Consider the following 57,190-nt stretch of genomic DNA (forward strand, 5'->3'; position numbering starts at 1 on the left):
GGCCCGCCGTAAGGAAGAGCTGCGGGACGTGAAGATCCGCGGCTACCTGATTTTCGATCCGATTCAGATGGTGGAGTGCGACCCTACCCGCCAGCACTTCGTCTACAACAGCTGGCACATGTCCGGCTACGAACGCAAGCTTTGCGACAAGGGTCTGTGCAATTTCAACCCCATGGTGTTCCGTAACCTGGGCTGGTACTATACCCAGTTCCTGACGGTGAACGTGGCCATGATGTGCGTTACCCCCATGAACGAGCACGGCTACTTCAACTTTGCCGCCTCCACCGCCTCCGCCCGTGCCACGCTGGACAAGGCGGACATCGTGATCCTGGAGATCAACGAGAACCTGCCTTGGGTCTACGGCGGTCTGGACGAGTGCATCCACATCAGCGACGTGGACATGATCGTGGAGGGCCCCCACGGCAAGCTGCCCAGCGTCAAGTCCCCCGCGGCCTCCGAGGCAGAGATGAAGATCGCCGAGTACGTGGTACAGAACATGGTGGACGGCTCCACGCTGCAGCTGGGAATCGGTTCGCTGCCTAATGCCGTGGGACAGATGATCGCCAAGAGCGACCTGAAGGGTCTGGGCATCCACACGGAGATGCTGTGCGACAGCTACCTGGACATGTACAAGGCCGGCAAGATTACCAATACTCACAAGAAGCTGGACCGCTACAAGAGCATTTTCGGCCTGGCGCTGGGCTCACCGGACCTGTATGACTGGATTCGCGAGAACCCGGGTGTGGTCACGTACCCCATCAGCTATTGCAACGATCCCGCTAATGTGGGTAAGCAGGACAATTTCGTGTCCATCAACAACTGTATCTCCGTGGACCTGTACGGCCAGATCTGCGCCGAGAGCTCCGGCACCCGCCAGATCAGCGGCACCGGCGGCCAGCTGGACTTCCTGGAGGGCGCGGCTCTGTCCAACGGCGGCAAGGCATTCATCTGTCTGACCTCATCCTTCACGGATAAGCAGGGCAACGTAAAGTCCCGCATCAACCCGCTGCTGACCCCCGGAGACATCGTCACCGATCCCCGCAGCCAGGCGTATTACATCGTCACAGAGTACGGCGGCGTGAACCTGGTGGGTTGCTCCACCTGGGAGCGAGCGGAGAAGTTAGTGAGCATTGCCCACCCCATGTTCCGCGATGACCTCATCGCCAACGCGGAAAAGCAGGGCATCTGGATACGCTCCAACAAGCGATAAGTACATACGGCAGGGGACGGCAGTGCCGCCCCCTGTTTTTTGCGGAGAAACCGTTCGCACGGAACGGAGAAAATACCTGAAAAGAACCACCTTGACATTTTTTCACGGATATAGTATACTCCCACCATACGAAAACAGCGATGATGAGAAGCAGTAAGTGGTCAGCGGAAGCCAAGAGAGGGCGCGGCAGGTGTAAGCGCCCGTGACGCGCCGCCCAAGTCGTCTCGGAGCTTCGGGCTGAACGGAAGTAGGCTGCGACGGGAGTCCCCCGTTATCGGGACAGGGTGTAGCTGCACCCATGAGTGCGGGAGATCTCCCGAATACAGGTGGTACCACGGACTGGATGTTCGCCCTGTTTTGCCATGGCAAAACGGAGCGGACTTTTTGTTTTGCCAAATACTCAAAAAGGAGAAAGCATATGAAAGAACTGCCGAAGGTGTATGATCCGCGGGACGTGGAATCCCGCATCTACCAGATGTGGATGGACGGCGGCTGCTTCAAGGCGGAGCCCGACCCCAATAAGAAGCCGTTTTCCATCGTCATGCCGCCCCCCAATGTCACCGGCCAGCTCCACATGGGCCACGCACTGGACTGTACGCTGCAGGACATCCTGACCCGCTTCAAGCGCATGCAGGGCTACGATGCCCTGTGGCTCCCCGGCACGGACCACGCCGGCATTGCCACCCAGATCAAGGTGGAGGAGGAACTGCGCACCAAGGAGGGCATGACCCGCTATGACCTGGGCCGCGAGAAGTTCCTGGAGCGCGTCTGGGCCTGGAAGGAGAAGTACGGCGACCGCATCGTCCAGCAGCAGAAAAAGATGGGCGCGTCCTGCGACTGGGACCGCAGCCGCTTCACCATGGACGAGGGCTGCTCCCGTGCCGTCCGCGAGACATTCTGCGAGCTGTATGACAAGGGCCTGATCTACAAGGGCAGCCGCATCATCAACTGGTGCCCCAACTGCCTGACCGCCTTGTCCGATGCCGAGGTGGAGTACGTGGACAAGCCTGGTCACCTGTGGTACATCCGCTACCCGCTGACCGACGGTACCGGTGACATCATCATCGCCACGACCCGCCCCGAGACCATGCTGGGCGATACCGGCGTGGCTGTCAACCCCGAGGATGAGAAGTTCAAGCACCTCATCGGCAAGACCTGCATCCTGCCGCTGGTAGGCCGCGAGATCCCCATTGTGGGCGACGAATACTGCGAGATCGGCTTCGGTACCGGCGCCGTGAAGATGACCCCCGCCCATGACCCCAACGACTTTGAGGTGGGCCTGCGCCACCATCTGGAGGTCATCCGCTGCATTGCCGATGATGGCAAGATCAACGAGAACGGCGGCAAATACGAGGGTATGGACCGCTACGAGTGCCGCAAGGCTATCGTGTCCGACCTGGAGGCTGAAGGCTACCTGGTCAAGACTGAGGACTACTCCCACAACGTGGGAACATGCTACCGCTGCCACAACGACGTGGAGCCCCTGATCTCCGCGCAGTGGTTCGTGAAGATGGCGCCGCTGGCCAAGGAGGCCATCCGCGTGGTGGAGGATGGCACCATCAAGTTTGTGCCGGAGCGCTTTACCAAGACTTATATCAACTGGATGGAGAACGTCCATGACTGGTGCATCTCCCGACAGCTGTGGTGGGGGCACCAGATCCCCGCCTGGTACTGCGATGACTGCAAGCACATCAACGTCAGCCGCACCGATCCCACCAAGTGCGAAAAGTGCGGCAGCACCCACCTGACCCGCGAGGAGGACGTGCTGGACACTTGGTTCAGCTCCGGCCTGTGGCCTTTCTCCACGCTGGGCTGGCCCGATAAGGACGCCGCCGACCTGAACTACTGGTATCCGACATCTGTCATGGTCACCGGTTACGATATCATTTTCTTCTGGGTAGCCCGTATGATCTTCTCCGGCATGGAGCAGATGAAGAAGGAGCCTTTCAAGACCGTGTTCATCCATGGCCTGGTCCGCGACGACAAGGGCCGCAAGATGTCCAAGTCTCTGGGCAACGGCATCGACCCGCTGGAGATGGCGGACAAGTACGGCGCCGACGCCCTGCGCTTCAACCTCATCACCGGCAACAGCCCTGGCAACGACATGCGCTTCTTTGTGGAGAAGTGCGAGGCTATGCGCAATTTTGCCAATAAGATTTGGAACGCCAGCCGCTTCGTCATGATGAATCTGTCCATCGACAAGGTACAGCTGCCGGAGAAGCTGGAGTTGGAGGACAAATGGGTCCTCAGCCGCCTGAACACCCTGATCCGCGAGGTCACCGACAATCTGGAAGCCTACGAGCTGGGCGTGGCCTCCGCCAAGATCTACGACTTCATCTGGGACACCTATTGTGACTGGTATATCGAACTGACCAAGACCCGCCTTAACGGCGAGGATGAGAGTGCCAAGCTGGCGGCAGAGAACGTGCTGTGCTACGTGCTGCTGCGTATCCTGGAGCTGCTGCACCCCTTCATGCCGTTTATCACCGAGGAGATCTGGCAGGCTCTGCCCCACGAGGGCGACTACCTCATCAAGGCTCAGTGGCCGGAGTATCAGGATGCTCTGCGCTTCCCCGAGGCGGAGACGGCCATGGAAGCGGTGAAAGACGCCATCTCCGCCATCCGCGCCCGCCGCGCCGAGATGAACGTGCCGCCCAGCCGCAAGGCTCAGGTCATCATCGTGGCTGCCCAGCCCGAGAACTATCAACTGGGCGCCCACTTTATCACACGCATGGCCTACGCCAGCGAGCTGACGGTGCAGACCACCGCACCCGCCGACCTGACGGGTATGGTCACCGTGGCCACTCACGACGCTACCATCTATATGCCCATGGCGGAACTGGTGGACATCGCCAAGGAGTTGGAGCGCATCGCCGCCGAGCGCAAGAAGGCGGAGGACAACCTCCACCGCATTGAGGCCAAGCTGGCCAATGAGTCATTCACCTCCCGCGCTCCTGAGAACGTGGTGAACGCTGAGCGTGAGAAGGCCGAAAAGGCCCGCGCCCTCATTGCCAAGCTGGACGAAACCGCTGCCGCGATGAAGATCTGAATTTTTCCGCCGCACAGGCGCGATTCGACGCAAAAAACAGCATAAATACATTATAATCACCGTAGATCATGGATCTGCGGTGATTATTTTTTTATCCGGACCATCAGTTTGACAAAGGAGCGATCTACATGGACGTATCGGCAAAGCACGAGGGAAATCAACTGGAGCTGGCCCTGAAAGGGGAACTGGACCACCACGGTGCCAAGGGTCTCCTGACCTGCCTGGAACAGGAGATCCAGCGGTCGTTGCCGCTGGTGCTGGTGCTGGACTTTTCCGGTGTCACATTTATGGACAGCTCCGGTATTGCCGTGGCACTGCGGGGCTGGCAGCGCATGCGTGAGCTGGGCGGCAGCGTCACCCTGCGCCATGTGGCGCAGCAGCCCCGCAAGGTGTTCGAGGCTGCCGGCGTCGGCCGGATGATGACCATTGATTAAGAGGAGGGACTACATATGACCCGCGCTGAAAATTATGTGACCGTTGAATTTCTCAGCCGCAGCAGCAACGAGGGCTTTGCCCGGACAGCTGCCGCTGCCTTTGCCGCCCAGCTGGACCCCACACTGGACGAGCTGGGGGATATCAAGACCGCCGTCAGCGAGGCGGTGACCAATGCCATCGTCCATGCCTATCCGGATGCGCTGGGGCGGATCGTCATGAAAATGAAGCTACTGAAGGACGGCGTCCTGGAGATCACCGTCCGCGACTGGGGCCGAGGTATCACCGACGTGGAGGAGGCCCGCCGTCCGCTGTTTACCACCGGCGGCAGCGAGCGCAGTGGCATGGGCTTCACCATTATGGAGAGTTTTATGGACAAGCTCACTGTCCGCTCAATGCAGGGCAAAGGTACCACGGTCCAGATGCGCAAGCGTATTATGCCCCGTTTGGTCACCCGATGACTGAGGAACGCTTGGCACTACTGGAGCGTGCGCAGCAGGGCGATGACGAGGCGTGCCGCCAGATGCTCACAGAGAATGCAGGGCTCATCTGGTCCATCGTGAAGCGATATCACCATTGCGGTGTAGAGATGGACGACCTCTACCAGCTGGGATGTATTGGATTTATCAAAGCTGTAAAGGGATTTGACCTCACATATGGAACGCAGTTTTCCACCTATGCAGTCCCCAAGATCGCCGGAGAAATACGTCGTTTCCTGCGGGATGACGGCCCCATCAAAGTGGGCCGCACCCTACGGGAAAAGGGGCAGATGCTCTGGGCCGCGAGGGAGCGCCTGCAAAACCGGCTGAGCTGCGCGCCCAAGCTGTCCGAGCTGGCGGAGGAGACGGGGCTCACCGTAGAGGAGATCGCCAGCATCGAATTGGCTGTGGTGCCGCCGGAATCCTTGCAGCAGGAGACGGTGGAGGGTATGACACTGGAATCCGTGTTGGGTACCGAAGAACCGGAGACAGGCATGGTGGAGCGCATTGCCCTTCGCGAAGCCATCGACCAGCTGCCGGAACAGGAGCGCAAGGCCATCCTCCTGCGGTTCTTCAAGGGGCTGACTCAGGAGCAGACGGCCCGCCTGCTTCATGTCTCGCAGGTACAGGTCTCACGCATGGAACGCCGCAGTCTCAAACGGCTACGAGAACTGCTGGATGACTGAGCCGCCGTTATGCGGCAGCTCTCGTTGGAGAATCGTCCCCCAAACCCCGCGTCCACGCCTGCCGTGCCCCCCCGCACGTTCCAGCGTCGCGCATCCGTGCCCTGTGCCCTCGGTTCTGCATCCCCCATACATCCCCACGCCAATGTCACAAAGCACCCCCATCGTTTCTCCGTGCCCTCTGATTTTTACCGGTGCCCCTGCTCGAAGCGGTTGTCCTACATGCCCTGTATATGTCCAATTCTTGCCGACACCTCTCATACTGCTGCCGGCTGCGCCGTCACGGCCGCAGCTGCGGCCACGATGGTTCGGCTGGCACCCCACCGCCATCCAGCGGTAAAAATTCGGTCATCACGCCGCGGTACCGTTTGGGCAGGAAGGTGTTCTGACATCGTGGGTTCTCCCGCTCGCGGATGGTTACAGTCTCGAAAAACGCTTTCCAGAGCCGCCGGTACTGTACCTCCTCAGCGTCCGGTGCCGCCAGATCCAGCCGCTCCAGCGGCTGGATCTGGGAAATGCCTCTGGCGTACAGAAGGATCTCGCGGTGGGTGCGATCGAAGATGAAGAATGCCTCGTTGCTGTACCGGCCGCAGAAGTGGCGGCGCAGCATGGGAAGCACTTGATTTTCCGGTTCGATCACCGCACCCAGCACACCGTTGTAATCTGAAAACCGCACGAATCCACGGAGCTTTTCTAACTCGCCGCTCATGTGCCGGAGGGCCTTGTGCAGCGGATAGAACACCGGATCGGACAGATTCCGCATGAACCTGTCTCCCTCCCGAAACACCTTCCGCACGAAGGCGTAAAGCCGCAGCTCCTTGTCTTCCATACAGGTCAGAAACCCACGGTACACGGCCTTGGCTGCCTTGTTCGAGCGGGCGGCCAGCCCACGGTAGACCCGCTGGCTGTGCGCCGCCTGGGTCGGCACGATCCGCACCTCATATAATGACAAAAAATCCCCGTCGGAGGAAAAGCCGACGGGGATCTCCTTATACAGATAACTGTCGTGGATACAGCACAGAAACCCGTCAAATGTCCCATCGTACTGATAAAGCACGTCTCGCAATACACTCACCCCACATGGTCGAAAAGCGACAGCTGCTCCATGCCGCTTTCCGGCAGCAGCCCACGCTCCATCTGTTCTAACTGCGCTGCCAGCGTAGCGGGGGAGAAGCGCAGCCCCTGCCGCATCCTGCCGCCGCAGGTAATGAAAAACTGTGCCCGCTTCACCACGACACCCAGCTTTTTCAGGTCCTCAAACCGCAGATGGCTCTGCCGCCGCGCTGACAGGATGCGCCGCGCACTGACCGGTCCGATCCCCGGCACCCGCAGCAGCGTCTCCAGATCGGCACGCATGATCTCTACGGGGAACTGATCCAGATGAGCCACTGCCCAGCCGGACTTGGGATCCAGCCGCTGGTCGAAATCAGGGTGCGCCTCGTCCAGCAGCTCCTCCGCCCGAAAACCGTAGAACCGCAGCAGCCAGTCCGCTTGGTATAGCCGGTGCTCCCGCAGAAGGGGTGGCTTGGTGTCCAGTGCCGGCAGCAGGCTGTTCTCTACCACTGGCACATACGCTGAGTAGAACACCCGTTTTAGCCGGTACTTCTGATACAGTGACTCTGTCAGCTGCAGGATGTGCCGGTCATTGTCGCTGGTGGCACCCACAATAAGCTGGGTACTCTGTCCTGCGGGAGCGAACGCAGGCGCGTGCTTGTATTTCACCAGTTCCGCCTTGCTCTGGACCACGCCGTCCCGTATCTGCCCCATAGGCCGCAGGATGGCGTCCTTGGTTTTGTCCGGTGCCAGTGACTGCAGACCGCTCTGGGACGGCAACTCGATGTTGACGCTGAGCCGGTCCGCCAGAAGTCCCAACTGCTGTACCAGCTCCGGCGACGTCCCAGGGATGGCCTTGGCGTGGATATACCCATTGAACCGGTACTCTTGCCGCAGGATGCGCAGCGCACAGATCATCTGTTCGGTGGTGTAGTCGGGGCTGCGCAGCACGCCGCTGGAGAGAAACAGTCCCTCAATATAGTTCCGCCGGTAGAAGCCGATGGTCAGCTCCGCCAGCTCCCGCGGCGTAAACGCGGCTCGCCGCGTATCGTTGCTGCGCCGGTTGACGCAGTAGCGGCAGTCGAAGGTACACACGTTGGTCATCAGCACCTTCAGCAGCGTGATGCAGCGCCCGTCGGCGGAAAAACTGTGGCAGCATCCGGCGATGGAGGAAGATGTGTTGCCGATCATCCCGGGCCTGGAGCCGCGCCGCACACCGCTGGAGGTGCAGGCCGCATCGTATTTGGCCGCGTCCGTCAGGATGGACAGTTTCTCCAGAACGTCCATCTCACGTTACGCCGCGCGGCGGCGATGGCGGGGAGCAGGCTGATCGATATGGTCGATGAGCCGCATCACGTTAGCGGCTATGGAGCCAGCGCCCAGCAGGGTAATCAGCAGTCCGATAGTAGTCATGGCAGTTACCTCCGTATCAAACTCATGTTCTATTTCGCATTATAAATCGAACAATCGTTCTTGTCAAGTGAAATCGAACAAAAATTCTACAAAATTTGCGCAGACAGTTGACCGGAGTGGCCGCATGTATTAAAATAAGGAGCAAGAAAGAGAAAAGCGAGGCTGCTACATGACGAACCTGGAAAGACGATTCATAACGGCGCGGCGCGCTGCCATCACCGCTGATTTTCAAAAGCTGAACCCCCGCCAGCAGGAGGGCGTGCTGACAACGGAGGGACCACTGCTGCTGCTGGCCGGCGCCGGCTCCGGTAAGACTACGGTGCTTATCAACCGCGTGGCCAACCTGCTGCGCTACGGGCGGGGCAGCGACTGTGAGGATATCCCTGTACCGGTGGACGAGGACACCGTGACATTCCTGGAGGAGTACGTCACAGCTCCCGCAGCGGAACGAGAGGAGCAGCGCCCACTGATGCAGTACCTCTGTGCTGTGGAGCCTGCCAGCCCATGGGAGGTCCTGGCCATCACCTTCACAAACAAGGCCGCCAACGAGCTGAAGGAGAGGCTGGGGCGCATGCTGGGGGAGGAGCAGGCACGGGATGTCTGGGCGTCCACGTTCCACTCGGCCTGCGTCCGTATTCTGCGCCGCGACATCGACCGTATCGGCTTCGACCGCAGCTTTACCATCTATGATTCGGACGACAGCAAGCGCGTTATCAAGGATGTGCTGAAGGAGCTGTCATTGGAGGAGAAGTCCTTCCCGCCGAGAGAGATCCTCAGCGTCATCTCACAGGCCAAGGACAGCATGCAGTCGCCGGAGGAGTTCATCCACTACTGGGAGGGCGTTAACGACTGGCGTCGTATCAGGATAGGTAAAGTATATGCGCTTTACAGTAAAAAGCTGCGCGAGGCCAATGCGCTGGACTTCGATGACATCATTCTGCACACCGTCCGGCTGCTGGAGAGCTGCCCCGACGTGCTGGAGCGCTACCAGCGGAAGTTCCGCTACATCCTCATCGATGAGTATCAGGACACCAACCACCTGCAATACCTGCTGGTGAGCCTGCTGGCAGGCGGCTGGCGCAACATTTGCGTGGTGGGAGACGATGACCAGAGCATCTACCGCTTCCGCGGCGCGGACATCAGCAACATCCTCAGCTTCGAGAAGGAGTACCGCGGCGCCCGCACTATCCGTCTGGAGCAGAACTACCGCTCTACCCAGAACATTCTGGACGCGGCCAACGCTGTCATCCGACACAACGAGGGCCGCAAGGGCAAGACGCTGTGGACGGAGAATGGAGACGGCGAAAAGGTGATCATCAAGACCGCCTTCAACGAGAGTGACGAGGCCAATTACGTGGTGGGTCAGGTGATGACGGACTACCGCCGCGGCGGCAATTGGAAAGATCACGCCGTGCTGTACCGTATGAACGCCCAGTCCAACGCGCTGGAATATGCGTTCAAGCGCAACGGCGTACCTTACAAAATTTACGGCGGTATGAAGTTCTTCGACCGCGCAGAGATCAAGGACATGCTGGCATACCTGTGCGTCATCAACAATCCCGCCGACGATCTGAGGCTCCGCCGCATCGTCAACGTGCCCTCCCGCAAGATCGGACAGGCCACCGTGGACAAGGCCCAGACCATCGCCACAGAGCAGGAGACCACGCTCTACCAAGTGTTCCGGCAGGCGGCGGATTATCCTGAATTGAAGAACGTAGCTGGCAAGCTTATCGCCTTTACAGATTTGATTGAATCTATACGCAGGCAGGTGGAGGGCTGTGACCTCATCGAACTGTATGATATGGTCTGCGACAAGAGCGGCTATACTGCGGCACTGCGGGAAAAGAACGATATGGAGAGCCGCGGACGCCTGGAAAACGTGGAAGAGCTGAAATCCAGCATTCAGGGTTATCTGGAAAACGTCGAAGGTGAGCCGTCGCTGTCCGGCTTTCTGGACGAAGTGGCGCTGTATACGGATCTGGACAGCCAGTCCGACAGCGACAACTGCGTGACCATGATGACCATGCACGCTGCAAAAGGGCTGGAGTTCCCTCACGTCTACGTGGTGGGCATGGAAGACGGCCTTTTTCCGGGAAATCGCGCCATGGGCGATGCGGAGGAGATGGAGGAGGAGCGGCGTCTGTGCTACGTGGCCATGACCCGCGCCAAGGAGACGCTGGTACTGACCAACGCGCGGCAGCGTATGCTGTTCGGCCGCACCGCACCGGCCATGCCCTCCCGCTTTTTGAAGGAGATCCCTGAGGAGAACATGAAGTGGCTCAGCAAGCCGCAGCCACGCAGCACAGAGAACGACTGGGACGGCATCGGCTGGGGCGACGGCGCCGGAGACAGTCGGAGCAGCCGGTACGCCGGATACGATAGCTATGGCGAAAAGTACGGCAGCTACAGCAGTCATAGCGCCGCATACGGCACACAGAGTACAATGGCGCACGAGACATCTGGTCCGCAGAAAGCACCGCTCCGGTCATCGTCCGATGCAGGCCGCAGGGCACCCTCCGGCGGCCTGATGCAGCTGGCACCGGGCGAGAGCGTGCGCCACGATGCCTTCGGGCAGGGCATGGTGCTGTCCGTCCGCGTCATGGGCAACGACGCCCTTATTGAGGTGGCCTTCGACACGGTGGGCACGAAAAAGCTGATGGTGCGGGCCGCCATGGGCCATCTCAGCAAAGGATGACGGCACTGTAAACCGCAGGTTGCACGGATATTTCCGGACGTTTCACCGTGTAAACCTGTGGATGCTGGACAGGCCGCAGAAAAAATGGTATGCTTTCCGCAGTGAAAAGAAAGGAGACGCAGCGATGTTCGGTTTTGACGGTTACGGTATGGGGTTTGGCGGTTTTCAAATATTTCAGCTCCTGTTTTTTATCGCTTTTTTTGGCATTTTCTTGGTGTTCCTCATCAGCGCGGGCAAGGGTATCGCCCAGTGGGGCAAAAATAACCGTTCGCCCCGCCTGACAGTGAACGCGGCGGTGGTGGCCAAGCGGGAGAACGTCAACGTCCACCACCATCACGGTAACGGCGCGGGGCATACAACGCGCTCCACCACCTACTATGTGACGTTTCAGTTCGATGGCGGCGACCGGCTGGAGCTGCGGCTCCCCGGGCGGGAATATGGCCTGCTGACGGAGGGGGACACCGGCCTGCTGACATTTCAGGGTACCCGCTACCTGTCCTTTGAGCGGCAGGGGACGGCGGTGTCCTACCAGGCGGAGACATCCGAAGGGGCAGAAAATGGAAATCGCGGAGAGCGCCGCAGCTGGGACCCCGAGCTGTGATATGACAGACAATAAAATGTTTGTTGAGGCGGGCAAAGACGACGCGCTGTCCATCATTGGCCTGCGGCATAAAATCTGGAGTACCACATACAGGGGAATTTATCCGGATCATATGATAGATGACTTTGACTGGGCGTGGCACGAAGAAAAAGAGCTGTCAAGGATCAATGATCCGGCATATTCTGTGTATTTGATCCAAAAAGATGGTCAGAATATTGGCTATCTGACGATACATCAGGCCAATTTGATTACCTTGCAGTCCCTGTATATCGTCTCCGAATATCAGAGGCAGGGTGTCGGCCGAGCGGCAGTTGAGCATGTAAAGGCCTTTTGCAGAGAGTGTGATGCCGCGTCCTTCATCTGCTATTGTGTTCCTGAGAACGTGAATGCCCGTGCATTCTATGAGCGGATGGGCGGCACGTTGATCGGTGCGGACCTGACAAATGACGAAAAGTGGCAGAACTCTGTCACCTATCAATTTACATTGGCGTAAACATGAAAGGCACAGGACTGCCGTCACGGTTCTGTGCCTTTCATGTAATATTTGCCTATAAAGAAGAACGCCCTGCGGAGGATTCCGCAGGGCGTTTTGTCTGTACAGTTCAGGCGACGATCAACTCAGATCGCGCGGGTAACTTTGCCGGAACGCAGGCACCGGGTACAAACATATACATGGCGAGGCGTGCCGTTGATCACTGCCTTCACGCGCTTGACATTGGGCTTCCAGGGACGATTGGAACGCCGGTGGGAGTGAGAGACCTTGATACCGAAGGTCACGCCCTTGTCGCAAAATTCGCACTTAGCCATCCGTTGCACCTCCTTGCTGTTGTAACATACGGTCGCTTGCATCGCAAGCAGTTGATATAATAACAGATAACGCCGCAGATTGCAAGCACTATTTGACAAAAAAACGAAATTTTTTTGAGAAGCGAAAGTGTTGCGAAACAGGGGGATACAAGATATAATATAAGGTAACTATTTGCCGCATTTGCCGCGTTTGACGGCGGCGGCCGTGGGAGGGACCTGTATGGAAAAAGTCAGACGGACGCCGGCCAGCCTGAAAAAAATGGTGGAGATCTTCGGCATGGAGATCCTTCACAAGGGGCGCGACTTCGACAACACCGTTGTGACCATCTCGGACGTGAACCGTCCGGCCCTGCAGCTGGTGGGGTTTTACGACTATTTTGACGATAAGCGCCTGCAGATCCTTGGACGCGGTGAAATGCGCTTTCTGGACCGCATGACGGAAACGGAGCGGATGCGGGTGTTCAATAAGCTGCTGAGCTATCCGTTCCCTGCCCTCATCGTGGCGAGGGAAATGGACGTCCCGACGGAGCTGGTGCAGATGGCAGAGAAGCATGACCGCACGCTGCTGCGGTCCGCGGAGTCCACCGTGGACGTGACCAGCAAGATTATCGACTATCTGAACCGAGCCATGGCGCCTCAAATCGCACGGCACGGTGTGCTGATGAACATCTACGGCCAGGGCGTGCTGATTTTGGGCGACTCCGGCATCGGCAAGAGTGAGACGGCCATCGAGCTCCTGAAGCGCGGACACCGGCTGGTGGCCGATGACGCTGTGGAGATCCGGCGTATCTCCAACAGCCTGTTTGGCACGGCGCCGGAGATCATCCGTCACTACATTGAAATACGCGGCGTGGGTGTCATCGACGTGCAGCAGCTGTTTGGCATGGGCGCTGTGCAGTTCGATACAGAGATCGACCTGGTCATCCAGCTGGAGCAGTGGATAGACGGCAAGTTCTACGACCGATTGGGCCTGGGTGAGGAGAAATACGAGATACTGGGCGTGGAGCTGCCCATCGTCACCATCCCTGTGCGGCCCGGGCGGAACCTGGCGGGTATCGTGGAGATCGCCACCATGAAAAACCGGCAGATGAAGTACGGCTACAACGCGGCGAGAGATTTTGTGACGCAGTTTGACAGCAAGGTGGACGAGATGATGAAGGAGAAGCAGACGGAACGATGAAGTATGTGGGCGTAGACATCGGCGGCACCAACCTGAAGGCGGGGCTGGCGGATGAGAACGGCCAGCTGCTGGCTGTGCAGAAAATGAAGGTGGCATCCGTCACCGACCAGCAGTCGCTGGCGTGGACCATTGTGGCCATGACGCAGGAGCTGGCCAAGTCCGCAGGCGTGCCGCTGGACGACATCGCATCGGTGGGCGTGGGCGTGCCCGGGACCGTGGAGATCCGGTCCGGCTCCATCGGCTACACCTGCAACCTTCCGCTGCGGAACGTGCCGCTGCGGAAGCTGTTCCACCACTATCTGTCCATCCCGCTGTATATTGAGAACGATGCCAACTGCGCGGCGCTGGCGGAATACTACGTGGGCGCAGGACGGGACAGCAAGCGCTTCGTGACCATCACGCTGGGCACCGGCGTAGGCGCGGGCATCATCCACAACGGCAAGGTGTACCACGGCGCCAATGGCATGGCCGGCGAGGTGGGCCACACCGTCATCATCAAGGACGGTCTGCCGTGCCCCTGCGGCCGCCGCGGCTGCTGGGAGCAGTACGCCTCCGCCACGGCGCTGAAGCGGATGACGGCAGAGGCGCTGGCGGCCCATCCGGACAGCATCCTTGCGCAGGTGGTGGCGGAGAACGACGGCCGCGTGTCCGGCCAGTCCGCATTTATCGCGGCACGGCAGGGTGATCCCGTGGGCCAGCGCATCTGCGAGGAATACGTGAGCTATCTGTCCTGCGGCATCGTCAACATGGTCAACGTGTTCCAGCCGGATACGCTGGCTATCGGCGGCGGTGTCAGCAATGAGGCAGACGAACAGCTTCTGCTGCCGGTGCAGCGGTGCGTGGAGCGGGAGAGCATCCCCTGTGGAAAGAACCGGCGCACCCGCATCGTCAAGGCGGAGCTGGGCAACCAGGCTGGTATCATCGGCGCGGCGCTGCTGGGCAAGAACAAGCGGATCTGATGCCGTTTCAGGAGGGTTTATGAGCTGGTATGAGGAATTGGACCGATGGACGGCGGACTATCTGCCGGACATGATATATGAGCACGATGCGGCGCTGGCGAAGTACACGTCGTTCCGCATCGGCGGACCGGCGCGGCGCATGGCGTTCCCCAAGGACGGCAGCCAGATGGTGTTGCTCATTGAGGCCGCGCGGGGCTGTGGGGCCAGACCACTGGTCATCGGCAACGGCACGAACCTGCTGTTTCCCGACGAGGGTGTGGACCGGCTGGTGGTGAACACGCGGGATATGTCCTGTGTGGTGCTGGACGCGGAGGGCCGCGTGACGGCGGAGGCCGGTGTGCCCCTGGCCCGGGCGGCGGTGTTCGCCCAGAAGCAGGGACTGACGGGGCTGGAATTTGCCCACGGCATCCCGGGCAGCGTGGGCGGCGCGGTGTGTATGAACGCAGGGGCCTACGGCGGGGAGATGCAGCAGGTGGTGCACAGCGCCACGGTACTGTTTCCCGATGATGGCGTCCGGACGCTGAGAGGGGAGGAGCTGCGGTTCTCCTACCGTCACAGCCTGCTGACAGACCGGCCGGAGGCAGTGGTACTCCGGGTCGTGTTTCAACTGACGGCGGGAAGGCCGGAGGAGATACGGCAGAAAATGGAAGAATTGATGACAAGGAGAAAGACTTCACAGCCATTGGAATATCCAAGTGCGGGCAGTACATTCAAGCGGCCGGAGGGCTATTTCGCTGCGGCGCTCATCGACCAGTGCGGGCTGAAGGGCATGACCGTGGGTGGAGCTCAGGTGTCAGAGAAACACGCGGGTTTTGTTATCAACCGCGGCGGCGCCACCTGCGCCGACGTGACGGCGCTGATGGCGGTGATCCAGCGGCGCGTATGGGAGGAAAAGGGCGTCCGGCTGGAGCCGGAGATCAAGATGATACACTGAGGAGCGAAACGTGGAGATACTCATCATTTCGGGACTTTCCGGCAGCGGGAAGTCCCGCACCGCTGCCTTTTTAGAGGACATCGGCTACTATATCGTGGACAACCTGCCGGCGGAGATGATGTTGAAATTCGCCAACTTCTGCACCGCCTCCGGCGGGCGGTATGACCGTGTGGCGCTGGTGTACGATGTCCGCGCGGGGGAGCCGTTCCAGCGGCTCATCGACGTGCAGGACAAGCTGCGGCGGCGGGACAACGTGCGGTGCCGGATGCTGTTTTTAGAGGCGGACACTCGGGTCATTATCAGCCGCTACAAGGAGACGCGGCGGACCCATCCGCTGTGTACCGAGGGCGGCTCCATCGAGGAGGCTGTGAAGCGGGAGCGGGAGCTGCTGGATCCGGTACGGGTCAGATCGGACTTCGTGCTGGACACCACGGCGTTCTCCACCGCCAAGCTGCGCAGCGAGCTTTTGAACCTGTTCGGCGGCGTGGGTACGCGGCAGCCGCTGAACGTCAGCGTCATGTCCTTTGGGTTCAAGAATGGGCTGCCCATGGAGGCGGATCTGGTGTTCGACGTGCGGTTTTTGCCCAATCCTTATTATGTACCGGAGTTGAAGCCTCTGACGGGACTGGACGAGCCGGTGCGAGAGTATGTGTTTTCATCCGAGGCGGCAGGACGGTTTCTGGAGCGGCTGGAGCCGCTGCTGGCGTTTCTGCTGCCCCAGTACCGGCAGGAGGGACGGACGGAGCTGGTCATCGCCGTGGGCTGCACCGGCGGGCGGCATCGCTCGACGGCGGTGGCCCATCATCTGGCCACATTCATCGGGGAGCAGGGCTTCCCCGTGTCCGAAAGCCATCGGGATATTTCACGGTGAGAGGGAGGCGGACTGATGCAGTCATTTGCGTTTAAGGCGAAAAATGAGATGTGCCGCGTCCAGTTGTCCAGGCAATGCTGTGCCCGGGCGGAGGCCTACGGCGTGCTGCTATACTGCAACACATTCACGCCGTCGGAGGTACGGATCATCACGGAAAATCCGGAGTTTGCCGCGCGGCTTCCCAAGCTGTTTCACAAGGCGTTTTCGCTGCGGTTCGACCAGACGCCGGAGGGCGACGGACGGGGCAAGCTCATCTTCCGCATCACGGATCGGGAGAAGCTGGCGAGGGTCATCAACACGCTGGGGTACGATCCCCAGCAGATCATGGCGCTGCACGTAAACTTCGGGCTGTTGGAGGAGGATTGCTGTCGGACGGCGTTCCTGCGGGGCGCGTTTCTGGCCGGCGGCAGCGTTACAGATCCGGAGAAGCGGTACCACATGGAACTGGCCACCAGTCATCAGCAGGCCAGCCGCGAGGTGTCCACACTGCTGGAGGAGATGGGATTCCTGCCCCGCTCCGTGCAGCGGGGGGCGGATGCGCTCATCTATTTCAAGCAATCGGAGCACATCGAGGATCTGCTGACGAAGATCGGCGCACCGGCGGCGGCCATGGACATCATGACCGCCAAGGTGGACAAGGAGATACGGAACGGGGCCAATCGGGCCATGAACTGCGACATGGCCAATGTCAATAAGACGCTGGACGCGGCCCAGGAGCAAACCGCCGCCATCGCCAAGCTGCGGGACAGTGCGCGGTGGGAGCGGCTGCCGGAGAAATTGCAGCAGACGGCGCAGCTGCGGCTGGACTATCCGGAGGATTCGCTGGCGCAGCTGGCGGAACGGTGTGAACCGCCGGTGACGAAATCCTGCATCAATCACCGGCTGCGGAAACTGATGGAGGAGGCAGACGAGGTATGACAATGAAAGAACGATGCCTGCGGGCCATGGAGTACCACGAGAAGGGGCTGAACTGCGGACAGAGCGTGCTGCTGGCGTTCGCGGACATCACCGGCTTTTCGGAGGAGCAGAGCATGGCGCTGGCCAGCGGGTTCGGCGGCGGGCTCCGCTGCGGCGGCGTGTGCGGCGTGGTGAACGCCGCGGCGGTGGTGCTGGGCATGGTGTACCCGGCCACGCTGGAAAACGGCGCGGCAGGGAAGAAGCGCTCCTCGGAGCTGACAAAGGAGTACCAGCGGCGCTACACAGCGCGGTTCCACAAGCTGGACTGCCGCGACCTGCTGGCGGAGAAGGACCTGGACGCCACGGACATGGCCCGGGAGCTGGGCGTGACCCAGCACTGCCGCGTGCTGGTAGTGTCCGGCGTGGAGCTGCTGTGCGAAATGCTGGAGGAATTAGCCTGAGAGATACGGAAGGACGGGGAGACATGGGCTTTGTACATCTGCATGTCCATACGGAATACAGCCTGCTGGACGGTGCGTGCCGAATACGGGATCTGCCGGCGCTGGTAAAGGAGATGGGGCAGAACGCGGTGGCCATCACGGACCACGGTGTGATGTACGGCGTTATTGACTTCTACCGCGCCTGCAAAAAGGAAGGCATCCATCCCATCATCGGGTGCGAGGTGTATGTGGCGCGGCGGACCCGCTTCGATAAGCAGCACGAGTTCGATGCGGAGAGCCGCCATCTGGTGCTGCTGTGCAAGAACGAGACAGGCTATCGGAATCTGTCCTATATGGTGAGTCAGGCATTCACCGAAGGCTTTTACATCAAGCCCCGTATCGACATGGACCTGCTGCGGGAACACGCCGAGGGCCTTATTGCGCTGTCGGCTTGTCTGGCTGGTGAGATTCCCCGCAGAGTATTGAACGGTGACTATGACGGGGCGAAGGAATACGCCCTGACCATGCGGGACATCTTCGGTGAGGACAGCTTTTATCTGGAACTGCAGGACCACGGTATCGCCGACCAGACCGAGGTGAACCGGCAGCTGCTGCGGCTCCACAACGAGACGGGCATTCCGCTGGTGTGTACCAACGATGCCCACTATCTCCGGAAGGAGGACGCCGAGAGCCACGATGTGCTTCTGTGCATCCAGACGGGCAAGACCGTGGATGACGAGAACCGGATGCGCTACGAGCCCCAGAACTTCTATCTGCGGTCCACGGAGGAGATGGAGGCGCTGTTTGCGGGGTACCCCGACGCAGTGGCCAACACCCAGCGCATCGCAGACATGTGCCAGCTGGAGTTCACCTTCGGCAAGTACCACCTGCCGGAATTCCAGCTGCCGGAGGGCTACGACTCCCCCGCGTATCTGCGGAAGCTGTGCGATGAGGGGTTCGTCAAGCGGTACGGCGACAGGCCGGAGTACCGCAAGCAGCTGGACTACGAGCTGGACATGATCGAAAAGATGGGGTTCACTGACTACTTCCTGATCGTGTCCGACTTCGTGCGCTATGCCAAGAGCGTGGACATCCCGGTAGGACCTGGGCGCGGCTCCGCCGCAGGGTCCATGGTGTCCTATTGCCTGGAGATTACGGACATCGACCCCATGAAGTACGATCTGTACTTCGAGCGGTTTCTGAATCCGGAGCGGGTATCCATGCCCGATATCGATATGGACTTCGGCGACACCCGCCGCGGTGAGGTGGTGGACTACGTGCGCCGTAAGTACGGCGATGACCACGTGGCCCAGATCGTCACCTTCGGCACTATGGCAGCCCGCGCTGCCATTCGGGATGTGGGTCGCGCTCTGAACATGACCTACGCCGAGGTGGACGTGGTGGCCAAGCTGGTGCCGGCAGGGCCAGGGGCGCTGCACATCACGCTGAAGGATGCTCTGAAGCTCAGCAAGCAGCTGGCGGACGTGTACCGCGATGATCCGCGGGTGAAGAAGCTCATCGACACGGCCATGGCACTGGAGGGCATGCCGCGCCACGCCTCCACCCACGCGGCAGGCGTGGTCATCACCAAGCAGCCGGTGTACGAGTATGTGCCGCTGGCACGGAATGACGACGCCGTGGTGTGCCAGTACGTTATGACCACACTGGAGGAGCTGGGCCTGCTGAAAATGGACTTTCTGGGCCTGCGGAATCTGACGGTGCTGGACGACGCAGTGAAGATGGTGCAGGCCTACAAGCCGGACTTCAGACTATCGGACATCCCCGATGACGATCCGGAGACGTATGAGATGATCTCCCGCGGGCAGACCTCCGGCGTGTTCCAGATCGAGTCCACCGGTATGACCGGCGTGTGCGTGGGGCTGAAGCCCCAGAACATTGAGGACATCACCGCCGTCATCGCCCTATACCGCCCGGGACCTATGGAGTCCATCCCGCGGTTTATTGCCTGCAAGCACGATCCCAAGCTGGTGACGTACAAGCATCCCAAGCTCATCCCTATTCTGTCCGTGACCTACGGGTGCATCGTGTATCAGGAGCAGGTCATCCGCATTTTTCAGGAGCTGGGCGGCTTTTCGCTGGGGCAGGCGGACATGGTGCGCCGCGCCATCAGCAAGAAGAAGGCCAAGGAGATTGAAAAGGAGCGGCAGGCATTCGTCTACGGTGATAAGGAGCGGGGCATTACCGGCTGCGTCGCAAACGGCATCGAGGAGGCCACGGCCCAGGCCATCTATGACGAGATCTTCGACTTTGCCAACTATGCCTTCAACAAGGCCCACGCTGTCAGCTATGCGGTGGTGGCCTATCAGACGGCGTATTTCAAGTGCCACTACACCAAGGAGTACATGGCGGCGCTGCTCACCAGCGTGCTGGACAACTCCGACAAGGTGGCGGGCTATATCGGCGAGTGCCGTGAGTGCGGCATTGCGTTGCTGCCGCCGGATGTGAACCGTTCCTATGACCGGTTCACCGTGGAGCCGGAGGGCATCCGATTTGGTCTGGTGGCCATCAAGAATATCGGCCGCGGCTTCATCCAGTCCGTGGTGCGGGAGCGGGAGCAGAGAGGATTTTTCCGGTCATTCCAGGACTTCTGCCAGCGGATGTACGACTGCGGCGATATGAACAAGCGTGCGGTGGAGAACCTCATCCGCAGCGGCACCTTCGACAGCCTCGGGGACCGGCGGTCCCAGCTCATCGCGGTGTATGAAACGGTGCTGGACGCCATCGGCAGCACACGGCGGCAGAACGTGGAGGGACAGCTGGATATGTTCGGTGGCTCCTCCGGTCAGGAGCACGAGGCGGCCAGGATCCACCTGCCGGACATCCCTGAGTACTCCGCCACCGAGCGGATGCATATGGAGAAGGAGACCACGGGGCTGTATCTCTCCGGCCATCCCATGACGGACTGGCGGCCCACGGCCCAGCGGGGAGGGGCAGTGCCTATCCACGAGATCATGGACGATTTTGCCAGCGAGGACGGGCCTGTGCGGTTCGCCGACGGGCAGAACGTCACCGTGGCGGGCATCGTGACCTCCAGCCGGACAAGGACCACCAAGAACAATACGCTGATGGCCTATGTGGTGGTGGAGGACGAGACGGCGGCCATCGAGCTGCTGTGCTTCAGCCGCACCATCGACCAATGCGGCAGCTACATGGCGGTGAACACGCCGGTGCTGGTGAAGGGCAGGCTGTCCGTGCGGGACGAGAAGCCGCCCCAGATCATGTGCGACAGCATCTATCCGCTGGAGCAGAGCATCCCCGTAGGGGAGGAGCACCGTCCAGCGGCGCCAAAGGAGCGGTCCGTCATCTATCTGAGGGTGCCCAGCATGGACAGCCGTGAGTTCCGGCACATCAGTCTGGTGATGACCATGTTCGAGGGCGATACGCCCCTGAAGGTCCGCGTGGCGGACACCGGCAAGATGCTGGGCACCACGTGCCTGGATCATCCGGCCTTCCTGCAGGAGTGCAGAGAGTGGCTGGGGCAGGAGAATGTGGTGGTACGGAAGAAATAACGAGTACGGGTGCGGCGCTGCGGCGCCGCACCTTTGTGCGTTTTGGGCATACACTGTACTGAAAGAGCCATTCTTTCAGTACTTATTAGGAGGTCATTCAAATGCCTGAAAATCTGATGCCGGGCCCCGTCTGCGATCTCAGCAGCGTGCGTGAGTCCGTTTGCGTCCATACACGGAAGATCTTTGATTCCTGCCGCGACAAGGACTGCGTGGAGGATCTGCGGTTCTATCCCACCACGGCGGCGCAGGAGGTGCTGAGCACCTCTCAGATGATCAAGGGCGGCACGGCGGAGCTGCTGTATATTTACACGGATGTGGAGCCGGTGACATTTAACCGTGGGTTCTACTCTATCGATATGCGGTTTTTCTACCGCGTGACGCTGCAGGTCTGCACCGGCACGCCCCGCTACGCCGAGGCTGAGGGACTGTGCGTGTTCGACAAGCGGTGCATCCTGTTCGGCAGCGAGGGGAACGCCAAGATCTTCTCCTCCGACACGGCCTTTGACGAGCTGGACGTCCCCAACCGGATGCGCACGAATCTGCCCATCGCTGTGGTAGAGGCGGTGGACCCCATCGTGCTGGACACCAAGGCAACGGATTGCCCGCCGACACCCAGCTGCGACTGCGGGAGGCTGATGGAGATCCCGTCCTTTATTGCCAGGAGCTTCAGCGGCCAGCTGGTGTTCGATGACAGTGCCAGCCGCCGGTTCTACGTGACGCTGGGGCAGTTCACACTGGTGCGGCTGGAGCGGGATACCCAGCTGCTCATCCCCGTGTATGATTACTGCGTGCCGCAGTCCGAGTGCCCCTGCGACGCGCAGGAGGATCCCTGCGGCCTGTTCCGCAGCGTGGCGTTCCCTGTCAACGAGTTCTTCCCGCCCAATACGGTGGATGCACCTAACGACTACAACAGCACCCGCAGCTATTGTGCCTGCCACTGAGCGTAAAGAGGAGGAGCTGTGCCTATGGCGCGGCTCCTCCTCTTTACAAATCCCGCTTTTTTGCGTATAATAAAATAAAGCGACAGGGAGGGATGCGCTATGGGTATCGGCTTCATTCAGGACAAGCTGGAGATCAAGTTCCTCATTTTATATATCGCCGCCCGTGTGACGGAGCCGCTGACACCGGAGGATATGCAGGATCTGACCATGTGCGATGATGGTATCGACTATTTCGACTATGCCGAGTGTCTCAATGATCTGGTGAAGACGGAGCACCTTCGCCTGACAGAGGAGGGACGGTACGCCATCACCGACAAGGGCATGAAGAACAGCCAGATCTGCGAGTCCAGCCTGCCGCTGTCCGTGCGGCAGCGGTCGGACAGAAACATCGCTGCCTATAACAAGGCGGCACTGCGGCGCGCCCAGGTACAGAGCCATGTGACGGAGCGGCCCAACGGAACGTATACTGTGACGCTGGCGCTGCGGGACGATGTGGATCAGCTGATGGAGCTGCAGCTGATGGTGGCGGACCGGCCTACGGCCGATGCACTGGCCCAGCGGTTCCAGCGGGAGCCGGAGCGGCTGTACGCCCAACTCACCGGTCTGCTGTGCGGTGGAGACAACGTCTGAGAGGAATCATAGAGCAAAAAAGCACCGCGGCACTGCCGCGGTGCTTTTGCGTTACTTTTTCTTCTTTTTACCGGCATCCTTGGGCTTGCCGTCCATGCCAATGGGAGGCTTGCCGTTGATAGCGCGGTAGTGGTTGACCTTATCCACACGCTTCTGACGCTTCAGGGCCTTTTCTTTCTCCTTGGCCTTCTTGGCGGCGGCTTTTTTGTCTGCCTCCTTCTTCTGGCGGTAGGCTGCCTTTTCGGGGTCCTCCACAAGGTCCTTGTACTTTTCAGGGTGGCGGGCCCAGTCGATACGATAGACCGTCAGGCCGATCAGCAGGGCAGCGCCTATGATGATAATGCCGTAAAAAAGAATATCCCAGAACATAGAAGGACCTCCTGCACAAGTTTCTATCAGTATACCCCAAAGGACGGCTGTTTGCAAGAAATTTGTAGTCGGGCGGAAGGGAAGGGGGCAGAAAAGTGTTGTCATTTACAGGGAGAAAGCGTATAATAGCCCTGAAAAACCGCTCACAGCAAGTATGGGAACAAATTTCACGGAGGTAAACATCATGCTGACAAACTTTAAGGAACTGGAAGACTATGTGCTGAGCCGGAACATGAAGAAGCGCATCGCGCTGGCCAATGCCCATGACGAGCCGGCGCTGTCCGCCGTAGTCCATGCCCACCGCAAGGGCGTGGTCGATGGTACGCTGGTGGGCAAGAAGAACGAGATCATCGCCATGCTGCACGACATGGGTGAGAACGAGAGTGACTACGAGATCGTGGATTTTGATGGTGAGGAGCTGGAGGCCGCCAAGATCGCCGTGCAGTTGGTGCGGGAGGGCAAGGCCGACATCCCCATGAAGGGTATACTCCAGACCTCCAACTTTGCGCGGGCTATCCTGAATAAGGAGACGGGCCTGATTCCTAAGGGCGGCCGCCGTCTCGTCAGCCAGTGCGGTATTTTTGAGTACGAGGGTCGGTTTATCATGATTACCGACGCCGCTATCAACATCGCTCCTGACGTGGAGACCCAGATCGGCATCGTGGAGAACGCGCTGCCTGTGGCCCGCGCGCTGGGCGTGGAGTGCCCCAAGGTGGCCGTGCTGTCCGCTGTGGAGAATGTCACAGACAAGATGCCGTCCACCGTCACCGCCAGGGAGATCGCGGAGCGGGGCGTGGAGGGCTGCGTCATCTCCGGCCCGCTGGCACTGGACGGCGCTATCTCCATGGAGTCCGTGAAGCACAAGGCCATTAAGGACCCCGTGGCCGGTCAGGCCGACATCCTGCTGGTGCCGTTTATCGAGATTGGCAATGTGCTGTATAAGGCATGCAGCTACATTGCGGGCAAGACCATGGCCAGTACCATCTGCGGCGCGTCCTGCCCCGTCATCATCACCAGCCGTGCCGATACGCCGGACAGCAAGTACTACTCCATCCTGATGGCTGTGCTGCGCTGCCTGAAGGCGTAACACATGGCGACATCCGACGATTATCTGACCTTCGTGCTGGAGCAGCTCCCGCCGCTGGGGGTCGTGCGCAGCCGGAAAATGTTCGGGGAATACATGGTGTATTTTAACGAAAAACCTGTGCTTTTGGTGTGCGATAACACGGTTTTTGTGAAAAAACTGCCGGTTTTGGACAATCTGATGTATGATACACCCTGCGGATGCCCCTACGAAGGGGCGAAGGAGCACTACATGCTGGACGTGGAGGATCGCGAGCTGACGGAGCAGGTGCTGCGGGCTGTCGAGGCCGCTACGCCGCTGCCGAAGCCAAGAAAGAAGAAATAAGCAAAGCAAAGGACGGTTTGCACCGTCCTTTGCTTTGCTTATGGTGAACCGATAGTGGCCTGGATGAAGGGGGGGGACCCCCGCAAAAGAGACGCCATGCAGAACGGTTCAGTTGCGCGGGAAAAACCAGCGTGTGTGAACGACAGTCACACACGCTGGTAAATAGAACTCGGCTATCTGTGCGGTAGCTTTTCGGTAAACGTCGGCATGGCGAAGACTACCGCTGCTGCACGGACTGAACAATAACAATTATTTTAACAATTATTTTGTTCAATCTTGACAGCACCCAGAAACTCTGCTACCATACCTGCAACGCAAAAGGGAAGCCCGAATGACCGAGTACATGAGATTGAACAAAATAAAAATTTTGTTCAATCGAGTGGAGGTGGATGGATTCAGTGAGGGTAAAATTGAGATTGCAGATGGATTCAGAGACCCATTGACCAGAACCGATCAGCCCCGCATTTAGTTGGATACCTTTTTGGAAAATGGATTCGTGCTGTCGGAATCAGGTCAGGTCACTGCAGCGCACGCAGCAATATTCGGCTGCCGCCGGTATCACGGGATTTATATCTCAATGTCTGCCGCTATCATATTTGATATTTGGAGGTTCTTATGGACCATCGTACAGATTCGCCCCAGCTGCTGCTGGATTTTCTCAGCTACCACGAAACTATCAAGGCACATTCCAGGCATACCGTGGATGAATATTACCTGGATATGCGGAATTTTTTTCGCTACCTTAAGCAGTCCCGCAATCCGACACTGGCTGACAAGCGGCTGGACGAGATCGACATCCACGATGTGGACCTGTCGTTTATCGCGTCCATCACGCTGACGGATATCTACGGATACCTCACATATCTCAGCCGCGACCGGCTGCAGCATCAGAATAGTGAAAATTCTGACAAAGGATTGAGCGCTGCATCCCGTGCCCGTAAATTGGCCACGATACGCTCATTTTTCAACTATATCTGCAACAAACGACACCTGTTGGAGAACAATCCCTGCAAGGACGTGGACACGCCCAAGCAGATGAAGTCCCTCCCCCGCTATCTGACGCTGAACGAGTGCCTATCCCTGCTGGAGTCAGTGGATGGGGCACACAGAGAACGGGATTACTGTATCCTGACGCTGTTTTTGAACTGCGGACTACGTATTTCGGAGCTGACCGGGCTGGATGTCAATGACATCCAGGACGATGCGCTGCGGGTGCTGGGCAAGGGCAGCAAGGTGCGGGTAGTGTATCTCAACGGCGCCTGCAAGGACGCGCTGGCCCAGTACATGGCGGTGCGACGACCTGTCAGCGGCAAGGACCGGAACGCACTGTTCCTCTCCGGCCAGAACAAGCGCATCAGCCGGTCCACGGTCCACGCCTTGGTAAAGAAGCATTTGTCTGGCGCGGGGCTGGACAGTGAACGATATTCCAGTCACAAGCTGCGGCACACGGCGGCCACGCTGATGCTGCAGAACGGCGTGGATGTCAAGGCGGTGCAGGAAGTTCTGGGCCACGAACACCTAAACACCACAGAGATATATACCCACATCGACAACGAATCCCTGCGCGTTGCTGCAAAGGCAAATCCCTTGTCAAACGTGAAGATAAAAAGAAAAATTGAAGATACAGATAAGGAGACGGAGGAATAAATCTCCGTCTCCCCTTTTATTCGTCGTAAAAACCCAGAATGTGCAGGATCCGTAGCTCCTGATACTCGTAACTGCTGAGTGGACGCCAATCGGCATCGGCGCTGTGGGCGGCTACCAGTATTTTGTCCGTTGAACCGTCAACGCTGGACTGCACCACCACCGGCGAGTGCTGGAAAGTACTGCCGTTGAACCGGAGCTGGATCACATCGCCCAGCTGGGCGTCCCGCAGGTCGGTCGTGGCATGCGCCACAGGGCCCAGCGATGCCCGGGGACGGGTGAGGAAGTCGTAGAGGTACTCCACGCCGGTCCAGGACGGAGATTTGTTGTTGGCGTTGATGTAGTACCAGCCGTAAAGCGGCGTTTCGTTCATGACGCCGGTGCCGGCGTAGATGCACTGCGATGCGAAATTTGTGCAGTCGCCGCCGATGGCTTCGTAATTGTAGAACTGTGGGTCACGGCCGTAGGCCCAGCGGTGTGCGTACAAAACGGCGTTGAGTCGCCGATAGGGGCGAAATACCATGCTGCATCCCTCCAATAGCATTCTATGCTGCGGCGGCGCGTACTGTTCATTGACATTTCCGGTAAAATGCGGTAATCTTATACGGAACATTAAGGAATGGAGGTCCCCCATGAATACAGCAGAGCTCTCCCGCGTATGTCGTCAGGTACGTCGGGATATTATCAACATGACGGCAAATGCCGGTTCCGGCCACCCCGGCGGCTCCCTCTCTGCGGTGGAGCTGATGGTCAGCGTGTTTTACAACCACATGCGTGTCGATCCCCAGAATCCCAAGGCGGAGAACCGCGACCGCTTCGTGCTGAGCAAGGGCCATGCGGCCCCCTGCTACTACGGCGTGCTGGCGGAAAAGGGCTTTTTCAGCCACGATGAGTTCAAGAACTTCCGGCAGTTGCACAGCATCCTGCAGGGCCATCCCGACTGCAAGAAGGTGCCCGGTATCGATGCCTCTACTGGCTCGCTGGGTCAGGGTTGCTCCATCGCCGTGGGTATGGCGCTGGGCGCCAAGCTCCAGGGCAAGGATACCAAGGTTTTTGCCATGCTGGGCGACGGCGAGTGCCAGGAGGGCCAGATCTGGGAGGCACTGATGTCCGCCGCTCACTATAAGCTGGACAACCTGACGGTCATGGTGGACAACAACGGTCTGCAGATCGACGGCAGCAACAACGAGGTCATGAGCCTGGGTGATCTGGCGGCCAAGCTGCGGGCCTTCGGCTTTGACCTGTATGAGATCGATGGCCACGATCTGGATGCCATCGAGGCGGCGCTGAGCGCGCCGGTGACGGCTGGTAAGCCCAAGGCCATTCTGGCCCATACGGTGAAGGGCAAGGGCATTTCGTTTATGGAAAACCAGGTAGGCTGGCACGGTAAGGCTCCCAACGAGGAGCAGCGCCAGCAGGCCCTGAAGGAATTGGAGGACTGAGCCATGAGTGAGAAAATTGCAACCCGTGAAGCCTACGGCAAAGCCCTCGTGGAGCTGGGGGAACAGAACGAGAAAGTAGTGGTGCTGGACGCCGATCTGGCCGGCGCCACCATGACCAAGTATTTCAAGGCGGCCCATCCTGACCGCTTCTTTGACTGCGGTATCGCTGAGGCCAACATGATGAACATCGGCGCGGGCCTGTCCACTATGGGGCTCATCCCCTTCTGCTCCACCTTCGCCATGTTCGGTGCAGGCCGTGCCTACGAGCAGATCCGAAACTCCATTGCCTACCCCAAGTTCAACGTGAAGATCTGCTGTTCCCACGCCGGTGTGTCCGTGGGTGAGGACGGCGGCAGCCACCAGTCCGTGGAGGACATTGGTCTGATGCGGCTGGTGCCGGGTATGACGGTCATCGTGCCCGCCGATGCCAAGGAGGCCCGCAAGGCTGTCTTTGCGCTGGCGGAGTTCCAGGGTCCTGCCTACATGCGGCTGGCCCGACTGGCTACGCCGGTGTTCGAGGAAGACTATCCCTTTGAGATCGGCAAGGCCAACGTGATGCGCGAGGGCAAGGACGCAGCGGTGTTTGCCTGCGGCCTGATGGTCAACGAAGCGCTGGAGGCGGCCAAGCTGCTGGCAGCGGAGGGCGTCGAGATCAGCGTCATCAACGTCCACACCATTAAGCCTATCGATGCAGCTTGCGTCACCGAGTACGCCGAGAAGTGCGGCAACGTAGTGACAGTGGAGGAGCATAGTGTTATCGGCGGTCTGGGCGATGCAGTGGCCGATGTGCTGATGGGCAAGGTCAACTGCAAGTTCCGCAAGATCGGCATCAACGACCGGTTTGGACAGTCCGGCAAGGCCGCCGACGTACTGCGGGAATACGGCCTGACCGCCGATCAGATCGCGGAAAGAATCAAGGAGACCCTGTAAAGGGAAAATACATGACAATAAAAATCCCGCAAGGCTTATGGCCTTGCGGGATTTTGCTTATCGATTCAGAGAAAGGACGTATATCTGGCAGGGGTTCCACTCGTCCCAAAGCGTGGGAAAAACCTCAAACTCCTTGAAGCCACAGCTGAGATAGAACCGATTGGTGCGGTCATACTCCTCGTACTTCCCCATCTGCACGGTCTTGACCTGCATGAATTCGTATCCCGTCTGGCGGGCGTAAGCTACGGCGGCGTCCACCAGCGCACGACCGTACCCCTTGCGGTGGCAGGGCTTCAGAACGCCCATGACCGCCAGCTCTACGGTGCTGCGCCCCGTTTCCTTAAGACAAAGAAATCCTACCGGTGCGCCGTCTTTCTCGCAGACGAAGCAGGGCTCATGGGCGGCGTCAGTGATATACTCCTCCGTAGCGGCGGGAATGCCGAACCACTCCGGCAGCTGTGAAAGGATCGTGCGGGCAATCTCCACGCGCCGGGCGGGGTCGGAAACAAATGCAGCAGGCAAGATATCACCTCGGATTTCCATTTTTTCTGCGCTCATATTACCACAAAACGGCCAAAAAATCAAGTCTTGTAAACATTTTGCCCCTGGTGCAGGTAATATAGCGAGATGATTCTTATGAGCATGACAGCATTGGTCAGCGCGTTCTGCCGCACCTATCACAGTGAGCGAGACGGCGCAAAATTTTCGACAGCACTTACGCGGTAAACGGTGCGCCGTTCTTCGTCCCGGATCTCTGGAGAAATGCGGAGCAGGCGCTGTGTCTGCTGGTAAAGTGAGGGGAAAACGGCCCGATCAACAGAAACGAACGGCGCGGCCCTTGCGGGTCACGCCGTTCGCCTTGCGGTTTACGCGGAAATACGGGCAAAATAGGCTCAGGCCTTGCCGGCGCAGCCCAGCACGTCCACCAGCTTGTGGCGCACCAACTCCTTGATGTTGGCGCGGGCGGGCTTCAGGTACTCGCGGGGATCGAACTTGTCGGGATGCTCGGTCATGAACTGACGGATGGTGCCAGTCATGGCCAGACGCAAATCGGAGTCGATGTTGATCTTGCAGACGGACAGGCGGGCGGCCTGGCGCAGCTGCTCCTCCGGCACGCCGATGGCGTTGGGCATCTTGCCGCCGTTGTCGTTGATCATCTTCACATAGTCCTGCGGGACGGAGGAAGAACCGTGCAGCACGATGGGGAAGCCGGGCAGACGCTTGCTGACCTCCTCCAGTACGTCGAAGCGCAGAGGAGGCGGCACCAGGATGCCCTGCTCGTTGCGGGTGCACTGCTCGGGCTTGAACTTATAGGCGCCGTGGCTGGTGCCGATGGCAATGGCCAGAGAGTCGCAGCCGGTCTTGGCGACGAACTCCTCCACCTCCTCAGGATGGGTGTAGGATGCCTCGTGGGAGGCTACCTTGACATCGTCCTCGATGCCGGCCAGGGTACCCAGTTCGGCTTCCACCACGACACCGTGGTCATGGGCGTACTCCACCACCTTGCGGGTGATCTCGATATTCTCGGCGAAGGGCTTGGAGGAGGCGTCGATCATCACAGAGGTGAAGCCGCCGTCGATGCAGCTCTTGCAGGTCTCGAAATCGGGGCCGTGGTCCAGATGCAGCACGATGGGGATGTCGGGGCAGCAGGCCACAGCGGCTTCCACCAGCTTCACCAGATAGGTGTGGTTGGCGTAGGCGCGGGCGCCCTTGCTGACCTGCAGGATGACGGGAGCGTGCTCCTCCTGGCAGGCCTCGGTGATGCCCTGCACGATCTCCATATTGTTGACGTTGAAGGCGCCGATGGCGTAGCCGCCGGCATATGCCTTCTCAAACATTTCCTTGGATGTTACCAGTGCCATAATCATATCTCCTTTTCCGCAATAAAAATTTGCTGTTTTGTACGGAATGATTGTTACATTCCTATTGTATCATATTTTTTCATATTTGCAAGAGCGAAAGCATTTACATTCCCAAATTTCCATGGTAAAATACCTGTTTGAGGGCATACCGGCGGCGCATCGCAAGCGTGGGCCGGAGCATCATCAAATCTCAACCTATGTTTCGGAGGTATGGACCTATGAAAGAATTGCGCGGCGCGTGTATCATCGGCCAGTCCGGCGGTCCCACGTCTGTCATCAATGCCAGCGCCTACGGCGTCATCGACACGGCGCTGAAGTCCGGCGCCATCACCCAGGTGCTGGGCGCGGAGCACGGCATCAAGGGCGTGCTGGCCGACCGGCTGTTTGACATGGGGCAGGAGGACCCTGAGGAGCTGCGGCTGCTGAAGTACACCCCCTCCTCTGCTCTGGGCTCCTGCCGGTACAAGATTGCCGATCCCGAGCTGGATGACACGGACTACAAGCGTATCCTGGAGGTGTTCAAGAAACACGATGTCCGCTATTTCTTTTATAACGGCGGTAACGACTCCATGGATACCTGCAACAAGATCAACCAGTATATGCAGTCCGTGGGCTACGACTGCCGCGTGATGGGCGTGCCCAAGACCATCGACAACGATCTGTTCGGTACCGACCACTGCCCCGGCTATGCCTCCGCAGCCAAGTATATCGCCACGTCCATCATGGAGGTCTATCAGGACGCCCATGTGTACGACACCGGCATGATCGTGGTGGTGGAGATCATGGGCCGTCACGCCGGCTGGCTGACGGCGGCCTCCGCGCTGGCCGGTGAGTACGGCGCAGGTCCCGACCTGATCTATCTGCCGGAGACGGATTTCAGCATGCCTGATTTTATTGAGGACGTCAAGCGCATTTATCAGGAGAAGGGCAACTGCATTGTGGCCGTGTCCGAGGGCATCCATTACGAGAACGGCGACTTCGTGTCCGAGGCCAAGGTGGCCGCCAACGACGGCTTCGGCCACGCCCAGCTGGGCGGTCTGGCCACCATTCTGTCCCAGGTCCTGAAGGAGGAGACGGGCGCCAAGGTCCGCGGTATCGAGCTGAACCTGCTGCAGCGCTGCGCCGCCCATCTGGCCAGCGAGACCGACATCGAGGAGTCCTATATGGCCGGCAAGGTGGCTGTGGAGAACGCCGTCAACGGTATCAATGGTCGTATGATCGGCTTTGAGCGCGGCGTGCAGGATGGCAAGTATGCCTGCCGCACCAAGCTCATCCCTCTGATGGAGGTGGCCAATGTGGAGAAGAAGATCCCCCGCGAGTGGATCAACGAGGCGGGCAACGGCGTGAACCATCAGTTCATCGAGTACGCGCTGCCGCTGATCCAGGGCGAGCCGAACCTGCCGCGGCAGGACTCCCTGCCCCGCTTCGCCAAGCTGAAAAAGGTGCTGGCCAAGTAAATAGAGCCTTATACAGCAACGGCTGGAAAGTAGAGATACTTTCCAGCCGTTGTTTCGGTTATGGGTGCTCAGGTATGGAGATGCCGCTGTTATCATTGGAATCGATGGCTTGGACTTGCGGAGTATATGCGGCGGCTGAGACAATGCTACTTGCAATTCTTCTCATAGATGATACGCAGGCCCTCCATCATCAGATACTTGTCGTAGGTGACGTGGTTGCGGCAGTAGCGCGCGATCACCGGTGCGTTGGGACCGGTGGCTACGATGGACGGCTCCTCCCCGTCCAGCATGTCGCGGATGCGGTCGATGATGCCGTCCAGCATGCCGGCAGTGCCGTAGACAATGCCGCTGCGCATACAGTCCTCCGTGTTTTTTCCGATAAGGTGGCGAGGATGCTGGAGGGAAATATTGGGTAGCTGCGCCGTGTGGTCGGACAGGGCGTCCAGTGACAGGCGGACGCCGGGGAACATCAGCCCTCCCTCGTAGCAGCGCTTGGCGGAGATGTAGGAGATGATGGTGGCGGTGCCCATGTCGATCATAATGATGGGCGCAGGATACTTTTCCAGCGCCGCCACGGCGTTGGAGACGATGTCGGCGCCCAACTGCTGGCTGTTGAACTCCATGCGGATATTCAGACCCGTTTTGATGCCGGCGCCTACCATCATGGGGGGCTTGCCCAGCAGGCGGGTCAGGGCCTTCTCCATCATGAAGTTGATGGGCGGCACCACACTGGCAAAGATGGCGCCGCTGACGTCGTGGATATCGCAGCCGTACAGCGTAAACAGGTTCATCAGATCGATGCTGATCTGGTCCGCCGTCTTGCGGCTGTCCGTGTCCAGAGACGCCAGAAAACGCAGTTCCCGCGCCTTGTCGAACAGACCCACGGAAATGTTGGAATTGCCGATGTCAATGGCTAACAACATGGGTATATCCTCCTCCCTTTTTTGCCTATCATACCACGGTGCTGTGCGGTTTACAAGCGGCGACAGGCAAAAAAGCTGCCCCCCATACGATTGTATGGGGGCAGCTTTTTCGTTGAAATGGGGCGCTTACTCCTGGGTCACGAAGGTGTCTGCTTCATCCACAGTATACATGTGCTCCAGCATGCGGGTGACCATGTTGCTGTAACCCCACTCGTTGTCGTACCAGGCGATGAGCTTGACGAAATCGTGGTCCAGCATGATGCCCGCTGTCTCGTCGAAGATGCAGGGGCAGGGATTGCCGATCAGGTCGGTGGATACCACTTGGTCGCGGGTGTAGCCGATGATGCCCTTCATGTATGTCTCGGAGGCGTGGAGGATCTCGTAACAGATGTCGGCGTAGGAGACGGTGCGGCCCAGGCGGGCGGTCAGATCCACCACGGATACGTCCGCCGTAGGGACACGGAAGGCCATGCCGGTCATCTTGCCCTTCAGAGATGGGATCACGCGGCCCACAGCCTTGGCGGCGCCGGTGGAGGTGGGGATGATGTTGTTAAGGATGGAGCGGCCGGTGCGCCAGTCGCTGCCGCCGCGGGAGTCTACGGCCTTCTGCTTGGCGGTGGAGGCGTGGATGGTAGACATCAGGGACTGCTCGATGCCGAACTCCTTGTGGATAACGTAGGCCAGCGGGGCCAGGCAGTTGGTGGTGCAGCTGGCGTTGGAGATAACCCGCATGTCGGAGCGGTACTCGTCGCTGTTGACGCCGTAAACAAAGGTGGGGGTGGCGTCGTCCTTGGCGGGGGCCGTCAGGATGACCTTCCTGGCGCCGCCCTTGAAGTGACGGCTGGCCTTCTCCGTGGTGTTGTTGGCGCCGGTGGACTCGATGATGTACTCCGCACCGCAGTCCGCCCAGTTGATCATGGCCGCGTCAGACTCGCCGTACACCTTGATCTTCCGGCCGTTGACCACCAGATCGCCGCCGGCGTGCTCGATCATGCCGGGGAAGTTGCGGAAAACAGAGTCGTACTTCAGCAGATAGACCATATAGTCGATGTCCGCTTTGCGCAGGTTGATGCCGCAGACCTCAAATTTCTCGGGGTCCTCCGCCAGAATACGCATGACGACGCGGCCGATGCGGCCAAAGCCATTGATACCGATTTTGATTCCCATGATGCTGTCCTTTCCTTCTTTTCTCCGCAGCGACTGCGGTAGTTGTTCCAAGTACATTATAGCATTCCTTTTGGATTTGTCACTATTTATTTACGATTTTGTACTAAAAATTTTTAGTTTCGTAAGATTAGCGGCAAAAATAGTTAAAAAATGTTCAATTTCAAATCCAAACGTTCCATACATTTCAAACTATGCAGACGTGTCCCGCAGACAGTGGAAAAGGCGGGGCATACGCTCCGCCTTTTCCGGTATCACCAGTCACAGGATGATGCAGATCAGGCCCGCGCCTCCCTCGTTAAGAATGCGCTCCAGCGCTTCCCGCAGCTTGCTCTGCGCATCGGTGGGCATCCGCTTCAGCTTGGCGTTCAGGTCCTCCCCCGCGATCTCGTTGAAGCTGCGGCCGAAGATGTTGGACTGCCAGATCTTGCCCGTATCGCCCTCAAACTGCTGGAGCAGGTAGTTGACCATTTCCTCCGACTGCTTCTCGTTGCCCACAATGGGCGAAACGGTGGTGTCCACGTCCGCCCGTATCATGTGGATGGACGGGGCACTGGCCCGCATGCGCAGGCCGTAGCGTCCCCCCTGCTTGACGATCTCGGGGTCCTCCAACTCCAGCTCCTCCACCGAAGGCAGCACCACGCCGTAGCCTGTCTCGCGGGCAGCGGTGAGTGCGGGAGCCACTCGGTCATACTGCCGCTTAGCATCGGCCAGCTCCGTCAGCAGCTGCATCAGGTCGCCGTCATCACTGACGGTCAGACCGGAACGCTCCGTCAGCGTCTGGTAGAACAGGCTGCGGGGCAGCCGCACCCGTGCCTGCGCCACGCCGCGGCCCAGGTCGATCCGCTCTATGCCGGCATCCTCCACGTTCTCCGCCGCCTGCAGGGATGCAAGATGCGGCGCCAGCTGCCGGATGCAGCACAGCTCGGCGGTCTCCGCGGCCACGCTCTGGTAGAGTCCGCTTTTGATGGGGTGGTCTCCAGGCAGAGCGTCCACCCAGGACGGCAGGAACACGTCCAGTTCCTGTAGCGGGAACTCATACAGCAGGCCACGCAGCAGGCCCTGTATCTCCTGCTCCGACAGAGTCTGGCAGTTCACCGCCAGGCAGTTGACGCCGTACTTTTCCGCAATCTCCTCCACAATGGAGGCGGCGCGGGAACTGTGGGGCTCCGCGGAATTCAGCAACACCACAAAGGGCTTGCCGATCTCCTGCAGCTCGCGGATCACGCGCTCCTCCGCCTCCAGATAGTCCTCCCGTGGGATATCTGTGATGGTGCCGTCTGTGGTGATGACCACGCCCACGGTAGAATGGTCGGTGATGACCTTACGGGTGCCGATCTCCGCGGCCTCGGTCATGGGGATCTCGTGGTCGAACCAAGGCGTCATGACCATGCGGGGCGACAGGTCCTCGAACTGGCCCACAGCCCCGGGGACCATGTACCCCACGCAGTCGATGAGCCGCACGGAAAAGGCCGCATCTCCCTCCAGTTGGACGCGGACGGCCTCCTCCGGCACGAATTTCGGCTCCGCTGTCATGATGGTGCGGCCGGAGCCGCTCTGGGGCAGCTCATCCTGCGCCCTGTCGCGGCGGTAGGCATTGTCGATGTAGGGCAGGACCTGGGTCTCCATGAAGCGCTTGATGAACGTGGATTTGCCCGTGCGTACCGGGCCGACAACGCCGATATAGATACTGCCGCCCGTGCGGGCCGCCATATCCTGATAGATGGATGTGGATAGATTCATAATGCCTTCCTCCGAATCCTGACTGTTACCACATGTCTATGCGTCGGCGGTGGGGATTAGAAGGGTTTTGTGGGCAGGGCAGAACACACGCTAACGGGATAAACCACATCAGCCTTCATCATAGCAATACTGAATGAACGACTTCGATACTTTCAAGAGCCCGTTGATGTAGCTGCCTTTTCTTCCCTTCCGGCTCATAAACGCGCTGAATTGCCGCACCACAGCCAAATTGATGTCCTCTACCTCTTGGATGTGCGTCTCCTGCTCGCAAAAGCGCAAAAAGAGATTGAGGCTATTCCGATACCCGCGAATGGTCTTCGGGGTATACTTCCTAACCTCAATCTCAATTAAGTATTCTCTGATAGCGGCGCTGGTTTTCATGTCAATTCCTCCTTTGGTATGTCGCAACCAAAGGGGAATGTATATCACAGCGCAATTGATGTATTTCGCAACCGGGAAAAATCAGTTCCGAAAACGCGCTGTATTGCTGAAAATCAGATTCTTTTCCGCAGGAAAAGTTCCATCAATCCTGCTGCCAGTTATGCCAGACGTTCTGCACGTCCTCATTGTCATCCAGCATGTCCAGCAGCTTGGTCATGCTGCGGACATCGTCCTCGCTGGTCATGGTGATGTAGTTCTGGGGTACCATCTCGATTTCCGCGCTCTCGAAGGTGTAGCCCTTCTCCTCCAGCGCCTTGACCACGTCGTTGAAGCTGTCAGGGTCGGTGGTGACCTCAAACACGGGGCCATCGGCCTCCATGTCCTCGGCGCCGGCATCCAGCGCGTCCATCATGACGGTATCCTCGTCCAGTTCCTCGTCCTCGTTGCTGATGACAATGACACCCTTGCGGTCGAAGGACCAGCTGACGCAGCCCTGCGCACCCATGCCCTTGCCGAACTTGTCAAAGTAGTGGCGGATCTCCGGCGCGGTGCGCTGGCGGTTGTCGGTCAGCGCCTCCACGATGACGGCCACGCCGCAGGGACCGTAGCCCTCGTAGGTGACGGACTCATAGTTATCGGTGTTGCCGGAGCCCAGCGCCTTGTCGATGGTGCGCTTGATGTTGTCGTTGGGCATATTGGCTGCCTTGGCCTTGGCCACCACGGTGGCCAGGCGGGAGTTGTTTGCGGGGTCGCCGCTGCCGCCCTGCTTGACGGCCACGATGATCTCCTTAGCGATCTTGGTAAAGGTGGCGGAGCGCTTGGCGTCAGCCGCGCCTTTGGTCTTTTGGATATTGTGCCACTTGGAATGTCCGGACATAGTTTACTTCTCCTTTATGCAGTATTGGATGACCTCGCTGCGATGCGCGGTCGTTTTTATAACGGTGGCTGCGGGGAACACCTTTTGCAAATAGTCCACCACGGCGGCGCAGACCCCGTCCTCTGTGGGGAAATGCCCCGCGTCGATGAGGTTCAGCTCCGTGTTATCCAGAAACTCGTGATACCGCAGGTCGGACGTAACAAAGGTATCGCAGCCGACGGCAATGGCCTGAGGGATATAGTCGCCGCAGGCGCCGCCCCCCACCGCCACGCGGTGGACAGGTTTGCCGCAGTCGGTATAGCGCAGACCATTGCATCCTAACGATTTTATCACAAAATGGGTGAACTCCACAAGGGGTATTTCGCATTTTAACGTGCCGACCCGGCCGATTTTTTCATCTGTCAGTGGTTTCAGGTCCCGCAGGCCCAGCTTTTGGGCGAGAATATCGTTGACGCCGCCCTCCGCCGCATCCAAATTGGTGTGCATACAGATGGCGGAGATATCATGTGTCACCAGCCCCATCAGGATGCGGCCCTGCCGGTCGTCAGTGCGCAGTGTCTGGACGGGGTGCCATGTGCAGTTCATCACCGGATGGTGGGACACAATGAGGTCGAAGCCGCCTGCGACAGCCTCCCGCACCACCCGCTCCGTGATGTCCAGCGATACCAGGACGCGGTGCACTCCCCTGTCTGGGTCGCCCACCAGATGTCCCACGTTGTCCCAACTGGCCGCCAGCTGGCGGGGTGCCCATTCATAAAGCGCCTGTTCCACTTGCCGTACCGTTGTCATATCGCATCCCTCTTTTCTTCCAGTTCCGCTGCCAGCGCCTCTGCCTGTGCCGCCAGTGCGGGGCCATTGGGATCGCTGCTGCGGCGCAGACCCTCTGCCGAGCGGCGCAGCTTGGCGGCGTGCTCTGCCAGATACGTGCCGTACAGTGGGTCACCCTCCAACAGGATGCCGCACAGGGCCTCCGCTTCGGTGAGGGAACGGTGCGGACCGCCCGTCACCGTCAGGATGGGATAAACGCGGCCCTTGTCCTCCACCAGGCATTCCGCTGTAAAGGTATATCCATTGTCAGCCAGCCAATGGCGCAGGTCAGCAGCCTTCGTCATGGGCTGCAGCAGCAACATATGGCCGTTTCTCGTCCATGGCGCCGCGGACAGGATGGCGATAATCGTCTCGCCGCCCATGCCGGCGATGACGATGACATCCGTCTCTTCCGGCGCGATGGCGGACAAGCCCGAGCACAGACGAAAGTCGATGCCCTTTACACCGTATTGCTGCGCCGTGCGGCGGGCGTGCTCCAGCGGCTCCACACCGATGTCGGAGGCGATGGCGGAGAGTATCCTCCCCTGCTGCAGCAGCGCCACAGGCAGGTAGCCGTGATCCGTGCCCACGTCCGTCAGGCGACAACCGTCCGGTACCAGCTGCGCCAGACGGCACAGGCGTGGCTGTAATGCTAATTGCTTCTGATCCATTTCTCCTCAACGCAGAAAGCGCCACGCATACAGCCGTATGCGTGGCGGCTCGTCTGATTTACTCGGCGATGGGCTTGTTAGCTTCCTCGTTCACCACGGCCAGCAGCTTGTCCACATCGATACCGTGAACGGCGCACGCTTCCTCTACCGTCTCGCCACGGGAGGAGGGGCAGCCCAGGCAGTGCATGCCAATGGACAGGAAAATGGGGGCCGTCTGGGGGGCAACGTCCAGAATATCACCGATAATGGTGTCTTTCGTGATCTCGATCATGTGAATAACCTCCGAAATTGATGTTACGTATAGTATACCCCAATATCCTGCGGGTTTCAACAGGATTTTTAGGAGAAAAAAAGGATACGTGCCGAAGCACGTATCCTTTTTTGTTATCGTGTACGATAGTGTGCAGGATCACTCAGCCGTTCTCGCGCATCTCAGCGAAGCAGGCGCTGCAGTACACGGGACGGTCGCTCTTGGGCTCGAAGGGCACCTTGGCCTCACCACCGCACTTGGCACAGACGGCGGTGAAGTACTCACGGGGACCACGGGCTGCGTTCTTGCGAGCGTCGCGGCAGGCCTTGCAGCGCTGGGGCTCGTTCTGGAAGCCGCGCTCAGCGTAGAACTCCTGCTCACCGGCGGTGAACACAAACTCTTTGCCGCACTCTTTGCACACTAAAGTCTTGTCTTCGTACATGATTTTACCCTCTCTTTGAGAAAAATATATTGCGCTCAGCCGTTGCTGATGTCGCCGGATAAAAGTTGCCGCGCAATTTTGCGGCGTATGCGCTGCACAGCGTTGTCCACCGATTTGGGGGACTTGCCGACAGTCTCTGCGATCTCGCGGCACGTAAGACCGTCTAAATAATACCCTAAAATCTTTACCTCGAATTCGGACAACAGCTTGCGGGCGTTTTCCAACAGACTGGCAGCTTTTTCTCTGTCGATCAGGAGCACCTCCGGATCGGCATTGGCAAAGGAGAGATTCGCGTCAAAGAATGAGGGATCAAGGGGGACCGCTTGGTTCAGGGGCGCATGCTTGCCTGACGCAGCCGACTTCAACACCGAGTAGAGCCGGCGGCGGATACATGTTTCGGCAAATGTATAAAAGGAAGCGCCGTGCCCCGTCTCGTACTCGCGGATGGCCTTGATGAGACCGAACATGCCCTCCTGCAGCAGATCTTCGCTGTCGCCCCCCGCCAGAAAGTACGGACGGGCGCAGCTACGCACCAGACGGTGATAGCGGGCGGCCAGCACCTCCTCCGCCAAGCGGTTCCCCGCTCTGACGCAGGCGCACAATTCCTCGTCGCTCAGCGCTGCCAGATGTTCGTAGTCTGCCCATGTATCATTTACCATAGTGTATTATACCTTTTCACAAAATAATTTGTCAAGTAATTGCGGAAAGTTTGTCAAAAATAGCTCAAATTCGTTGGGCTTCGTGGTGATTATGCCCTATCGATTTGTTCAATTTGGCGATGCGATGCATACGGCGCGGCGTTTACAGGGACAGCTGCTCGGGCTCCGGACGGTCGATATGCAGGTGCTCGTAGGCTTTCCGTGTCACGCAGCGCCCCCGGGGCGTGCGGGTCAGGAAGCCGATCTGCATCAGATACGGCTCGTAGACATCCTCCAACGTGACGGATTCCTCTCCGATGGTGGCGGCCAGCGTCTCCAGGCCCACCGGTCCTCCGCCGTAGTTTTCAATGATGGCGCGGAGCATACGGCGGTCCACCTGATCCAGACCCAGGAAGTCTACCTCCAGCGCCAGCAGCGCCTGATCGGCCACCTTGCGTGTAATGACGCCGTCAGCTACCACCTGGGCGAAGTCGCGGACGCGGCGGAGCATGCGGTTGGCGATACGGGGTGTGCCGCGGGAGCGGCGGGCGATCTCCATGGCGCCCTCCGGCTCGATCTCCACATTGAGGATACCGGCGCTGCGGGTCACGATGGTGGCCAGCTCCTCCGGCGTATAGAGCTCCAGCCGCAGTGTAACGCCGAAGCGGTCCCGCAGCGGCGCAGACAGGGAGCCCGCTCGGGTGGTGGCGCCGATCAGGGTAAAGCGCGGCAGGTCCAGCCGGATGGAGTTGGCGGAGGGCCCCTTGCCGATGATAATGTCGATGGCGTAGTCCTCCATGGCGGGGTACAGGATCTCCTCCACCGACCGATTCAGCCGATGGATCTCGTCTACAAACAGGATGTCGTTCTCATTGAGGTTCGTCAGCAGCGCTGCCAGATCCCCAGGCTTTTCAATGGCAGGGCCGGAGGTGATGCGGATATTGACGCCCATTTCCTGGGCAATGATGCCGGCCAGCGTGGTTTTTCCCAGGCCCGGGGGGCCGTGGAGCAGCACGTGATCCAACGATTCCGTGCGGCGGCGGGCGGCTTCAATGAAGATAGACAGGTTCTGCTTGGCCTTCTCCTGCCCGATGTACTCCGCCAGTGTGTGGGGACGCAGGGATGTCTCGCCGGTGTCCTCAGCGAGGAACGTCTTGGCGACAATAGACTCCTCGTAGATGTCTGTGCCGAAGTCGATGCTCATGCTGTGCCCTCCCCTACTTTACCATTTTCTTCAGCGACTGCCGGATGATCTCCTCCAACGGCAGCGCGTCCATGTCGATGCCCTTCAGGGCGGCGGCGATCTCCTGAGAGCCGTAGCCCAGCACCGCCAGCGCCGCCGTGGCCTCGCCGGCTTTGTTGTTCTGAGCGGGCATGGCAGCGGCCGCACCGCTGCCGGCCTCAAAGCCGCCCTGCTCCTTGATCAGCTTGTCCTTCAGCTCCAGAATGATGCGCTGGGCGATTTTCTTACCGATTCCGGGCGCGGCGGTCAGAGCCTTCTCGTCACCCATCACCACCGCCATGGACAGCTGCTGCGGCGTCGTGGACGACAGGATGGACAGCGCGGCCTTGGGGCCCACGCCGGACACACCGATGAGCATCTTAAAACTGCGCAGCTCGCTCTGGCTGGCGAAGCCGAACATCTCCATGGCGTCCTCCCGCACGTTCAGATAGGTGTAGAGCTTGGCCCGCTCCCCTTTCTTCAGCTGAGAGAGCGTATAGTTGGTGGTGGCGCAGGCGTAGCCTACGCCGCTGCAGTCGATGACGGCCAGACCGGCTTCGATCTCCGCCACGGTGCCGTTGACATAGTAGAACATATCAGACAGTCTCCTTCACGTTGGGATCCTTGCGCCGCAGCAGACTGGTGGCACTGCGGGCGTGGCAGATGGCGATGGCCAGCGCGTCCGCCGCATCGTCGGGCCGCGGCACGGCATTCAGCTTCAGCAGGCGCCGCGTCATGTCCATGACCTGTTTTTTCTCGGCCAGACCGTAGCCCACCACCGCCTGCTTTACCTGCATGGGCGTGTACTCGTAGATGGGGACGCCCATCTTCTCCGCCGTGCAGAGGATGACGCCGCGCCCGTGGGCCACGGCGATGCCGGTGGTGATGTTCTTGCTGAAAAAAAGCTCCTCGATGGCGATCTCATCCGGCTGGAACTGCCGGATCAGCTGGGTCAGATCCTGTTCGATCTGTACCAGCCGCGTGGCCAGCGGCAGCCCCGCCGATGTGTTGATGGCCCCGTATTGCAGCATCCGCACGGCGCTGCGCTCCGTCTCGATAAGGCCGAAGCCTACGATGGCCACGCCGGGGTCGATACCCAAAATGCGCATGGCGCTCCTCCACCTCTTAAACATTAGTTCTATTATAGCAAACCGACGGCAAAATAGCAACAAAAACCGCCCTGTTTTCACAGGGCGGTCTGTCGGTGCGGCGCAGTGTTTCAGGCGCGTGGATGCGCCTTGTTGTACACGTCTTTCAACTGCTTCTTGATGACATGGGTGTAGATCTGGGTGGAGGAGATATCGGCATGCCCCAGCATCTCCTGGATGGAGCGGAGGTCCGCACCGTTCTCCAGCAAATGTACCGCGAAGGAGTGGCGCAGCGTGTGGGGCGTGATGTCCTTGTTGATCTCCGCCTTCTCCTGATAGTACTTGATGATCTTCCAAAAGCCCTGACGGCTCATGCGCTCGCCGTTCATGTTGACAAACAGGGCCTGCTCGTTCTCGTCAGCGATGATGCGGGGCCGGATATCCTTCACGTAGTCCTCCAGCGCCTTGACGGCGGCAGGATACAGCGGCACGATGCGCTCCTTGTCCTTGCTCCGGCATCGGATGAAGCCTGCGGACAGGTTGATGTCACCGACGTTCAGACCGATGAGTTCCGACACGCGGATACCGGTGGCGTACAGCAGCTCCAGCATGGCGTGGTCACGGAACCCCTTCTCGTCCACGCACTTGGGCTGTTCTAAGAACAGCTCCACCTCTCGGTTGGTCAGGATCTCCGGATATTTGCGCTCCACCTTCATGGCTGTCACCGCTTTGGCGGGGTTGGTCTTAACTGCGCCGGACTGCACCATGTAGCTGTAGAAGGACTTGATGGATGCGGTAGAGCGGGTCACGGTGGCGGGAGACTTCCCGCTGTGGTTCATATGGAGCAGGTACTCGTTGATGGTCTCCTTCTTCACCTTGCGGAGGTCGGCAGTACCGTTGGTGATGAGCCAGCTCTGGAATTGGGTCAGATCGCGTATGTAGGAGCTGAGGGTATTGGCGGAGGCCCTTTTCTCCTCGCTTAGATAGGCGCGGTAGGCCGCGATATAGTCCGTCATATTCCCTCACCCCTCTCCTTTTTCAGGCGATACGCGCCAAAATAAGCGCAAAAAATTTTGGTACAATGGCGCACTCCACCACCGTACCGGTCAGAAGCACAAACACACAAAACAGCAGCATCCGCCAGTTCAGCTCCGGTCTGCGGGGCCGCAGACGCGGCATGGCGCGGCACGCCTGGGCAAAACCGGCATCGGCCAGGCACAGCGTACACGGCAGCACAAACAGACACCGCAGCCCCAGAGCTGCCAGCGCCAGCAGCACACCGTCCCGTCCCAGCGCTGCAGCGAAGCAACACACGGAAAAGGACAGAAAAAACCCCTGTGCCGCACACAACAGTGGGATCAGAGCCACACCGGCGGCACTGAGCCCGAACAAAAACGCCAGCAGCGGATACCGCAGGTAGGCTGCCGCCGCGGACAGTACGGACACAGGCTGCTGCGAGCGGCCGTCCGCCAGTTGGGCGTAGCTCTGGACGTAGGCGCCCAACTGCGCCAGCGCGTCGGTGCTGATGCTCCGGCGCGCCGGATACGCCGCCGCCATACCCAGCAGGAAACAAACACACAGTATCCAAAAACGCATGTCCGACTTTACCGCCGGATGTGCCCCATTCTTACGCAGCTTCATCGGCTCACCTCGTCTTACCGTATGAGCCGGCGCGCACAAATAGACCGCGAGCGGATGTACTAAATAATATATGGCAAATCTCACAAAACCGCAAGGGCTTTCGCGCAAAAAGCCGTTTTTTGTAAATTATGCCAAAATGTTATGTAAACGCAATTATGTAAACCGCATAAACGAGGAGGGCGGAGGCTCTCGGGAACCTGCACAATCGGCGATATGTGGTCGGGTCGGAAAAATCGCGCACAATATATTGGCTCCGCCCCCGATGACCCGCAGGCGGTCAGGGGCGGCCTTCCCCGTCAAGGCTTTTTAGGCGAAACGAAGAATTTCGTTATTTTAACCATGCTCTTTTTTATGTCACCGCCGTCCGTGGGCTGTGGCGCGGCGCGGCCGCTCCCCTGCTCTACGGGTCCCCGCCTGCCGCTTTCCCTTTTTCCGGCCCGGCAGCCCTGCCAGCACCGCACCGCCGAAGATGGCCCCTGTCAGCAGCGGGCCGTGCGCGGCAAAATTTGTCTCGCCGCCGATAGCCACCAGCCACACCACCGCGTACAGGCACACCGCCACCGCCAGGCTCTGGGGCAGCGGCGGAGCGCTGCTGCTGCGGATGGCGCTGCGCCCGCCGATCATCACGGCGGCGGCATAGGCGGCGCAGACCAGTGCCGACGCCGCACTCTCTCCTACCAGCCCGCGCTGGAGCATCAGAGCCGCCGCAGCCAGCAGGAGCAGCAGCGTCACCACGGCCAGCAGTAACCCCTTCCACGCCGCCGCACCCAGCAGCTTCTTTACGGACATAAAAATACCTCCCCCAACATGCTTTTTTACAGCATATTCGGGAGAGGTATTATTCTATGCGGGGAAGTTACTTGCTCTCGCTGTCCTCGGTTTTCTCGGCGGGAGTCTCAACAGTCTTTTCCTCAGCCTTGTCGGCCTTCTTGTCCTTCTTGGCGGGACGCTGCTGGGCGGCGGCCTGCTCGTCCAGCGTGCCGACCTGGCCGATAGCGGACTTCAGGAACTCCACGCGGACGCGGTCCTCGCTGGTCTCGATGACCACGGTGCGGTCCGTGATACCCACGACGCGGCCGTACACGCCGCCGATGGTGGTCAGCCAGTCGCCCTTCTTCAGGGAGTTGCGCATCTCCTCGGCCTGCTTTTTCCGCTTGTTCTCGGGGCGGATCATCAGGAAGTAGAAAATGGCGATCATCAGGACGATCATCATGATCGTGGAACCCATACCGGTACCGGCGCCGGTGGTGCCGGTGGTCGATGCGTATGCGATGTCAAACATGGAACGTTACTCCTTTTTTACATAATGGCACTATTATACCGAACCTCGTCCTCTTTGGCAAGGGGTTTCACACACGTTCTGCCAATTTTTTGCTGTATGCGCCGCGGAACTCCTCGAAGCAGTCCTGATCCAGACTGTCGCGGATGCGCTGGGTCAGCTTGTTATAAAAATACAGATTATGCATCACCGCCAGACGCATGGCCAGCATCTCCTCCGCCGTGAACAGGTGCCGCAGGTAGGCGCGGCTGAAATTCCGGCACACGGGGCAGTCGCATTCAGGATCGATAGTTCCCTCGTCCAGCTTGTACTTGGCGTTCTTGATGTTCAGCGTGCCGCTCCAGGTGAACAGCTTGCCGTGACGGGCATTGCGGGCAGGCATCACGCAGTCGAAGAAGTCCACACCGCGGGCCACGCCCTCAATGATGTTGCTGGGCGTACCCACGCCCATGAGATAGCGGGGCTTATCCGCCGGCATATAGGGCTCTACCTTCTCAATGATGTCGTACATCACATCCGTGGGCTCCCCTACCGCCAGGCCGCCGATGGCGTAGCCGTCGCAGTCCAGCTTGGCGATCTCCTGCATGTGCCAGGTCCGCAGGTCTGCGTAGGTGGCGCCCTGGTTGATGCCGAACAGCATCTGCCGGGGGTTGATGGTGTCCGGCAGCGCGTTGAGCCGGTCGTGCTCCGCTTTGCACCGCGCCAGCCAGCGCAGCGTCCGCTCACAGCTGGCCTTGGCGTAGTCGTAGGGTGCAGGGTTCTCCACGCATTCGTCGAAGGCCATGGCAATGTCGGAGCCCAGGTTGGACTGGATGCGCATGCTCTCCTCCGGCCCCATGAAAATGCGGCGGCCGTCCAGATGACTGGCAAAGGTGACGCCCTCCTCGCTGATCTTCCGCAGGCCGGCCAACGAGAACACCTGGAAACCACCGGAGTCCGTGAGGATAGGGCCGTCCCAGCGCATGAACTTGTGCAGGCCGCCCAGCTGGCGCACCACGTCGTCGCCGGGCCGCAGGTGCAGGTGATACGTGTTGGAAAGCTCGATCTGTGTGCCCAGCTGCTCCTTCAGATCCAGTGCGCTGACGCCGCCCTTGATGGCGGCCTGGGTACCCACATTCATGAACACCGGCGTCTGTACCTCGCCGCCGTGGGCGCAGGTGAACACGCCCCGCCGCGCCTTGCCCTGTTTTTTGATGACTTTGAACATTTATGCCTCCTCCATATCATCCAGCGCCTTCTCCGCCATGCGGCGGGAGCCCAGCAGCCATACCAGGTCGCCGCGCTGGATCACGAAATTCACGTCGGGTCCGATAATGGGCAGCAGGTTCCGCTGTAACCCCAGGATCATGCAGTCATAGTTCTCTCGCAAACCGCTGTCGCGGATGGTGCAGCCCGCCAGATGATCATTCTTCGCCACAGCCAACGTGTAGGTATACAGTGCCTTCTCTCCGCTGATATAGGCATGCAGCGTGGGCAGCTCCGCCTCCCCCGCCCCTACGGACAGTCGCAGGGAGACCAGGTTCTCCCGCTCACCCAGGACGGCCAGCCGGTCTCCCTCGCTGAGCACCGTGTCACCGGAGGGGATGTCCAGCTCCCGCTTGCCGTGGACAATCTTGATGATATTCACGCCATAGCGCCTGCCCCAGCCCAGAGCCCGCAGATCCTTCCCTGCCTCCTCCGATGGGCAGATCAGCTCCGTGACGTACAGCTTCTCGTCCAGCCATGTGGCATCGTCGCTGTCGCCGTACTGCTGCAAAAGGCGCTCATTGAAGTTGGTAAGGAACCGCGTCTCCACCGACAGGTAGGCCGACGCGAACCATCCGAAGTGCCCTGCCACCAGCACCGCCGCTGCCAGCAGCGGCAGCAGCCACAGACTGTGGATGCCCAGCACCGTCCGGATAGGCAGGAACACGATGAGCACGATGACGAGCACGCGGATGACGCTGAGAGCGATCAGCGGCAGACGAAAGCTGCGCTTCTTCGCCCACAGCACCGTATACTGCGGCGAATGGGCATCCAGCATGGGCCGGATGAACATGGCGATGCACAGATAGACAGCGCACAGCGTGATGGCCTTACTGATCCACAGCACATGGATGGTCTCCCGCAGCAGCGGCAGCAGCACCGCGTCACCCAGAATCACGATGCCCAGCATCAGCACGCCATAGAATACCGTTCTTTTCACATAGCGGCGCAGGAACACGGCCCAGTCGCTGTCCTGCTCCTTGACGCTCTGCTCCTCGTCGGTGTAGCGCTCCAGCTGCTGCACCAGCTTCTGCGGCAGCAGTCTTTCAAGACCGGTGCAGATCCGATCGGCGCTCTTGATGAAGAACGGTGTGGTCAGCGTGGTGATGACCGATACAGAGATGATGATGGGATAGATGTAGTCCGCGATGACGCCCAGCGACAGGCCCAGCGACGCGATGATGAACGCGAATTCGCCGATCTGCGCCAGCGAGCAGCCGCAGTAGATGGCCTGCCGCAGCGTGTGGCCCGACAGCAGCACGCCCAGCGAGGAAAACAGCAGCTTCCCCACGATGGTCACCGCGGTCAGTATCAGGATAGGCCAGATGTACTTTACCACGGCGCCGGGATCCAGCATCATACCCACAGAGATGAAGAATACCGCGCCGAACAGGTCTTTAACGCCGGAGGTCAGGTGTTCCACCCGCTCGGCGTGGACGGTGCCTGCCAGCAGCGAACCGGCCAGAAACGCGCCCAGCGCCGAGGAGAAGCCAAGCGCGTCCGCCAGAAGCACCATACCGAAGCAGATGCCCAGCGACACGATAAGCAGCGTCTCGTCGCTCATCAGCTTGGACGCCTTGTTCAGCAGCGTAGGCAGCAGGAAGATGCCCAGCACCAGCCACAGCACCAGATACAGCACCAGCAGTCCCAGCTGCAGCGCCAGTGCGCCGCCGGAGATGGACTTACTGACGGAGATGGTGGACAGGATGATCATCATGAAGATGCCCGCGATATCCTCCATCACCAGCGTGCCGAACACCAGCTGGGCGAAGTCCGTTTTCCGGACGTTCAGTTCATCGAAAGCCTTGATAATGATGGTGGTGGACGACATGGACAGCATGCCGCCCAGGAAGATGCTGTCCATGGTGCCCCAGCCCATAAGCTGTCCCACGGCGAAGCCCATGGCCAGCATGCCGCCCACCTCCACCAGCGCTGTGATGATGGCGGTGCCGCCCACGCTGGCCAGCTTGTGGAGGTTGAACTCCAGTCCCAGGCAGAACATCAGGATGATGATGCCGATCTCGCTCCATGTGGACACTGCCTCGATGTCAGCCAGCGAGAAGAATAACGGCATATAGGGGCCGATGAGGAATCCCGCCAGTATGTAGCCCAGGACCAGCGGCAGATTCAGCTTTTTGAAGATAACGGTGATGACACCGCCGGTCAGCAGGATAACGGCAAGGTCAGAAACGAGATCCGGCAAATGCACCTGAAGTCCTCCTTTTCCTTTTAGTGGATAAACATCGCATCGCCAAACGAGAAGAACCGGTAACGCTGCTCCACGGCCTCCTTGTAGGCGGACAGCACATGCTCCCGTCCCGCCAGCGCAGATACCAGCATGATGAGGGTGGACTCCGGCAGGTGGAAGTTGGTGACCAGCGCGTCCATCACCTTAAAGCGGTAGCCCGGGTAGATGAAGATGTCCGTCCAGCCGGCGCTGGCCCGCATGGTGCCGTCCTCCGCCGCCTGAGACTCCACGGTGCGGCAGCTGGTGGTGCCCACGCAGATAACGCGGCCGCCGCTGCGCTTCGTCTCGTTGATGAGATCCGCCGTCTCCTGCGGGATAACGCAGTATTCGCTGTGCATGGCGTGGTCGGTGACCTCCTCCTCCTTCACAGGGCGGAAGGTCCCCAGTCCCACATGTAGTGTAACGTAGCCTACCTTTACACCCATTTGCTGAACGCGCTCCAGCAGCTCCGGTGTGAAATGCAGGCCCGCAGTAGGTGCGGCGGCGGAGCCGTTCACCTTGGAGTAGACGGTTTGATACCGCTCCCTATCCTGCAGTTCCTCCTTGATGTAGGGCGGCAGCGGCATCTTGCCCAGCCGATCCAGTACCTCCAGGAAAATGCCCTCGTAGGAAAAGCGCACCAGCCGATTGCCGTCCGGCAGCTCCTCCGCGATCTCCGCCGTCAGCTCACCGTCGCCGAAGGACACCTTCGCGCCCTTGCGCAGCTTCTTCCCCGGCCGCACCAGACACTCCCACACGTTGCTGCCGCGGTCGATGAGCAGCAATATCTCGCACACGCCGCCCCCAGGCACGCGATGGCCCAGCAGCCGCGCCGGCAGGACGCGGGAATTGTTCAGGATCAGGCAGTCGCCGGGCCGCAGGTACTCCGGCAGGTCGAAGAAGTGCCGGTGCTCTGTGGCACCGGTCTCCTTATCCAGCACCAGCAGCCGTGAGGCGTCCCGCTGAGGGATGGGTGTCTGGGCGATAAGCTCCGGCGGCAGGTCAAAATAAAAATCATGGGTCTTCATAGGCATACCACACATTCTTTCATATAGTAACATCTTATTATAGTATAAAATCTCGCGCCGTTCAACCACTTTCTGCGGCCTTACGCCCCGAAACGCTCCAAAGGCTGCGGCGAAGCCGCAGCCTTTGAGGTAGTAACATTTTATGCGCAGATGACCGGCTCTATCACACCAGAACGGCGCGGTGGAATACCTTTTTGCCCTTTTTGATAATGACGCCGTCGCCGGTGAACTGCTCGCAGCCGAAGGTGGTCTCGATGGCGGACACCTTCTGGTCATTGACTGCCACGCCGCCCTGCTGTACCAGACGGCGTGCCTCGCCCTTGGAGGCGGCCAGCCCGCACTTCACCAACAGCGTCAGAACGTCGATGGCGCCGCCGCCGAAGTCGTCGTTGGTCAGCTCGGTAGTGGGCATGTGCTCGGTGTCACCGCCGCCGGAGAACAGTGCCTTGGACGCGGCGCGGGCCTTCTCGGCCTCGTCCTCGCCGTGGACCAGCTTCGTCAGCTCGTAGGCCAGGATGTCCTTGGCTTCGTTGAGCTGCGCGCCCTCCCAGTTGGACATCTTATCGATCTCCTCCAGCGGCAGGAATGTCAGCATGCGGATGCACTTAAGCACGTCGGCGTCGTCGATGTTGCGCCAGTACTGATAGAACTCGAAGGGGCTGGTCTTGTTGGGATCCAGCCACACGGCGTTGCCGGCGGTCTTGCCCATCTTGTTGCCCTGGGAGTCTGTCAGCAGAGTGATGGTCATGGCGTGGGCGTCTTTGCCCAGCTTGCGGCGGATCAGCTCGGTGCCGCCCAGCATATTGGACCACTGGTCGTTGCCGCCGAACTGCATATTGCAGCCGTTGTGCTGGAACATATAGTAGAAGTCATAGCTCTGCATGATCATGTAGTTGAACTCCAGGAAGCTCAGTCCCTTCTCCATGCGCTGCTTGTAGCACTCGGCACGCAGCATGTTGTTGACGGAGAAGCAGGCACCCACCTCGCGCAGCAGGTCCACATAATTCAGATCCAGCAGCCAGTCGGCATTGTTGAGCATGATGGCCTTGCCCTCGCCGAAGTCAATAAATCGCTCCATCTGGCGCTTGAAGCACTCGGCGTTGTGGTCGATATCCTCCTTGGTGAGCATCTTCCGCATATCGGTACGGCCAGAGGGGTCGCCGATCATGGTGGTGCCGCCGCCGATGAGGGCGATTGGCTTGTTGCCCGCCATCTGCAGACGCTTCATCAGGGTCAGCGCCATGAAATGACCTGCCGTCAGAGAGTCCGCCGTGCAGTCAAAGCCGATGTAGAACGTGGCCTTGCCGTTGTTGATCATCTCGCGGATCTCTTCCTCGTTGGTGACCTGCGCGATGAGGCCGCGAGCCACCAGTTCTTCGTAAATTCCCATTTTTTCAGTTTCCTTTCCGTTGATGTTGTTGTCATTTTCCTGGCAAAGGACGAAAAAAACGCCCCCTGCCTGCTGACAGAGGGCGATCAGAATCGCGGTACCACCTCATATTCGCCATGCCCTCACGGACATGGCCTCGTCGGGTGCTGACACACCCTGCCGCTGTAACGGGCGGACCCGACACATCCCTACGCGCCCAACGGCTTCAGGAGGCTGCTCCAGGATGTATTCACAGGCTCCGCCCTGTCCTCCTCGCACCGTCCGGAGGCTCTCTTTGCAGGCGCAGAAGCGTGCTACTTCTTCCCTTCATCACTGTGGCATTATCAAGTTGTCACTATTTTAGCAGAAATTCTCCGTTTGTCAACTATCATTTTACCGAAACCGGTGCATTGGCGTCAACGCATGGAAGCACGAAACTTTTCCGCCTCAGCCAGCAGTTCCTCCGCCCCATCCAGTATGGTCTGGGACACGTGGCTGCCGCCGGTAAGCCGGGCCAGCTCCTGACGGCGCTGTTCCCGATCCAGACGCTGCACAGCGGTGTAGGTGCGACCGTCCCGCTCCCCCTTCTCCACGGAGAAATGAGTATCCGCCATGGCCGCCAGCTGCGGCAGATGGGTGACGCACAGCACCTGCTTGCGGCGGCTGATGCGGGCCATCTTCTCCGCCACCTTCTGGGCGGCACGGCCGCTGACGCCGGTATCCACCTCATCGAACACCAGCGTGCCCACCTGATCCTGCTCACTGAGCACGTTTTTCATGGCCAGCATGATGCGGGCCAGCTCACCGCCGGAGGCGATCTTGTGGATAGGCCGCAGCTCCTCGCCCGCATTGGCGGACATCAGGAACCGCACCTGGTCCATGCCATCGGCGCTGAGAGGCTTCTCTGCGATGTCCACGGCGAACCGGATCCTGCCCATGTCCAGCTGCCGCAGCTCCTCCAGGATCTGGGCGGACAGCCGCTCCGCCGCCTGCCGCCGCCCCTCGGACAGAGCCTGCGCCGCACTGACGGCTTCCTTCTCCGCCTTGCCCAGCTGCCGCTCCAGCTGTGTCAGCGCATCACCGGCGTACTCGATCTGCTCCAGCTCGGCGCGGCAGCGCTCCAGATAGGCCAGCATGTCCTCCACGCTGGGGCCGTACTTCTTTTTCAGGCGATACAGCTGGTCCAAGCGGCTCTCCACATCGTCCAGCTCGTTGGGCGAGAAATCGAAGCCCTCCCGCTTGTCCTCGATGGTGGCTGCCACATCGTAGGCTTCGCTGTACAACGCCTCCAGCCGCTGGTACAGGCCGGCGTAGTCGTCGTCCAGATGCCGTACCGCGCCTACGGAGTCCTGCGCCCGCCGCAGCATGCCCAGCGCACCATCGCCGCTGTCGTCGCCGTTGAGGGCGTAGTCTGCCTCGGCCACGGCGGAGGTAAACTTCTCCGCGTTGCGCAGCAGGTTCCTCCTCGCAGCCAGTTCCTCTTCCTCGCCGGCGCGGAGCTTCGCCCGCTCCAGCTCGTTGATCTGGTAGGTCAAGGTATCTACGCGGCGCGCTTTTTCCGATTCGTCCATCTGCAAGGACTGTATTTTTCGTTGTATCGCTGTAAAGCTATTATACTTTTCAGCGTATGTATTAATAAGACTTTCCAGCTTTCCAAAGCTGTCCAGGAACTGCAAATGCTGCTCCTCGTCCAGAAGCTGCTGGCCGTCGTGCTGCCCATGGATGTTCAGCAGGCGGCTGCCCAGCGCCTTCAGCTGGCCCACCGTTACCGGCCGTCCCCCCACGCGGCAGACGCTCTTACCGTCACTGTGGATCTCCCGCTGCAGCAGCAGGGAGCCGTCCTCCTCCGGTGTCACGCCCTGCTCCTCCGCGATGGCGGAGTCCACACCGGAGAACACCGCGCTGACAAACGCCTTGTCCGCGCCGGTGCGGATGAGTTCGCGGCTTGTCCGCTGGCCCAGCACCGCGCTGAGGGCATCGATGACAATGGATTTGCCCGCGCCGGTCTCGCCGGTCAGCGCGTTGAAGCCTGCCTCGAACCGGATGTCCGCCTCCTCGATGATGGCGATATTTTCAATGTGGAGCACTTCCAGCATGGCGCTACCCTCCTCTGCCGCTTACCGCAGCATCTGCTTGACCTGTTCGCAGAAATCCAGCGCACGCACGTTGTCGTGGAACACCAGCAGGATGGTGTCGTCACCGGCCAGCGTGCCCACGATGTCCGTGTCGCCCATGTTGTCCAGTGTGAAGGCGGCGCCCTGTGCCATGCCCTCGATAGTTTTCAGCACCACCAGATTCTGGGCAGCCTCCACCGACAGCACACACTCACGGAAGATGGTCCGCAGCTTCTCGGCGAAGTTCAGCTTGCTTTTCTGCACGGACACGGCGTAGCGATAGCGACCCTGTCCTGTGGGCTCCTTCACCAGATGGAGCTGCTTGATGTCACGGGAAACGGTGGCCTGCGTACACTTCACGCCCCGCTCCGCCAACCGGCGCAGCAGCTGCTCCTGCGTCTCCACGGCTTCCTGCTCGATGATTTCCAGCAGGATGGTCTGACGGTCATTCTTCATGCGTGGCTACCTCCATTCCCATTTTTGAATCCAGGATCTCGCAGAAGCTCTTCTTTGAGAGCCGTACCAGCTTCGTCGTAAAGCGGGATTGCCGCACCCGCACCTTGTCCCCGTTTTTCAGGGAGAACGCTTTACCGCCGTCCACGGAGAGGTAGACGAACTTCCGGTTAGCATCTGCCGCCTCAATGGTGATGATGTGTTCCGGTGACAGAACGTAGCTGCCCGCGCGGGTGGAATGTGGGCAGATAGGCGTCAACAGCAGATTGCGGGCCGTGGGCTCTACGATGGGGCCGCCCGCCGCCATGGAATAGCCGGTGGAGCCGGTAGGTGTGGATACGATGCCGCCGTCGCCGGTGATCTTGGTGAGCCGTCCCTCCTCGGTGGTAACGTCCAGCCGCACCACGCGGGCCACAGAGCCCTTAGACACCACCGCATCGTTCAGAGCAATGTTGTTATACACCGGACGCCCCTCCCGCAGAACGGTGACATCCAGCATCATGCGGGACTCCACGGTGAAATCCCAGTTTTTCAAATCGTTGAGCCGCTCCAGCTCATTGGGCTCCAGCTCTGACATAAACCCCAGGCTGCCCAGATTGATGCCAAGCACCGGCACGTTGTGCAGTGCCACGGTGCGGGCCAGATGCAGGATGGTGCCGTCACCGCCGAAGGCGATAAGCAGATCGGCGCGCTTGATCTCCTGCTGCAGCTGTCGGATGGGCACGCCCAGCTGGTCGCCGTAGCCCTCCCGGCTGAATGGCAGGCACACCACCGTTTCAAAGCCGATCTGTTCCAGAAGCTGACGGGAGCGCTTTGCCACGGTCAGTTCGTTGTCCCGATAGGGGTTCGGGCAGAGGATCACTCGTTTCATTCGCTGTCCCTTCTCTCTTTCAGTTCGCTGTGGGAGGCGTCCACCAGCGCCGCAAGATCGGGGATGGTGTCCGACTCCACGCTTTTGCGCAGATAGCCGAGATATTCGATGTTGCCCTCAGGTCCTCGTATGGGAGAATATGTGATGCCAAGCACTGTAAAGTGGTTATCCTTTGCATGTGTCAGGAAGTTTTCCAGCACCTCCAGGTGTACCTTGGGGTCGCGGACGACCCCCTTCTTCCCCACCTTCTCCGGTCCGGCCTCGAACTGCGGCTTGATGAGGCAGGCAATCTCACCGCCCTCGCGCAGTAGGTTGTACAGCGCCGGAAAGATAAGCTTCAGTGAGATGAACGACACATCGATGGACGCAAAATCCAGCACGTCAGGCACCTGTTCATGGTCCAGATAGCGGGCATTGGTGCGCTCCAGGCACACCACCCGCGGGTCGTTGCGCAGCTTCCAGTCCAGCTGACCATAGCCCACGTCCACAGCGTAGACTCTGGCCGCGCCGTTTTGCAGCATACAGTCGGTAAATCCCCCGGTGGACGCGCCGATGTCGGCGCAGATCTTACCCTCCAGCGTGATAGGAAAGGTTTTCATGGCCTTTTCCAGCTTCAGGCCGCCGCGGCTGACATAGGGCAGGGCGCGGCCCCGTACCTCGATCTGCGCATCGTTGGCCACGGCCGTCCCGGGCTTGTCCACCCGCTGGCCGTTGACGAACACCAGACCGGCCATGATGTGGGCCTGTGCCTTCTGGCGGCTGTCCAGCAGTCCCTGTTCCACAAGCAGGACATCCAGCCTTGTTTTCTTGCTCATGCCAGCACCTCCTTCACGGCGCACACCACGCCCTGGGCATCCAGCCCCAGCGCGTGGTACAGCTGCCTGACACTGCCTTGGGCGGGCAGACGCTCCCCCGCGTTCAGCAGCCGCAGCTTCTCCGGCGCGGCGCCGCGCTCCAGCAGCAGCGCCGCCAGACGCTGACCCACGCAGCCCTGGCGCAGCTGGTCCTCCAGCACCACCAGACGCCTGACGCCTGCCAGAGCGCCGCACACGGCGTCTCCGTCCAGCGGCGTCACGCGGTTCAGCTTCACCACCTGCGCCGCGATATGCTCCTGCGCCAGCAGCTCCGCCGCCGCCAGCGCCTGCTCCGTCAAAATCCCATAGGTCACGATGCTCACATCCGCCCCCTGCCGCAGCACCGATACCGGCGCGTCGCCGCAGTTATCGCGGTACGTGCCCTCGCCGCCCCGGGGATAGCGGACTGCCACCGGTCCGCCGCAGCGGTACAGTGCCGTGCGCAGCATGCTCCGCAGCTCCGCGAAACTGGCGGGGCACAGCACCGTCATATCGGGGATCTGGGACAGATAGTCGATGCACCCGTGGTGCGTCTCGCCGTCGGCCCCCACCAGACCGGTGCGGTCCACGGCAAAGACCACGTGGAGCTTGTCCAGCGACACGTCCTGTGCCAGCATGTCGTAGCCCCGCTGCAAAAAGCTGTCGTACACCGCGAATACCGGCAGCATGCCCTGCTTGGCCATGCCCGCCGCCATGGTCACTGCGTGACCCTCGGCGATGCCGACATCGAAAAACCGGCGGGGATGGGCAGCGGCAAAGGCCGTCAAGCCTGTGCCCTCCGCCATGGCTGCCGTGATGGCGCAGATATGCGCGTCCTGGTCCGCCAGCACCTTCAGCTCCTGTCCGAACACAGAGGAGAACGACGGCTCGGACGGCGCGCTGGCCCGCCCCGTGGCGGGATCGAAGGGGGATACGCCGTGGAAGCGCTCCGGTGCCTGTTCCGCAGGGGCGTAGCCCTTCCCTTTCCGGGTGTGGACATGCAGCAGCACGGGACAGTTCTGCTCCCGCGCCGCCCGCAGCATATCCGTCAGCCGCCGGACATCGTGGCCGTCCACCGGCCCCATGTACGTAAAGCCCATGTCCTCGAACACGGTGCTCACCGGCAGCAGTGACTTTTTCAGTGCCGTTTTCACGTCGTGACTGGCCTCGTACAGCAGACGGCCTACACGGGTAACATCCAGCGCCTGCCGGTACTTCTTTTTGAATTCGTAATAGCCCGCCTTCGTCCGCATTTTGGCCAGATGGCGGGACATACCGCCCACATTGGCATCGATGGACATGCCGTTGTCATTGAGAATGACGATCAGCGGCTCGCCGGAGGCGCCGGCGTCGTTGAGCCCCTCGAAGCTGAGTCCGCCGCCCAGGGCACCGTCACCGATAAGCGCCAGTACATTGTAGTGCCCGCCCTGCAAGGTGCGGGCGCGGGCCATGCCCAGCGCTGCGGACACGGAGTTGGAGGCGTGGCCTGCCACAAAGGCGTCGTGGACGCTCTCATACGGCTTGGGAAAGCCGGACAGGCCGCCGAACTGCCGCAGCGTGGCAAACAGCTCCCGTCGCCCTGTCAGAGCCTTATGGACGTAGCACTGATGGCCTACGTCGAACACCAGCCGGTCCGTGGACGTGTCGAACACACGGTGGATGGCCACAGTCAGCTCCACCGCTCCCAGATTGGACGCCAGATGCCCGCCGGTACGGGATATCTGCTCAATGAGGAACTGCCGCAGCTCGATGCACAGCAGCTCCGTCTGCTTCTCGGTCAGGCGCTTCACGTCCGCCGGAGAATGGATATTTTCAAGAACCAAAGCGCATCCGCTCCTTTGTGTCAGCGATAGAGGTGCAGCGCGTTCATGATACGCGCCACGCGGTACACCACCTTGGTGCAGTCGTTGATGGCCATCGATTTGCCCAGCGCCTTGCCGCCGATGGTGATGCCGGAGATCAGCGCCGTCACGCCGATAGAGATCAAAACAGACGTGGTGCTCAGATC

The 57,190-nt window shown here is 59.9% G+C and carries 57 protein-coding genes and 2 other annotated features (2 of these 59 cut by a window edge); of the genes, 23 read left to right on the forward strand and 34 right to left on the reverse strand.

Annotated elements, in window-relative coordinates; all coding sequences use genetic code 11:
• The 5 genes from ACZM22_RS05190 to ACZM22_RS05210 all read left to right on the forward strand — a co-directional run.
• Positions 1–1,210 carry the 3' portion of an acetyl-CoA hydrolase/transferase family protein gene (locus ACZM22_RS05190; RefSeq protein WP_489543329.1) on the forward strand. The gene continues 140 nt to the left of window position 1, outside the view, so only the last 1,210 of its 1,350 coding nucleotides appear in the window; the start codon falls outside the window, past its left edge; the stop codon is at positions 1,208–1,210.
• A gap of 131 nt (positions 1,211–1,341) precedes the next feature.
• Positions 1,342–1,568, forward strand: a binding site (T-box leader).
• A gap of 60 nt (positions 1,569–1,628) precedes the next feature.
• Positions 1,629–4,259 (forward strand): valine--tRNA ligase, encoded by a 2,631-nt coding sequence (locus ACZM22_RS05195; protein WP_483268821.1) that lies wholly within the window; start codon positions 1,629–1,631, stop codon positions 4,257–4,259.
• Between the two features lie 128 nt (positions 4,260–4,387).
• On the forward strand, positions 4,388–4,693 hold the full coding sequence (locus tag ACZM22_RS05200; protein ID WP_483268822.1) for an anti-sigma factor antagonist: 306 nt from the start codon (positions 4,388–4,390) through the stop codon (positions 4,691–4,693).
• 15 nt (positions 4,694–4,708) lie between these two features.
• Complete coding sequence (gene spoIIAB, locus ACZM22_RS05205) at positions 4,709–5,152, forward strand: anti-sigma F factor (protein WP_484436985.1); 444 nt, start codon at positions 4,709–4,711, stop codon at positions 5,150–5,152.
• 11 nt (positions 5,153–5,163) lie between these two features.
• The gene (locus ACZM22_RS05210) at positions 5,164–5,856 is read left to right on the forward strand and encodes a sigma-70 family RNA polymerase sigma factor (RefSeq protein ID WP_484423886.1); all 693 of its coding nucleotides are present in this window, start codon (positions 5,164–5,166) and stop codon (positions 5,854–5,856) included.
• Positions 5,857–6,133: 277 nt separating this feature from the next.
• On the opposite strand, the gene ACZM22_RS05215 is transcribed toward ACZM22_RS05210, so the two are convergent.
• The gene (locus tag ACZM22_RS05215; RefSeq protein WP_489543370.1) at positions 6,134–6,910 is read right to left on the reverse strand and encodes a TIGR03915 family putative DNA repair protein; all 777 of its coding nucleotides are present in this window, start codon (positions 6,908–6,910) and stop codon (positions 6,134–6,136) included.
• Positions 6,911–6,924: 14 nt separating this feature from the next.
• Positions 6,925–8,193 (reverse strand): putative DNA modification/repair radical SAM protein, encoded by a 1,269-nt coding sequence (locus tag ACZM22_RS05220; protein ID WP_484423887.1) that lies wholly within the window; start codon positions 8,191–8,193, stop codon positions 6,925–6,927.
• Between the two features lie 295 nt (positions 8,194–8,488).
• On the opposite strand from ACZM22_RS05220, the gene ACZM22_RS05225 reads away from it, so the two are divergent.
• The 3 genes from ACZM22_RS05225 (at position 8,489) to ACZM22_RS05235 (ending at position 12,108) form a co-directional block, all read left to right on the forward strand.
• Positions 8,489–11,014, forward strand: coding sequence for an ATP-dependent helicase (locus ACZM22_RS05225; protein ID WP_489543330.1), 2,526 nt, complete (start codon positions 8,489–8,491; stop codon positions 11,012–11,014).
• A 124-nt stretch (positions 11,015–11,138) separates the two neighbouring features.
• Complete coding sequence (locus ACZM22_RS05230; protein WP_489543331.1) at positions 11,139–11,615, forward strand: DUF2500 domain-containing protein; 477 nt, start codon at positions 11,139–11,141, stop codon at positions 11,613–11,615.
• Positions 11,572–12,108, forward strand: a complete 537-nt coding sequence (locus ACZM22_RS05235; RefSeq protein WP_489543332.1) for a GNAT family N-acetyltransferase — start codon at positions 11,572–11,574, stop codon at positions 12,106–12,108. The genes ACZM22_RS05230 and ACZM22_RS05235 overlap by 44 nt, the downstream gene beginning before the upstream one ends.
• A gap of 125 nt (positions 12,109–12,233) precedes the next feature.
• Here ACZM22_RS05235 and rpmB read toward each other — a convergent pair whose 3' ends face one another.
• Positions 12,234–12,422 carry a 50S ribosomal protein L28 gene (rpmB, locus tag ACZM22_RS05240; protein WP_021857912.1) on the reverse strand — a complete coding sequence of 63 codons (189 nt, stop codon included), beginning with the start codon at positions 12,420–12,422 and terminating at the stop codon, positions 12,234–12,236.
• A gap of 220 nt (positions 12,423–12,642) precedes the next feature.
• Here rpmB and hprK point away from each other — a divergent pair, with 220 nt between their 5' ends.
• The 9 genes from hprK (at position 12,643) to ACZM22_RS05285 (ending at position 22,804) form a co-directional block, all read left to right on the forward strand.
• Complete coding sequence (gene hprK / locus ACZM22_RS05245; RefSeq protein WP_489543333.1) at positions 12,643–13,602, forward strand: HPr(Ser) kinase/phosphatase; 960 nt, start codon at positions 12,643–12,645, stop codon at positions 13,600–13,602.
• Positions 13,599–14,561, forward strand: coding sequence for an ROK family protein (locus ACZM22_RS05250; protein WP_484436979.1), 963 nt, complete (start codon positions 13,599–13,601; stop codon positions 14,559–14,561). Before hprK ends, ACZM22_RS05250 begins: the two co-directional genes overlap by 4 nt.
• A 19-nt stretch (positions 14,562–14,580) precedes the next feature.
• Complete coding sequence (gene murB, locus ACZM22_RS05255) at positions 14,581–15,495, forward strand: UDP-N-acetylmuramate dehydrogenase (protein ID WP_489543334.1); 915 nt, start codon at positions 14,581–14,583, stop codon at positions 15,493–15,495.
• Positions 15,496–15,505: 10 nt separating this feature from the next.
• Positions 15,506–16,366: an RNase adapter RapZ gene (gene rapZ / locus ACZM22_RS05260; protein WP_489543335.1), complete on the forward strand. Its 861-nt coding sequence runs from the start codon at positions 15,506–15,508 to the stop codon at positions 16,364–16,366.
• Positions 16,367–16,381: 15 nt separating this feature from the next.
• Entirely contained in the window at positions 16,382–17,284 is a 903-nt protein-coding gene (gene whiA, locus ACZM22_RS05265; protein ID WP_484423894.1) for a DNA-binding protein WhiA, read from the forward strand.
• Positions 17,285–17,286: 2 nt separating this feature from the next.
• A complete protein-coding gene (locus ACZM22_RS05270; RefSeq protein WP_489543336.1) occupies positions 17,287–17,724 on the forward strand; it encodes a C-GCAxxG-C-C family protein in 438 nt (145 codons plus the stop codon).
• A 23-nt stretch (positions 17,725–17,747) separates the two neighbouring features.
• Positions 17,748–21,233 (forward strand): DNA polymerase III subunit alpha, encoded by a 3,486-nt coding sequence (locus ACZM22_RS05275; RefSeq protein WP_484436974.1) that lies wholly within the window; start codon positions 17,748–17,750, stop codon positions 21,231–21,233.
• 101 nt (positions 21,234–21,334) lie between these two features.
• Positions 21,335–22,174 carry a hypothetical protein gene (locus ACZM22_RS05280; protein WP_489543337.1) on the forward strand — a complete coding sequence of 280 codons (840 nt, stop codon included), beginning with the start codon at positions 21,335–21,337 and terminating at the stop codon, positions 22,172–22,174.
• A 99-nt stretch (positions 22,175–22,273) separates the two neighbouring features.
• Complete coding sequence (locus ACZM22_RS05285; RefSeq protein ID WP_483268348.1) at positions 22,274–22,804, forward strand: DUF4364 family protein; 531 nt, start codon at positions 22,274–22,276, stop codon at positions 22,802–22,804.
• Positions 22,805–22,855: 51 nt separating this feature from the next.
• Here the strand turns inward: ACZM22_RS05285 and ACZM22_RS05290 are convergent, their stop codons facing one another.
• On the reverse strand, positions 22,856–23,173 hold the full coding sequence (locus ACZM22_RS05290; protein ID WP_483268349.1) for a hypothetical protein: 318 nt from the start codon (positions 23,171–23,173) through the stop codon (positions 22,856–22,858).
• 184 nt (positions 23,174–23,357) lie between these two features.
• On the opposite strand from ACZM22_RS05290, the gene ACZM22_RS05295 reads away from it, so the two are divergent.
• From ACZM22_RS05295 to ACZM22_RS05305, 3 genes are all read left to right on the forward strand, one after another.
• Positions 23,358–24,260: a phosphate acyltransferase gene (locus ACZM22_RS05295; RefSeq protein WP_483268350.1), complete on the forward strand. Its 903-nt coding sequence runs from the start codon at positions 23,358–23,360 to the stop codon at positions 24,258–24,260.
• Between the two features lie 3 nt (positions 24,261–24,263).
• On the forward strand, positions 24,264–24,581 hold the full coding sequence (locus ACZM22_RS05300) for a TfoX/Sxy family protein (RefSeq protein ID WP_489543338.1): 318 nt from the start codon (positions 24,264–24,266) through the stop codon (positions 24,579–24,581).
• A 615-nt stretch (positions 24,582–25,196) separates the two neighbouring features.
• Entirely contained in the window at positions 25,197–26,228 is a 1,032-nt protein-coding gene (locus ACZM22_RS05305) for a tyrosine recombinase XerC (RefSeq protein WP_484423901.1), read from the forward strand.
• Positions 26,229–26,244: 16 nt separating this feature from the next.
• Here the strand turns inward: ACZM22_RS05305 and ACZM22_RS05310 are convergent, their stop codons facing one another.
• Positions 26,245–26,748, reverse strand: coding sequence for an amidase domain-containing protein (locus ACZM22_RS05310; protein WP_483268353.1), 504 nt, complete (start codon positions 26,746–26,748; stop codon positions 26,245–26,247).
• 109 nt (positions 26,749–26,857) lie between these two features.
• Here ACZM22_RS05310 and ACZM22_RS05315 point away from each other — a divergent pair, with 109 nt between their 5' ends.
• Positions 26,858–27,667 carry a transketolase gene (locus tag ACZM22_RS05315; protein WP_489543339.1) on the forward strand — a complete coding sequence of 270 codons (810 nt, stop codon included), beginning with the start codon at positions 26,858–26,860 and terminating at the stop codon, positions 27,665–27,667.
• Positions 27,668–27,670: 3 nt separating this feature from the next.
• On the forward strand, positions 27,671–28,597 hold the full coding sequence (locus ACZM22_RS05320; protein ID WP_489543340.1) for a transketolase family protein: 927 nt from the start codon (positions 27,671–27,673) through the stop codon (positions 28,595–28,597).
• Between the two features lie 57 nt (positions 28,598–28,654).
• Here ACZM22_RS05320 and ACZM22_RS05325 read toward each other — a convergent pair whose 3' ends face one another.
• Positions 28,655–29,119 (reverse strand): GNAT family N-acetyltransferase, encoded by a 465-nt coding sequence (locus ACZM22_RS05325; protein ID WP_489543341.1) that lies wholly within the window; start codon positions 29,117–29,119, stop codon positions 28,655–28,657.
• A gap of 371 nt (positions 29,120–29,490) precedes the next feature.
• Positions 29,491–30,459 carry a class II fructose-1,6-bisphosphate aldolase gene (gene fba / locus ACZM22_RS05330; protein ID WP_484423904.1) on the reverse strand — a complete coding sequence of 323 codons (969 nt, stop codon included), beginning with the start codon at positions 30,457–30,459 and terminating at the stop codon, positions 29,491–29,493.
• Positions 30,460–30,677: 218 nt separating this feature from the next.
• On the opposite strand from fba, the gene ACZM22_RS05335 reads away from it, so the two are divergent.
• A complete protein-coding gene (locus ACZM22_RS05335; protein WP_483269205.1) occupies positions 30,678–31,916 on the forward strand; it encodes a 6-phosphofructokinase in 1,239 nt (412 codons plus the stop codon).
• A gap of 146 nt (positions 31,917–32,062) precedes the next feature.
• On the opposite strand, the gene ACZM22_RS05340 is transcribed toward ACZM22_RS05335, so the two are convergent.
• The 27 genes from ACZM22_RS05340 to ACZM22_RS05470 form a co-directional block, all read right to left on the reverse strand.
• Entirely contained in the window at positions 32,063–32,839 is a 777-nt protein-coding gene (locus ACZM22_RS05340) for a type III pantothenate kinase (RefSeq protein WP_483267708.1), read from the reverse strand.
• 126 nt (positions 32,840–32,965) lie between these two features.
• A complete protein-coding gene (gap, locus tag ACZM22_RS05345) occupies positions 32,966–34,006 on the reverse strand; it encodes a type I glyceraldehyde-3-phosphate dehydrogenase (protein ID WP_489543342.1) in 1,041 nt (346 codons plus the stop codon).
• 258 nt (positions 34,007–34,264) lie between these two features.
• The gene (spoIVA, locus tag ACZM22_RS05350; protein WP_489543343.1) at positions 34,265–35,746 is read right to left on the reverse strand and encodes a stage IV sporulation protein A; all 1,482 of its coding nucleotides are present in this window, start codon (positions 35,744–35,746) and stop codon (positions 34,265–34,267) included.
• Positions 35,747–35,854: 108 nt separating this feature from the next.
• Positions 35,855–36,127: a site-specific integrase gene (locus tag ACZM22_RS05355; RefSeq protein WP_489543344.1), complete on the reverse strand. Its 273-nt coding sequence runs from the start codon at positions 36,125–36,127 to the stop codon at positions 35,855–35,857.
• A gap of 142 nt (positions 36,128–36,269) precedes the next feature.
• Positions 36,270–37,004, reverse strand: coding sequence for a YebC/PmpR family DNA-binding transcriptional regulator (locus ACZM22_RS05360; protein ID WP_483267704.1), 735 nt, complete (start codon positions 37,002–37,004; stop codon positions 36,270–36,272).
• Between the two features lie 3 nt (positions 37,005–37,007).
• Positions 37,008–37,793: a Nif3-like dinuclear metal center hexameric protein gene (locus ACZM22_RS05365; protein ID WP_489543345.1), complete on the reverse strand. Its 786-nt coding sequence runs from the start codon at positions 37,791–37,793 to the stop codon at positions 37,008–37,010.
• Entirely contained in the window at positions 37,790–38,482 is a 693-nt protein-coding gene (locus tag ACZM22_RS05370; protein ID WP_489543346.1) for a tRNA (adenine(22)-N(1))-methyltransferase, read from the reverse strand. The genes ACZM22_RS05365 and ACZM22_RS05370 overlap by 4 nt, the downstream gene beginning before the upstream one ends.
• Before the next feature lie 58 nt (positions 38,483–38,540).
• Entirely contained in the window at positions 38,541–38,753 is a 213-nt protein-coding gene (locus ACZM22_RS05375; protein ID WP_483267701.1) for a DUF1858 domain-containing protein, read from the reverse strand.
• 142 nt (positions 38,754–38,895) lie between these two features.
• On the reverse strand, positions 38,896–39,174 hold the full coding sequence (locus ACZM22_RS05380) for a zinc-ribbon domain containing protein (RefSeq protein WP_482681487.1): 279 nt from the start codon (positions 39,172–39,174) through the stop codon (positions 38,896–38,898).
• A gap of 35 nt (positions 39,175–39,209) precedes the next feature.
• A complete protein-coding gene (locus ACZM22_RS05385) occupies positions 39,210–39,833 on the reverse strand; it encodes a sigma-70 family RNA polymerase sigma factor (protein ID WP_483267699.1) in 624 nt (207 codons plus the stop codon).
• A gap of 142 nt (positions 39,834–39,975) precedes the next feature.
• Entirely contained in the window at positions 39,976–41,016 is a 1,041-nt protein-coding gene (gene ruvB, locus ACZM22_RS05390; RefSeq protein WP_489543347.1) for a Holliday junction branch migration DNA helicase RuvB, read from the reverse strand.
• Between the two features lie 13 nt (positions 41,017–41,029).
• On the reverse strand, positions 41,030–41,629 hold the full coding sequence (gene ruvA, locus ACZM22_RS05395) for a Holliday junction branch migration protein RuvA (protein ID WP_489543348.1): 600 nt from the start codon (positions 41,627–41,629) through the stop codon (positions 41,030–41,032).
• Position 41,630: 1 nt separating this feature from the next.
• Positions 41,631–42,143, reverse strand: coding sequence for a crossover junction endodeoxyribonuclease RuvC (gene ruvC / locus ACZM22_RS05400; RefSeq protein WP_484423913.1), 513 nt, complete (start codon positions 42,141–42,143; stop codon positions 41,631–41,633).
• Positions 42,144–42,253: 110 nt separating this feature from the next.
• Positions 42,254–43,138 carry a site-specific tyrosine recombinase XerD gene (gene xerD, locus ACZM22_RS05405; protein ID WP_483267695.1) on the reverse strand — a complete coding sequence of 295 codons (885 nt, stop codon included), beginning with the start codon at positions 43,136–43,138 and terminating at the stop codon, positions 42,254–42,256.
• 22 nt (positions 43,139–43,160) lie between these two features.
• Positions 43,161–43,763 (reverse strand): stage II sporulation protein M, encoded by a 603-nt coding sequence (locus tag ACZM22_RS05410; RefSeq protein WP_489543349.1) that lies wholly within the window; start codon positions 43,761–43,763, stop codon positions 43,161–43,163.
• A gap of 354 nt (positions 43,764–44,117) precedes the next feature.
• A complete protein-coding gene (locus tag ACZM22_RS05415) occupies positions 44,118–44,552 on the reverse strand; it encodes a hypothetical protein (RefSeq protein WP_489543350.1) in 435 nt (144 codons plus the stop codon).
• 67 nt (positions 44,553–44,619) lie between these two features.
• Positions 44,620–45,045, reverse strand: a complete 426-nt coding sequence (yajC, locus tag ACZM22_RS05420) for a preprotein translocase subunit YajC (protein ID WP_489543351.1) — start codon at positions 45,043–45,045, stop codon at positions 44,620–44,622.
• 67 nt (positions 45,046–45,112) lie between these two features.
• Positions 45,113–46,249 (reverse strand): tRNA guanosine(34) transglycosylase Tgt, encoded by a 1,137-nt coding sequence (gene tgt, locus ACZM22_RS05425; RefSeq protein WP_489543352.1) that lies wholly within the window; start codon positions 46,247–46,249, stop codon positions 45,113–45,115.
• A complete protein-coding gene (locus ACZM22_RS05430) occupies positions 46,250–48,490 on the reverse strand; it encodes a monovalent cation:proton antiporter family protein (protein ID WP_489543353.1) in 2,241 nt (746 codons plus the stop codon).
• 26 nt (positions 48,491–48,516) lie between these two features.
• Positions 48,517–49,542, reverse strand: coding sequence for a tRNA preQ1(34) S-adenosylmethionine ribosyltransferase-isomerase QueA (gene queA, locus ACZM22_RS05435; protein WP_489543354.1), 1,026 nt, complete (start codon positions 49,540–49,542; stop codon positions 48,517–48,519).
• Between the two features lie 163 nt (positions 49,543–49,705).
• Complete coding sequence (gene tyrS, locus ACZM22_RS05440) at positions 49,706–50,932, reverse strand: tyrosine--tRNA ligase (RefSeq protein ID WP_484436956.1); 1,227 nt, start codon at positions 50,930–50,932, stop codon at positions 49,706–49,708.
• Between the two features lie 75 nt (positions 50,933–51,007).
• Positions 51,008–51,251 (reverse strand) — a binding site (T-box leader).
• 76 nt (positions 51,252–51,327) lie between these two features.
• Entirely contained in the window at positions 51,328–53,007 is a 1,680-nt protein-coding gene (gene recN, locus ACZM22_RS05445; RefSeq protein WP_489543355.1) for a DNA repair protein RecN, read from the reverse strand.
• A 21-nt stretch (positions 53,008–53,028) separates the two neighbouring features.
• Positions 53,029–53,481, reverse strand: coding sequence for an arginine repressor (gene argR, locus ACZM22_RS05450; RefSeq protein ID WP_484423922.1), 453 nt, complete (start codon positions 53,479–53,481; stop codon positions 53,029–53,031).
• Positions 53,471–54,349 carry an NAD(+)/NADH kinase gene (locus tag ACZM22_RS05455; RefSeq protein WP_484436954.1) on the reverse strand — a complete coding sequence of 293 codons (879 nt, stop codon included), beginning with the start codon at positions 54,347–54,349 and terminating at the stop codon, positions 53,471–53,473. Before ACZM22_RS05455 ends, argR begins: the two co-directional genes overlap by 11 nt.
• Complete coding sequence (locus tag ACZM22_RS05460; protein WP_489543356.1) at positions 54,346–55,164, reverse strand: TlyA family RNA methyltransferase; 819 nt, start codon at positions 55,162–55,164, stop codon at positions 54,346–54,348. The genes ACZM22_RS05455 and ACZM22_RS05460 overlap by 4 nt, the downstream gene beginning before the upstream one ends.
• Entirely contained in the window at positions 55,161–57,005 is a 1,845-nt protein-coding gene (gene dxs, locus ACZM22_RS05465; RefSeq protein ID WP_489543357.1) for a 1-deoxy-D-xylulose-5-phosphate synthase, read from the reverse strand. Before dxs ends, ACZM22_RS05460 begins: the two co-directional genes overlap by 4 nt.
• A 20-nt stretch (positions 57,006–57,025) precedes the next feature.
• Positions 57,026–57,190, reverse strand: the 3' portion of a protein-coding gene (locus tag ACZM22_RS05470) for a hypothetical protein (protein WP_489543358.1). It continues 393 nt past the right edge of the window; 165 of the gene's 558 nt are visible here — the last part of the coding sequence; its start codon lies beyond the right edge, outside the window; the stop codon is at positions 57,026–57,028.

The organism is Vescimonas sp., from assembly GCF_057856985.1.

Bases quoted from the DNA above. Each gene is read 5' to 3' on its own strand.
- ACZM22_RS05195 (WP_483268821.1), top strand. From the start codon at position 1,629: ATGAAAGAACTGCCGAAGGTGTATGATCCGCGGGACGTGGAATCCCGC.
- ACZM22_RS05200 (WP_483268822.1), top strand. From the start codon at position 4,388: ATGGACGTATCGGCAAAGCACGAGGGAAATCAACTGGAGCTGGCCCTG.
- spoIIAB (WP_484436985.1), top strand. From the start codon at position 4,709: ATGACCCGCGCTGAAAATTATGTGACCGTTGAATTTCTCAGCCGCAGC.
- ACZM22_RS05220 (WP_484423887.1), bottom strand. From the start codon at position 8,193: ATGGACGTTCTGGAGAAACTGTCCATCCTGACGGACGCGGCCAAATAC.
- ACZM22_RS05225 (WP_489543330.1), top strand. From the start codon at position 8,489: ATGACGAACCTGGAAAGACGATTCATAACGGCGCGGCGCGCTGCCATC.
- ACZM22_RS05230 (WP_489543331.1), top strand. From the start codon at position 11,139: ATGTTCGGTTTTGACGGTTACGGTATGGGGTTTGGCGGTTTTCAAATA.
- ACZM22_RS05235 (WP_489543332.1), top strand. From the start codon at position 11,572: ATGGAAATCGCGGAGAGCGCCGCAGCTGGGACCCCGAGCTGTGATATG.
- rpmB (WP_021857912.1), bottom strand. From the start codon at position 12,422: ATGGCTAAGTGCGAATTTTGCGACAAGGGCGTGACCTTCGGTATCAAG.
- hprK (WP_489543333.1), top strand. From the start codon at position 12,643: ATGGAAAAAGTCAGACGGACGCCGGCCAGCCTGAAAAAAATGGTGGAG.
- ACZM22_RS05250 (WP_484436979.1), top strand. From the start codon at position 13,599: ATGAAGTATGTGGGCGTAGACATCGGCGGCACCAACCTGAAGGCGGGG.
- murB (WP_489543334.1), top strand. From the start codon at position 14,581: ATGAGCTGGTATGAGGAATTGGACCGATGGACGGCGGACTATCTGCCG.
- whiA (WP_484423894.1), top strand. From the start codon at position 16,382: ATGCAGTCATTTGCGTTTAAGGCGAAAAATGAGATGTGCCGCGTCCAG.
- ACZM22_RS05270 (WP_489543336.1), top strand. From the start codon at position 17,287: ATGAAAGAACGATGCCTGCGGGCCATGGAGTACCACGAGAAGGGGCTG.
- ACZM22_RS05275 (WP_484436974.1), top strand. From the start codon at position 17,748: ATGGGCTTTGTACATCTGCATGTCCATACGGAATACAGCCTGCTGGAC.
- ACZM22_RS05280 (WP_489543337.1), top strand. From the start codon at position 21,335: ATGCCTGAAAATCTGATGCCGGGCCCCGTCTGCGATCTCAGCAGCGTG.
- ACZM22_RS05285 (WP_483268348.1), top strand. From the start codon at position 22,274: ATGGGTATCGGCTTCATTCAGGACAAGCTGGAGATCAAGTTCCTCATT.
- ACZM22_RS05290 (WP_483268349.1), bottom strand. From the start codon at position 23,173: ATGTTCTGGGATATTCTTTTTTACGGCATTATCATCATAGGCGCTGCC.
- ACZM22_RS05295 (WP_483268350.1), top strand. From the start codon at position 23,358: ATGCTGACAAACTTTAAGGAACTGGAAGACTATGTGCTGAGCCGGAAC.
- ACZM22_RS05300 (WP_489543338.1), top strand. From the start codon at position 24,264: ATGGCGACATCCGACGATTATCTGACCTTCGTGCTGGAGCAGCTCCCG.
- ACZM22_RS05305 (WP_484423901.1), top strand. From the start codon at position 25,197: ATGGACCATCGTACAGATTCGCCCCAGCTGCTGCTGGATTTTCTCAGC.
- ACZM22_RS05310 (WP_483268353.1), bottom strand. From the start codon at position 26,748: ATGGTATTTCGCCCCTATCGGCGACTCAACGCCGTTTTGTACGCACAC.
- ACZM22_RS05315 (WP_489543339.1), top strand. From the start codon at position 26,858: ATGAATACAGCAGAGCTCTCCCGCGTATGTCGTCAGGTACGTCGGGAT.
- ACZM22_RS05320 (WP_489543340.1), top strand. From the start codon at position 27,671: ATGAGTGAGAAAATTGCAACCCGTGAAGCCTACGGCAAAGCCCTCGTG.
- fba (WP_484423904.1), bottom strand. From the start codon at position 30,459: ATGGCACTGGTAACATCCAAGGAAATGTTTGAGAAGGCATATGCCGGC.
- ACZM22_RS05335 (WP_483269205.1), top strand. From the start codon at position 30,678: ATGAAAGAATTGCGCGGCGCGTGTATCATCGGCCAGTCCGGCGGTCCC.
- ACZM22_RS05340 (WP_483267708.1), bottom strand. From the start codon at position 32,839: ATGTTGTTAGCCATTGACATCGGCAATTCCAACATTTCCGTGGGTCTG.
- gap (WP_489543342.1), bottom strand. From the start codon at position 34,006: ATGGGAATCAAAATCGGTATCAATGGCTTTGGCCGCATCGGCCGCGTC.
- spoIVA (WP_489543343.1), bottom strand. From the start codon at position 35,746: ATGAATCTATCCACATCCATCTATCAGGATATGGCGGCCCGCACGGGC.
- ACZM22_RS05355 (WP_489543344.1), bottom strand. From the start codon at position 36,127: ATGAAAACCAGCGCCGCTATCAGAGAATACTTAATTGAGATTGAGGTT.
- ACZM22_RS05360 (WP_483267704.1), bottom strand. From the start codon at position 37,004: ATGTCCGGACATTCCAAGTGGCACAATATCCAAAAGACCAAAGGCGCG.
- ACZM22_RS05365 (WP_489543345.1), bottom strand. From the start codon at position 37,793: ATGACAACGGTACGGCAAGTGGAACAGGCGCTTTATGAATGGGCACCC.
- ACZM22_RS05370 (WP_489543346.1), bottom strand. From the start codon at position 38,482: ATGGATCAGAAGCAATTAGCATTACAGCCACGCCTGTGCCGTCTGGCG.
- ACZM22_RS05375 (WP_483267701.1), bottom strand. From the start codon at position 38,753: ATGATCGAGATCACGAAAGACACCATTATCGGTGATATTCTGGACGTT.
- ACZM22_RS05380 (WP_482681487.1), bottom strand. From the start codon at position 39,174: ATGTACGAAGACAAGACTTTAGTGTGCAAAGAGTGCGGCAAAGAGTTT.
- ACZM22_RS05385 (WP_483267699.1), bottom strand. From the start codon at position 39,833: ATGGTAAATGATACATGGGCAGACTACGAACATCTGGCAGCGCTGAGC.
- ruvB (WP_489543347.1), bottom strand. From the start codon at position 41,016: ATGAGCATCGACTTCGGCACAGACATCTACGAGGAGTCTATTGTCGCC.
- ruvA (WP_489543348.1), bottom strand. From the start codon at position 41,629: ATGTTCTACTATGTCAACGGCACCGTGGCGGAGATCGAAGCCGGTCTG.
- ruvC (WP_484423913.1), bottom strand. From the start codon at position 42,143: ATGCGCATTTTGGGTATCGACCCCGGCGTGGCCATCGTAGGCTTCGGC.
- xerD (WP_483267695.1), bottom strand. From the start codon at position 43,138: ATGACGGACTATATCGCGGCCTACCGCGCCTATCTAAGCGAGGAGAAA.
- ACZM22_RS05410 (WP_489543349.1), bottom strand. From the start codon at position 43,763: ATGAAGCTGCGTAAGAATGGGGCACATCCGGCGGTAAAGTCGGACATG.
- ACZM22_RS05415 (WP_489543350.1), bottom strand. From the start codon at position 44,552: ATGTCCGTAAAGAAGCTGCTGGGTGCGGCGGCGTGGAAGGGGTTACTG.
- yajC (WP_489543351.1), bottom strand. From the start codon at position 45,045: ATGTTTGACATCGCATACGCATCGACCACCGGCACCACCGGCGCCGGT.
- tgt (WP_489543352.1), bottom strand. From the start codon at position 46,249: ATGTTCAAAGTCATCAAAAAACAGGGCAAGGCGCGGCGGGGCGTGTTC.
- queA (WP_489543354.1), bottom strand. From the start codon at position 49,542: ATGAAGACCCATGATTTTTATTTTGACCTGCCGCCGGAGCTTATCGCC.
- tyrS (WP_484436956.1), bottom strand. From the start codon at position 50,932: ATGGGAATTTACGAAGAACTGGTGGCTCGCGGCCTCATCGCGCAGGTC.
- recN (WP_489543355.1), bottom strand. From the start codon at position 53,007: ATGCTGGAAGTGCTCCACATTGAAAATATCGCCATCATCGAGGAGGCG.
- argR (WP_484423922.1), bottom strand. From the start codon at position 53,481: ATGAAGAATGACCGTCAGACCATCCTGCTGGAAATCATCGAGCAGGAA.
- ACZM22_RS05455 (WP_484436954.1), bottom strand. From the start codon at position 54,349: ATGAAACGAGTGATCCTCTGCCCGAACCCCTATCGGGACAACGAACTG.
- ACZM22_RS05460 (WP_489543356.1), bottom strand. From the start codon at position 55,164: ATGAGCAAGAAAACAAGGCTGGATGTCCTGCTTGTGGAACAGGGACTG.